This window comes from Plantactinospora mayteni, assembly GCF_016862935.1.
Classification (GTDB): Bacteria; Actinomycetota; Actinomycetes; order Mycobacteriales; family Micromonosporaceae; genus Plantactinospora; species Plantactinospora mayteni.
The window spans coordinates 57,672-115,342 of the sequence record NZ_BONX01000023.1 but is presented as its reverse complement, the minus strand read 5'-3'; the positions used below and the strand labels follow the sequence as shown (position 1 = coordinate 115,342).

Annotated in this window: 51 protein-coding genes and 1 pseudogene (2 of these 52 cut by a window edge); 37 read left to right on the top strand and 15 right to left on the bottom strand. The window is 72.2% G+C overall.

What is annotated here, in order from left to right:
* The 4 genes from Pma05_RS16730 to Pma05_RS16715 all read left to right on the top strand — a co-directional run.
* Positions 1-8,202 carry the 3' portion of a non-ribosomal peptide synthetase gene (locus Pma05_RS16730; protein WP_203858344.1) on the top strand. 1,029 nt of this gene lie to the left of the window's left edge, so only the last 8,202 of its 9,231 coding nucleotides appear in the window; the start codon falls outside the window, past its left edge; its stop codon occupies positions 8,200-8,202.
* A gap of 78 nt (positions 8,203-8,280) precedes the next feature.
* Positions 8,281-9,051 carry a 3-oxoacyl-ACP reductase gene (locus Pma05_RS16725; RefSeq protein WP_203858343.1) on the top strand — a complete coding sequence of 257 codons (771 nt, stop codon included), beginning with the start codon at positions 8,281-8,283 and terminating at the stop codon, positions 9,049-9,051.
* Between the two features lie 79 nt (positions 9,052-9,130).
* Positions 9,131-9,988, top strand: a complete 858-nt coding sequence (map, locus tag Pma05_RS16720) for a type I methionyl aminopeptidase (RefSeq protein ID WP_203858342.1) — start codon at positions 9,131-9,133, stop codon at positions 9,986-9,988.
* A gap of 13 nt (positions 9,989-10,001) precedes the next feature.
* On the top strand, positions 10,002-10,712 hold the full coding sequence (locus Pma05_RS16715) for a VIT1/CCC1 transporter family protein (RefSeq protein WP_203858341.1): 711 nt from the start codon (positions 10,002-10,004) through the stop codon (positions 10,710-10,712).
* Positions 10,713-10,727: 15 nt separating this feature from the next.
* On the opposite strand, the gene Pma05_RS16710 is transcribed toward Pma05_RS16715, so the two are convergent.
* The 3 genes from Pma05_RS16710 to Pma05_RS16700 all read right to left on the bottom strand — a co-directional run bounded on the left by Pma05_RS16710 (position 10,728) and on the right by Pma05_RS16700 (position 12,293).
* Entirely contained in the window at positions 10,728-11,228 is a 501-nt protein-coding gene (locus tag Pma05_RS16710; protein ID WP_203858340.1) for a nitroreductase/quinone reductase family protein, read from the bottom strand.
* A 92-nt stretch (positions 11,229-11,320) separates the two neighbouring features.
* Complete coding sequence (locus Pma05_RS16705) at positions 11,321-11,743, bottom strand: ferritin-like domain-containing protein (protein ID WP_203858339.1); 423 nt, start codon at positions 11,741-11,743, stop codon at positions 11,321-11,323.
* A 37-nt stretch (positions 11,744-11,780) separates the two neighbouring features.
* The gene (locus Pma05_RS16700; protein WP_239312489.1) at positions 11,781-12,293 is read right to left on the bottom strand and encodes a hypothetical protein; all 513 of its coding nucleotides are present in this window, start codon (positions 12,291-12,293) and stop codon (positions 11,781-11,783) included.
* A 187-nt stretch (positions 12,294-12,480) separates the two neighbouring features.
* Here Pma05_RS16700 and rimP point away from each other — a divergent pair, with 187 nt between their 5' ends.
* From rimP to Pma05_RS16640, 12 genes and pseudogenes are all read left to right on the top strand, one after another.
* Complete coding sequence (gene rimP / locus Pma05_RS16695; RefSeq protein ID WP_203858338.1) at positions 12,481-13,173, top strand: ribosome maturation factor RimP; 693 nt, start codon at positions 12,481-12,483, stop codon at positions 13,171-13,173.
* Positions 13,170-14,225: a transcription termination factor NusA gene (nusA, locus tag Pma05_RS16690; protein ID WP_203858337.1), complete on the top strand. Its 1,056-nt coding sequence runs from the start codon at positions 13,170-13,172 to the stop codon at positions 14,223-14,225. The genes rimP and nusA overlap by 4 nt, the downstream gene beginning before the upstream one ends.
* A gap of 15 nt (positions 14,226-14,240) precedes the next feature.
* Positions 14,241-14,585 carry a YlxR family protein gene (locus Pma05_RS16685; RefSeq protein ID WP_203858336.1) on the top strand — a complete coding sequence of 115 codons (345 nt, stop codon included), beginning with the start codon at positions 14,241-14,243 and terminating at the stop codon, positions 14,583-14,585.
* Positions 14,586-14,678: 93 nt separating this feature from the next.
* Positions 14,679-17,681 (top strand): translation initiation factor IF-2, encoded by a 3,003-nt coding sequence (gene infB, locus Pma05_RS16680; protein ID WP_203858335.1) that lies wholly within the window; start codon positions 14,679-14,681, stop codon positions 17,679-17,681.
* Positions 17,682-17,848: 167 nt separating this feature from the next.
* The gene (locus Pma05_RS16675) at positions 17,849-18,142 is read left to right on the top strand and encodes a DUF503 domain-containing protein (RefSeq protein WP_203858334.1); all 294 of its coding nucleotides are present in this window, start codon (positions 17,849-17,851) and stop codon (positions 18,140-18,142) included.
* A 161-nt stretch (positions 18,143-18,303) separates the two neighbouring features.
* Complete coding sequence (gene rbfA, locus Pma05_RS16670) at positions 18,304-18,801, top strand: 30S ribosome-binding factor RbfA (RefSeq protein ID WP_203858333.1); 498 nt, start codon at positions 18,304-18,306, stop codon at positions 18,799-18,801.
* Positions 18,798-19,883 carry a DHH family phosphoesterase gene (locus Pma05_RS16665; protein WP_239312488.1) on the top strand — a complete coding sequence of 362 codons (1,086 nt, stop codon included), beginning with the start codon at positions 18,798-18,800 and terminating at the stop codon, positions 19,881-19,883. Before rbfA ends, Pma05_RS16665 begins: the two co-directional genes overlap by 4 nt.
* Positions 19,884-19,935: 52 nt before the next feature.
* Positions 19,936-20,343, top strand: a complete 408-nt coding sequence (locus Pma05_RS16660) for a hypothetical protein (protein WP_203858332.1) — start codon at positions 19,936-19,938, stop codon at positions 20,341-20,343.
* Positions 20,340-20,549, top strand: coding sequence for a DUF6186 family protein (locus Pma05_RS16655; RefSeq protein WP_203858331.1), 210 nt, complete (start codon positions 20,340-20,342; stop codon positions 20,547-20,549). Before Pma05_RS16660 ends, Pma05_RS16655 begins: the two co-directional genes overlap by 4 nt.
* Positions 20,550-21,343: 794 nt before the next feature.
* Positions 21,344-21,622: a hypothetical protein gene (locus Pma05_RS16650; RefSeq protein WP_203858330.1), complete on the top strand. Its 279-nt coding sequence runs from the start codon at positions 21,344-21,346 to the stop codon at positions 21,620-21,622.
* A gap of 160 nt (positions 21,623-21,782) precedes the next feature.
* Positions 21,783-22,414: pseudogene (locus Pma05_RS16645) on the top strand (alpha/beta hydrolase); the annotation flags it as partial.
* Positions 22,414-22,932, top strand: coding sequence for a hypothetical protein (locus Pma05_RS16640; protein WP_203858329.1), 519 nt, complete (start codon positions 22,414-22,416; stop codon positions 22,930-22,932). The pseudogene Pma05_RS16645 and the gene Pma05_RS16640, both read left to right, overlap by 1 nt.
* A 246-nt stretch (positions 22,933-23,178) precedes the next feature.
* Here Pma05_RS16640 and Pma05_RS16635 read toward each other — a convergent pair whose 3' ends face one another.
* Positions 23,179-24,336: a SecDF P1 head subdomain-containing protein gene (locus tag Pma05_RS16635; RefSeq protein WP_203858328.1), complete on the bottom strand. Its 1,158-nt coding sequence runs from the start codon at positions 24,334-24,336 to the stop codon at positions 23,179-23,181.
* A 300-nt stretch (positions 24,337-24,636) separates the two neighbouring features.
* Positions 24,637-25,335, bottom strand: a complete 699-nt coding sequence (locus Pma05_RS16630; RefSeq protein ID WP_203858327.1) for a class I SAM-dependent methyltransferase — start codon at positions 25,333-25,335, stop codon at positions 24,637-24,639.
* A 184-nt stretch (positions 25,336-25,519) separates the two neighbouring features.
* Between Pma05_RS16630 and Pma05_RS16625 the strand changes: the two genes are divergently transcribed.
* The 3 genes from Pma05_RS16625 to Pma05_RS16615 all read left to right on the top strand — a co-directional run bounded on the left by Pma05_RS16625 (position 25,520) and on the right by Pma05_RS16615 (position 28,748).
* Positions 25,520-25,825, top strand: a complete 306-nt coding sequence (locus Pma05_RS16625; RefSeq protein ID WP_203858326.1) for a hypothetical protein — start codon at positions 25,520-25,522, stop codon at positions 25,823-25,825.
* 127 nt (positions 25,826-25,952) lie between these two features.
* Positions 25,953-28,109, top strand: a complete 2,157-nt coding sequence (locus tag Pma05_RS16620) for an Hsp70 family protein (protein ID WP_203858325.1) — start codon at positions 25,953-25,955, stop codon at positions 28,107-28,109.
* A 165-nt stretch (positions 28,110-28,274) separates the two neighbouring features.
* A complete protein-coding gene (locus Pma05_RS16615; RefSeq protein ID WP_203858324.1) occupies positions 28,275-28,748 on the top strand; it encodes a hypothetical protein in 474 nt (157 codons plus the stop codon).
* 472 nt (positions 28,749-29,220) lie between these two features.
* On the opposite strand, the gene Pma05_RS16610 is transcribed toward Pma05_RS16615, so the two are convergent.
* From Pma05_RS16610 to Pma05_RS16590, 5 genes are all read right to left on the bottom strand, one after another.
* On the bottom strand, positions 29,221-29,646 hold the full coding sequence (locus tag Pma05_RS16610; protein ID WP_203858323.1) for a hypothetical protein: 426 nt from the start codon (positions 29,644-29,646) through the stop codon (positions 29,221-29,223).
* A complete protein-coding gene (locus tag Pma05_RS16605; RefSeq protein WP_203858322.1) occupies positions 29,630-30,307 on the bottom strand; it encodes a hypothetical protein in 678 nt (225 codons plus the stop codon). The genes Pma05_RS16610 and Pma05_RS16605 overlap by 17 nt, the downstream gene beginning before the upstream one ends.
* Positions 30,307-30,564 (bottom strand): hypothetical protein, encoded by a 258-nt coding sequence (locus tag Pma05_RS16600; protein WP_203858321.1) that lies wholly within the window; start codon positions 30,562-30,564, stop codon positions 30,307-30,309. The genes Pma05_RS16605 and Pma05_RS16600 overlap by 1 nt, the downstream gene beginning before the upstream one ends.
* Before the next feature lie 23 nt (positions 30,565-30,587).
* Complete coding sequence (locus Pma05_RS16595; RefSeq protein WP_203858320.1) at positions 30,588-30,851, bottom strand: hypothetical protein; 264 nt, start codon at positions 30,849-30,851, stop codon at positions 30,588-30,590.
* Positions 30,852-30,997: 146 nt separating this feature from the next.
* Positions 30,998-31,228, bottom strand: a complete 231-nt coding sequence (locus tag Pma05_RS16590) for a winged helix-turn-helix domain-containing protein (RefSeq protein WP_203858319.1) — start codon at positions 31,226-31,228, stop codon at positions 30,998-31,000.
* Positions 31,229-31,539: 311 nt separating this feature from the next.
* On the opposite strand from Pma05_RS16590, the gene Pma05_RS16585 reads away from it, so the two are divergent.
* From Pma05_RS16585 to Pma05_RS16570, 4 genes are all read left to right on the top strand, one after another.
* A complete protein-coding gene (locus Pma05_RS16585; protein WP_203858318.1) occupies positions 31,540-31,857 on the top strand; it encodes a DivIVA domain-containing protein in 318 nt (105 codons plus the stop codon).
* Positions 31,857-32,111, top strand: coding sequence for a hypothetical protein (locus tag Pma05_RS16580; protein WP_203858317.1), 255 nt, complete (start codon positions 31,857-31,859; stop codon positions 32,109-32,111). Before Pma05_RS16585 ends, Pma05_RS16580 begins: the two co-directional genes overlap by 1 nt.
* Positions 32,108-34,318 carry a molecular chaperone DnaJ gene (locus Pma05_RS16575; protein ID WP_203858316.1) on the top strand — a complete coding sequence of 737 codons (2,211 nt, stop codon included), beginning with the start codon at positions 32,108-32,110 and terminating at the stop codon, positions 34,316-34,318. Before Pma05_RS16580 ends, Pma05_RS16575 begins: the two co-directional genes overlap by 4 nt.
* 263 nt (positions 34,319-34,581) lie before the next feature.
* The gene (locus Pma05_RS16570) at positions 34,582-36,234 is read left to right on the top strand and encodes a hypothetical protein (protein WP_203858315.1); all 1,653 of its coding nucleotides are present in this window, start codon (positions 34,582-34,584) and stop codon (positions 36,232-36,234) included.
* Here the strand turns inward: Pma05_RS16570 and Pma05_RS43495 are convergent.
* Genes Pma05_RS43495 through Pma05_RS16555 form a run of 3 tightly spaced genes read right to left on the bottom strand, consistent with a single transcriptional unit; the run spans position 36,210 to position 38,412 of the window.
* Complete coding sequence (locus Pma05_RS43495; RefSeq protein WP_203858314.1) at positions 36,210-37,136, bottom strand: hypothetical protein; 927 nt, start codon at positions 37,134-37,136, stop codon at positions 36,210-36,212. The genes Pma05_RS16570 and Pma05_RS43495 overlap by 25 nt on opposite strands.
* Positions 37,133-37,801: a hypothetical protein gene (locus tag Pma05_RS16560; protein WP_203858313.1), complete on the bottom strand. Its 669-nt coding sequence runs from the start codon at positions 37,799-37,801 to the stop codon at positions 37,133-37,135. Before Pma05_RS16560 ends, Pma05_RS43495 begins: the two co-directional genes overlap by 4 nt.
* A complete protein-coding gene (locus Pma05_RS16555; protein WP_203858312.1) occupies positions 37,798-38,412 on the bottom strand; it encodes a hypothetical protein in 615 nt (204 codons plus the stop codon). Before Pma05_RS16555 ends, Pma05_RS16560 begins: the two co-directional genes overlap by 4 nt.
* Before the next feature lie 270 nt (positions 38,413-38,682).
* Here Pma05_RS16555 and Pma05_RS16550 point away from each other — a divergent pair, with 270 nt between their 5' ends.
* From Pma05_RS16550 to dapB, 9 genes are all read left to right on the top strand, one after another.
* Entirely contained in the window at positions 38,683-40,107 is a 1,425-nt protein-coding gene (locus Pma05_RS16550; protein WP_203858311.1) for an MATE family efflux transporter, read from the top strand.
* 111 nt (positions 40,108-40,218) lie between these two features.
* On the top strand, positions 40,219-41,724 hold the full coding sequence (locus Pma05_RS16545; protein ID WP_203858310.1) for a helix-turn-helix domain-containing protein: 1,506 nt from the start codon (positions 40,219-40,221) through the stop codon (positions 41,722-41,724).
* A gap of 148 nt (positions 41,725-41,872) precedes the next feature.
* Positions 41,873-42,295: a hypothetical protein gene (locus tag Pma05_RS16540; RefSeq protein WP_203858309.1), complete on the top strand. Its 423-nt coding sequence runs from the start codon at positions 41,873-41,875 to the stop codon at positions 42,293-42,295.
* A gap of 112 nt (positions 42,296-42,407) precedes the next feature.
* A complete protein-coding gene (truB, locus tag Pma05_RS16535; RefSeq protein ID WP_203858308.1) occupies positions 42,408-43,301 on the top strand; it encodes a tRNA pseudouridine(55) synthase TruB in 894 nt (297 codons plus the stop codon).
* A gap of 50 nt (positions 43,302-43,351) precedes the next feature.
* The gene (locus tag Pma05_RS16530) at positions 43,352-44,296 is read left to right on the top strand and encodes a bifunctional riboflavin kinase/FAD synthetase (RefSeq protein ID WP_203858307.1); all 945 of its coding nucleotides are present in this window, start codon (positions 43,352-43,354) and stop codon (positions 44,294-44,296) included.
* A gap of 229 nt (positions 44,297-44,525) precedes the next feature.
* A complete protein-coding gene (gene rpsO, locus Pma05_RS16525) occupies positions 44,526-44,795 on the top strand; it encodes a 30S ribosomal protein S15 (RefSeq protein WP_203858306.1) in 270 nt (89 codons plus the stop codon).
* Between the two features lie 312 nt (positions 44,796-45,107).
* The gene (locus Pma05_RS16520) at positions 45,108-47,498 is read left to right on the top strand and encodes a polyribonucleotide nucleotidyltransferase (protein ID WP_203858305.1); all 2,391 of its coding nucleotides are present in this window, start codon (positions 45,108-45,110) and stop codon (positions 47,496-47,498) included.
* 178 nt (positions 47,499-47,676) lie between these two features.
* On the top strand, positions 47,677-49,032 hold the full coding sequence (locus tag Pma05_RS16515; protein WP_203858304.1) for a M16 family metallopeptidase: 1,356 nt from the start codon (positions 47,677-47,679) through the stop codon (positions 49,030-49,032).
* 19 nt (positions 49,033-49,051) lie between these two features.
* Complete coding sequence (gene dapB / locus Pma05_RS16510; protein ID WP_275414708.1) at positions 49,052-49,849, top strand: 4-hydroxy-tetrahydrodipicolinate reductase; 798 nt, start codon at positions 49,052-49,054, stop codon at positions 49,847-49,849.
* 158 nt (positions 49,850-50,007) lie between these two features.
* Here the strand turns inward: dapB and Pma05_RS16505 are convergent, their stop codons facing one another.
* Positions 50,008-52,068, bottom strand: coding sequence for a glycogen debranching N-terminal domain-containing protein (locus tag Pma05_RS16505; RefSeq protein WP_203858303.1), 2,061 nt, complete (start codon positions 52,066-52,068; stop codon positions 50,008-50,010).
* Between the two features lie 155 nt (positions 52,069-52,223).
* Here Pma05_RS16505 and Pma05_RS16500 point away from each other — a divergent pair, with 155 nt between their 5' ends.
* The 4 genes from Pma05_RS16500 (at position 52,224) to Pma05_RS16485 (ending at position 56,840) form a co-directional block, all read left to right on the top strand.
* Positions 52,224-53,309, top strand: a complete 1,086-nt coding sequence (locus Pma05_RS16500) for a substrate-binding domain-containing protein (protein ID WP_239312486.1) — start codon at positions 52,224-52,226, stop codon at positions 53,307-53,309.
* 111 nt (positions 53,310-53,420) lie between these two features.
* Positions 53,421-54,665, top strand: coding sequence for a sugar ABC transporter substrate-binding protein (locus tag Pma05_RS16495; protein ID WP_203858301.1), 1,245 nt, complete (start codon positions 53,421-53,423; stop codon positions 54,663-54,665).
* A gap of 103 nt (positions 54,666-54,768) precedes the next feature.
* Complete coding sequence (locus Pma05_RS16490) at positions 54,769-55,917, top strand: carbohydrate ABC transporter permease (protein ID WP_203858300.1); 1,149 nt, start codon at positions 54,769-54,771, stop codon at positions 55,915-55,917.
* A gap of 2 nt (positions 55,918-55,919) precedes the next feature.
* Positions 55,920-56,840: a carbohydrate ABC transporter permease gene (locus Pma05_RS16485; protein ID WP_239312484.1), complete on the top strand. Its 921-nt coding sequence runs from the start codon at positions 55,920-55,922 to the stop codon at positions 56,838-56,840.
* A 67-nt stretch (positions 56,841-56,907) separates the two neighbouring features.
* Here the strand turns inward: Pma05_RS16485 and Pma05_RS16480 are convergent, their stop codons facing one another.
* Positions 56,908-57,507, bottom strand: coding sequence for a GNAT family N-acetyltransferase (locus Pma05_RS16480; RefSeq protein ID WP_203858299.1), 600 nt, complete (start codon positions 57,505-57,507; stop codon positions 56,908-56,910).
* A 35-nt stretch (positions 57,508-57,542) separates the two neighbouring features.
* Here Pma05_RS16480 and Pma05_RS16475 point away from each other — a divergent pair, with 35 nt between their 5' ends.
* Positions 57,543-57,671, top strand: partial view of a glycosyltransferase 87 family protein gene (locus Pma05_RS16475; RefSeq protein ID WP_239312483.1) — the 5' portion only. 1,176 nt of this gene lie beyond the right edge of the window; the window shows 129 of its 1,305 coding nt (coding positions 1-129); its start codon is at positions 57,543-57,545; its stop codon lies off the right edge, out of view.

Here is a 57,671-nt window from a genome sequence, read left to right as displayed (position 1 = left end):
CTCGGGCGCTACACCGGCAGCCGGGACGTGGCGGTCGGGGCACCGATCGCCGGGCGTACCGATCCGGAACTCGCCGGGCTGGTCGGCTTCGTGGTCAACACGCTGGTGCTGCGTACCCGGTGGAGCGGGGATCCGAGCTTCGCCACCCTGCTCCGGTCGGTCCGGGAAACCACCCTGGCCGCGCTGGCGCACCAGGAGGTACCGGTCGAGCAGCTCGTCCGGGAGCTGGCCCCGGAGCGGGACGCGTCCCGGCCGGCCCTGTTCCAGGTCGCGTTCGCGCTCCGCGACGAGCTGCCGGCGAGCCGGCTGGCGGACGTGCTGCTGACCCGGGAACCGGTTGACGGCCAGGTGGCGAAGTTCGAACTCGCCGTCCAGTTGACCGAACACGCCGACGGTGCCGTGACGGGCGAGATCGAGTACGCGACCGCGCTCTTCGACCCAGCCACCGTCGACCGGCTCGCGGCACACTACGTACGGCTGCTCGGCCATCTGGCGGAAGCACCCGAGACCCCGCTCTCCCGGCTCGGGATGCTGGCTCCGGACGAGCGGGTCGAACTGGCCGCCGTGCCGGAGCCGCCCGCCGAGGCGGGACGCTGCCTGCCGGAGGTCTTCGAGGCACGGGTACGGCAGGACCCGGACGCGGTCGCGGTGGCGTACGACCGGACGGAGTGGACGTACCGGGAGTTGAACGAGCGGGCCAACCGGATCGCCCGGCGGCTGTGCGACCTCGGCGCCGGCCCGGAATCCCTGGTCGGGGTCTGCCTGGAGCGTGGGCCGGAGCTGGTCGCGGCGCTGCTCGGGGTGCTGAAGTCCGGTGCCGGATACCTGCCGCTGGATCCGGCCAACCCGGTCGACCGGCTGCGCTTCCTGGCGGCGGACGCCGGGGCGGCGATCCTGCTGACCGAGCGCCGACATCAGGCTGCGGCCCCGACGATCCACCCCGGTCCGGTGGTGGTGCTCGACGACGATCCGGTGCTCGACACGCTGCCGGCGAGCGACCTGCCTCCCCGGGCCGTACCCGACAACGTCGCCTACGTGATCTACACCTCGGGCTCGACGGGGCGGCCCAAGGGCGTCGCGGTGACGCATGCCAACGCGGCCCGGCTGTTCACCGCCGTCGCCGCCGACCTGAACTGCGGACCGGCCGACACCTGGACGATGGTCCACTCGTACGCCTTCGACTTCTCGGTCTGGGAGATCTGGGGTCCGCTGCTGCACGGCGGCCGGCTCGTGGTGGTACCGCCGGACGTGGCCCGGGTACCGGCCGAACTCGCCGAACTGCTCGCGGCGCACCGGGTGACGGTGCTCAGCCAGACCCCGGCGGCGTTCACCGGCCTGGTCGCGGCGGTCGACGAGGGCGGCCCGTGGCGCGACCGGCTCGCGCTGCGGGCGGTGGTCTTCGGCGGTGAGCGGCTGGAGCCGGCCGCGCTGGCCGGCTGGGTACGGCACCTCGGCCTGCACCGGCCGGCCCTGGTCAACATGTACGGCATCACCGAGACCACCGTGCACGTCACCACCCACCGGCTCACCGACACCGACCTCGACAGCGGAGTCAGCCCGATCGGCCGCCCCCTGGCCGACCTGGTGGTACGCCTGCTCGACCGGTACGGCGAGCCGGTGCCGACCGGCGCGGTCGGGGAGATCCACGTCGGTGGTGCCGGACTGGCCAGGGGCTACCTGGGGCATCCGGCGCTGACTGCCGAGCGCTTCGTACCCGACCCGTGGGGACCACCCGGCGCCCGGCTCTACCGCAGCGGCGACCTGGCTCGGCGGGCCACCGACGGCCGGCTGGAGTTCCTCGGCCGCGCCGACCAGCAGGTGAAGATCCGCGGCTACCGGATCGAGCTGGGCGAGATCGAGGCGGCCCTGTTGGCCCAGCCCGGGGTGACCCGGGCCGCGGTGGTGGCCCGGGACGAGGAGTCCGGCGGCCGGCGCCTGGTCGGCTACGTCGTACCGGCGGCCGGCGGCGTCGACCCGGCGGACCTGGCGACCTGGCTCGGTGTCGTACTCCCCGACTACATGGTGCCGTCGGCGATCGTCTGCCTCGACCGGCTGCCGCTGACCACGAACGGCAAACTCGACCGGGCCGCGCTGCCCCGGCCGGAGGTACGGGCGGCCGGCCGTGCGCCGGAGACCGCGCAGGAGCGGCTGCTCTGTGCCGTGATCGCCGGGCTGCTCGGGCTGCCGGCGGTCGGGGTCGACGACGACTTCTTCGTGCTGGGCGGGGACAGCATCGTGGCGATCCAGCTCGTCGGCCGGGCCCGGGCCGCCGGACTGACACTGAGCGCCCGCGACGTGTTCGAGCACCGTACGGTGGCCCGGCTCGCCCGCCGGGCCGGCCGGACGGCGCCGACCGGATCGGGACCGGACTCCGGGACGGGGCCGGACTCCGGGACCGGACCGGAACCCGGGGGCGGCCGGGTGCCACTCACCCCGATCGTCCGGGCCACCCTGGATCGGGGCGGCCCGATCGGGGCCCACCACCAGGCGGTGGTGCTGGCCGTACCGCCGGAACTCGGGCTGGACCGGCTGGCCACGGCGCTCCAGTCGCTGGTCGACCGGCACGACGCGCTGCGGCTGCGGCTCACCGCCGGACCGGGCCTCGACGTGACCACCCCCGGCGCGGTCGGGGTGCCCGACCAACTCCGCGGGCCGGGTCTCGACGTGATCGCCCCTGCTGCAGTCGGGGTGGCCGATCAACTCCGCCGTCCGGGTCTCGACGTGACCGCCCCTGGCGCGGTCCGGGTGGCCGACCAACTCCGCCGGGTCGACGCGACCGGCGCGGTGCCGCTGCCCGAGCTGATCCGGGCCGAGGCGGACGCCGCCCCGCGCCGGCTGGCGCCGGAGGCCGGGGTGACTCTCCAGGCGGTCTGGTTCGACCTCGGCCCGGACCGCCCGGGACGGCTGCTGCTGGTCCTGCACCACCTCGTGGTGGACGGGGTCTCCTGGCGGATCCTGCTGCCCCAGCTCGCCGACGCCTGGCGGGCCGCCGGGGACGGCACACCGGCCACGCCACCGCCGCCAGCGTCGGTCGGGGACGGCACACCGGCCACGCCACCGCCACCGCCGCCAGCGCCGGTCGGCACGTCGTTCCGCCGCTGGGCCGAACTGCTCGCCGCCCGGGCCCTGGACCCGGCGCTCCGCGCCGAGCTGCCCTGGTGGACCGCCACCCTGGACCGGCCGCCGGCGCCGCTCGCCGGGCGCCGGCTCGACCCGGCCCGCGACACCGTCGCCACCCAGCGGAAGATGACGGTACGCACTCCGCGCGAGCAGACCTCCGCGCTGCTCACCGTGCTGCCGGCGGCGTACCACGCGGGCGTCGAGGACGTCCTGCTCACCGCGTTCGGCCTGGCGGTGGCCGCCTGGCGTTCCGAGGTCGACGGGACAGTCCTGGTCGACCTGGAGCGGCACGGTCGGGAGCCGTTCACCGACGACGTCGACCTGGCCCAGACCGTCGGCTGGTTCACCAGCGTGCACCCGGTCCGGCTCGAACTGTCCGGAGTGGACTGGACGGACGTCTGGGCCGGCGGGCCGGAGCTGGGCCGGCTGCTCGGAACGGTCAAGGACCGGCTGCGCGCCGTACCGGGGCACGGACTCGGCTTCGGCCTGCTCCGGTACCTCAACCCGGAGACCGCCGCCCGACTGCGGGAACTGCCCGAGCCGGAGGTCTGCTTCAACTACCTCGGCCGGCTCGCCGGCGCCACGGCCGAGGCCGCCGACTGGACGCCGGCCGTCGAGGGCCGGGACGTACGCGGCGGCGCCGATGTCCGGGCCCCGCTGGCGCACCCGCTGGAGGTGAACGCGTACACCGAGGACGGCGCCGACGGACCGCACCTGGTCAGCACGTTCTCCTGGCCGGCGGCCGTCTTCACCGAACCGGACCTGCGCCGGCTCGCCGAACTCTGGACCCGGGTGCTGGCGGCACTCACCGCGCACGCCGGGCGGCCGGGGATCGGCGGCCGTACCCCCGCCGACCTGCCGCTGGTGTCGCTGTGCCACGCGGACGTGGCCCGGCTGGAGGCGACCTGTCCGGACCTGGTCGACGTCTGGCCGGTGACCCCGCTCCAGGAGGGCCTGCTCTACCACTCGGTGCACGACACCCGGGCGCCGGAGGTCTACACCGTGCAGACGGTGTTCGGGCTGCCGGCGACCTGGCGGCCGGACTCGCTCCGCGCCGGCCTGGCCACCCTGCTCGCCCGGCACCCGCACCTGCGGGCCGCGTTCTGGTTTCCGGAGTCGGGCCAGCCGGTCCGGGTGGTGCCGGCCGAGGTCGAGCTGCCCTACCAGGAGGTGGACCTGACCGGCGTACCCGAACCGGAGCGGGCGGCGACGCTGACCCGACTGGTCGAGTCCGACCGGGTACGCCGGTTCGACGTCACCACGGCACCGCTGCTGCGGCTGACCGTGTTCCGGCTCGGCCCGGAGCGCTACCGGGCGGCGTTGACCTGTCATCACGTACTGCTGGACGGCTGGTCGCTGCCGCTGCTCGCCGCCGAACTGGCCGCCGCCGTGACCGGTGCACCTGCCGTGCCGGAGGGCAGCTACCGGGACTACCTGGCCTGGCTGGTCCGGCAGGACCGGGCTGCCGCGACAGCCGCCTGGCGGGAGGCGCTGGCCGGGTTCGCCGAACCGACGCTGGTGGCGCCGCCCGGCCGGCGGACCCGTCCGGAGTGGGCCCGACAGGTGGGCGTGCAGCTCACCGCCGACCTCACCGACCGGCTCACCCAGGTTGCCCGGGCCGGCGGCGTCACGCTGAACACGGTGGTGCAGGGCGCCTGGGGTCTGCTGCTCGGCCGGCTCGTCGGCGGCTCGGACGTGGTCTTCGGCAGTACCGTCTCGGGTCGGCCGCCCGAGGTCCCCGGGATCGAACGGATGCTCGGCTTCTTCCTCAACACCGTGCCGGTACGGCTGGCCCCGCAGCCCGGCGAGCGGCTGGTCGACCTGCTGCGCCGGGTGCAGGACCAGCAGTCCCGGCTGACCCCGCACCACCACCTCGGGCTCTCCGACATCCAGCGGGCGGCGGGCCTGCCGGCGCTCTTCGACACCCTCACCGTCTTCGAGAACTACCCGGTCGACGCCGAGGCCGCGGCGGCGGTGCCGGACGTCGAGATCCACCACTCGCTGCACTACCCGCTCGGCCTCTTCGCCTATCCCGGCCCGGCGCTGCGCCTGGTACTGCGTTACCAGCCCGCGCAGTTCACCGCCGAGACGGTCGCCGAGTTCGGCCGCGAACTGACCGAACTGCTGACCACGATCGCCGAGGATCTCGACCGGTCCCTTCCCCGGCCCGCCAGGGAGCCGCAGCAGTCCGTGCACCGGTCCGCCGCGACAGCCGGGACACCGGACCTCCGGTCGGAGGCGGGCGCGGCGCCGAGCACGCTGACCCGGCTCTTCGCGGAGCAGGTCGCCCGGACCCCGGACGCGGTCGCGCTGCGCTGTGCCGGAGTCGGCTACTCCTACGCCGAACTGGACGCCCGGGCCAACCGGCTCGCCCAGCACCTCGTCGCGCACGGGGCCGGGCCGGAGCGGATCGTGGCACTGCGGATGAGCCGCTCCGCCGAACTCGTGGTGGCGGTGCTCGCCGTACTCAAGTCCGGCGCCGCCTACCTGCCCGTCGAGCCCGGCCCGGCCGCCCGGGTCGAGGCGGTACTCGCCGAGGCGGACCCGGTCGTCGTACTGACCGACGCCGTACCGCCGGAGGTGTCGGGCCGGCCCGACACCGACCCCCGAGCGCCGCTGCACCCGGAGCATCCGGCGTACCTGCTCTACACCTCGGGCACCACCGGTCGGCCCAAGGGGGTGCTGGTGCCGCACCGGGCGGCGGCGGAACTGGCCCGCTGGGCAGCCGCCGAGTTCGGCCCGGACCGGCTGGCCCGGGTACTCGCGTCGACGCCGCTCGGCTTCGACGTCTCCGTCTTCGAACTCTTCGCGCCACTGTGCAGCGGCGGCAGCGTCGAGCTGGTGGCCGACCTGTCGGCGCTGCCCGGGCTCGCCGACCGGCCGCCGACCCTGGTCGCCACCGTCGGATCCCGGCTCGACGCCCTGCTCCGGCTCGCCCCGTCGCCCGAGTTCCGGGTGCCGGCGGTCGTGCTGGCCGGCGAGGCACTGGGCGCGGCGACCGTCCGGGCCGCCCGTACCGGGCTGGGTGCCGGGCGGGTGGTGAACGCGTACGGGCCGACCGAGGCGACCGTCTACGCCACCACCTGGGACGACGACGGTACGACTCCGGGCCGCCCGCCGATCGGCCGGCCGAGATCCGGGGTCGGGGCGTACCTGCTGGACGCCGAGCTGCGGCCGGTTCCGGACGGCCGGACCGGGGAGTTGTACCTGGCCGGTGCCGGGCTGGCCCGGGGCTACCTGGGCCGCCCCGGGCCGACCGCCGACGCGTTCCTGCCCGACCCGTACGGTCCGGCCGGTTCCCGGATGTACCGCACCGGCGACCTGGCGCGGCGCCGTACCGACGGCGGATTCGAGTTCGTCGGCCGGGTGGACGAGCAGGTGAAGATCAGGGGTGTCCGGGTCGAGCCGGCCGAGGTCGCCGCGACGCTCGCCGAGCACCCGGGGGTGGTCGAGGCGGCGGTGCTGACCGGACCGGGGCGGGATGGCGGCGTCCGGCTGGTCGGCTACGTCGTACCGGCCGTGCCGGGCGAGGTGACCGCCGCCGAACTGCGCCGCCATCTCGTCGAGCGGCTGGTCGGCGCGGCGGTACCGGCGACGCTGGAGTTCGTGACCGCGCTGCCGCGTACCCCGCACGGCAAGCTCGACCGGGCGGAGCTGGCCGGGTCGGCGGTGTCCTCGCCCCGCCCGCCGTCGCCGGGGCGGGAGGAGGCGCTGGGCCGGATCTTCGCCGAGCTGCTGGAGCTGCCGGCGGTCGCTGCCGACGACGGCTTCTTCGACCTCGGCGGCCACTCACTGCTCGCCACCCGCCTGCTGGGGCGGCTGCGTACCGAGTTCGGCACCGATCTGGACGTCACCGACCTGTACGGGTCACCCACCGTCGCCGACCTCGCCCGCCGACTGCCCCCCGACGCCCCGCGCCCCACCCCCGCCGACGCCCCACGCCACCGACCGGCCGAGCATCGGAGCCGTCCACCGGCCGGCGGTCCAGGGCTGGACGAGCCGGCCGCGCACCGGAGCCGTCCAGCGGCCGGCGGTCCAGGGCTGGACGAGCCGGCCGAGCACCTGAGCCGCCCGCCGGCCGGCGGTCCGGGGCTGGACGAGGTGGTGCGGCTCTACGACCGGTACCCGTATCCCTCCCCGGACGACGCGGGCGAGCTGCTGCACGACGTGGCCAACGCGGTGGCGTACCTGGTCGAGGAGGACGGGCTGGCCGGCTGGCGGGTGCTCGACGCCGGGTGTGGCACCGGGCACCGGCTGGTGGCGCTCGCCCTGCGCCATCCGGAGGCGCGGTTCGTCGGGGTCGACCCGTCGCCCGGCTCCCTGGCGGTGGCCCGGGCGCTCGCCGCCCGGCACGGCGCCACCAACGTCCACTTCGTACTCGGCGGCATCCCCGAACTGCGGCTCCCCGGCAGCTTCGACCTGGTGGTCTGCTCCGGTGTGCTGCACCACCTAACCGACCCGGTCGCCGGGCTGGGCTGGCTCGTCGACCGGCTGACCCCGGACGGCCTGCTCTTCTGCTGGCTCTACCACGCCTTCGGCGAACACGACCGGCTGCTGGACCGGGAACTGGCCCGGCTGCTCGCCGGCACCGGCGGCGGCGAGCCGGACCTCGCGGTCGTCCGGGCCCTCGGCCTCTCGCTCGCGCCGGGCCGCTACGGCGCCACCGCGGCCGGCGGAGCGGACGCCGCGACCCGGGCGGCGTACGACGTGGACGCCTTCCTGCACCCGGTGGTCCGGCTGGCCACCTTCGCCGACGTGCCGGCGATGTTCGACGGCGTCGACGTCGACTGGGTGGCCGCGTACGGGCTGAACGTGGCCGACGCCGGCCGGCTGCTCGACCTCTCCGGAGTGGACACCGGCACGTCCCTCACGCTGCGGGCCGAGGAGCTGTTCGACGACCCGACCGTCCGGGCCCGGGTGGCGGCGCTGCCCGTACCGGACCGGCTGCGCGCGATCGAGCTGCGGCTGCGTCCGACCGGACTGAGTCTGGTCGCCGGACGGACCGCCGCGCTGCCGCGCTGCCTGCCCCGGGTACGCGGCAACCTGCTGACGCCACCCGCCGGGGCGACACGGTCGGGTTGACGCATCGGCGCCCCTCGACCATCGGCCACGCCGTCGGCGAGGATGCCGGGGACGGCGATCCCCGGGAGGAGTACGGCGATGATCAGTGATCGACTGGCCGGGCGGGTGGCGGTGGTGACCGGCGCCGGCAGCGGGATCGGGCTGGCCACCGTGCGCCGGCTCGCCGCCGAGGGCGCGTACGTGGTCTGCGTCGACATCGCGGCCGACGCCGGGCGGGCCGCCGCCGACGAGGTGGACGGCGAGTTCGTGGCCTGCGACGTGGCCGACGAGGCCCAGGTACGCGATCTCTTCGACCAGGTCGCGGCCCGGCGCGGCCGGATCGACATCGCGTTCAACAACGCCGGCATCTCCCCGCCGGACGACGACTCGATCCTGGAGACCGGTCTGGACGCCTGGGAGCGGGTACTCCGGGTCAACACCACCAGCGTCTACCTCTGCTGTAAATACGTCATCCCGCACATGCTGCGCCAGGGCCGGGGCTCGATCGTCAACACCGCCTCCTTCGTCGCCCTGATGGGCGCGGCCACCTCGCAGATCGCCTACACCGCGAGCAAGGGCGGGGTACTGGCGCTGACCCGGGAACTCGGCGTGCAGTTCGCCCGGCGGGGGATCCGGGTCAACGCGCTCTGCCCCGGGCCGGTCGGCACCCCGCTGCTCCGGGAACTCTTCGCCAAGGACCCGGAGCGGGCCGCCCGGCGGCTGGTGCACGTACCGATGGGGCGGTTCGGCGAACCCGAGGAGATCGCCGCCGCCGTCGCCTTCCTGGCCAGCGACGACGCCTCGTTCATGACCGCCGCTCAGTTCGTGGTCGACGGCGGCATCACCGGCGCGTACGTCACACCGCTGTGAGGTTGTCCGGTGACGTCCGGATGTCGTCCGGGTCACCGAAGCGTGAGCGCTCTCGGACTGCGACGTTAGGGTGGAAGTCATGACCGTCCGTGCGCCGTTGACCCCTGGCACGCTCTCCCCGTGGCGCCAGGTGCCGTCCCACATCGTCCGCCCCGAGTACGTCGGCAAGAAGCGGCCGAAGGAGTGGCGCGGCTCGCACGTGCAGTCCGCCGAGACGATCGAGAAGATGCGGGTCGCCGGCCGGATCGCCGCCCAGGCCATCCAGCTCGCCGGTGAGCACTGCAAGCCGGGCGTCACCACCGACGAGATCGACCGTTTGGTGCACGAGTTCCTGGTCGACCACGACGCCTACCCCTCCACCCTCGGCTACAAGGGCTTCCCCAAGTCGTGCTGCACCAGCCTCAACGAGGTGATCTGCCACGGCATCCCGGACTCCACGGTGCTGATGGACGGCGACATCATCAACGTCGACGTGACGGCCTATCTCGACGGGGTGCACGGGGACACCGACGCCACCTTCTGCGTGGGCGAGGTGGCCGAGCCGGCCCGGCTGCTGGTGGAGCGGACCCACGAGGCGATGATGCGCGGCATCCGGGCGGTCGCCCCGGGCCGGCAGATCAACGTGGTCGGCCGGGTGATCGAGTCGTACGCCAAGCGGTTCGGCTACGGGGTGGTCCGGGACTTCACCGGGCACGGCATCGGCGAGGCGTTCCACAGCGGGCTCTACGTGCCGCACTACGACAGCCCTCGGCCCACCGACATCATGGAGCCGGGGATGACCTTCACGATCGAGCCGATGATCACCCTCGGCACCTACGAGTACGACATGTGGGACGACGGCTGGACCGTGGTCACCAAGGACCGGCGCTGGACCGCCCAGTTCGAGCACACCATCGTGGTCACCGAGGACGGCCACGAGATCCTCACCCTGCCGTGACGGGCGCGCTCTCGTGACGGACGCGTCCACCCCGGTCAGCGAGCACCACCACGCCGACGTCTCCGGCGGCTGGCTGCGCCCGGCCGTCTTCGGCGCGATGGACGGGCTGGTCACCAACATCGCCCTGATCGCGGGCGTCGGCGGCGGTGGAGCCGCGCCGCGCAACATCGTGCTGACCGGCTTCGCCGGGCTGGTCGCCGGGGCGATCTCGATGGGCCTCGGCGAATACACCAGCGTGCAGTCGCAGAACGAGCAGGTGGCCGCCGAGGTCGCCAAGGAGCGGCGCGAGCTGGAGCGGAACCCGGCCGGCGAGGCCCGGGAACTCGCCGACGCCTGGGTGGAGCGGGGGCTGCCCCGGGACCTCGCCGTACAGGTCGCGGAGACGCTCCGGGACAACCCGGAACAGGCGCTCCGGGTACACGTCCAGGAGGAGTTGGGCGTCGACGCCGACGAGCGGCCCAGCCCGTGGACCGCCGCCTTCTCGTCGTTCCTCTGCTTCTCGGTCGGTGCCGTGGTGCCGTTGATCACCTACCTGCTGGGCTTCTCCAGCCTCTGGCTGGCGCTCGGGGTGGGCGGTCTCGGCCTGTTCGTCGCGGGTGCGATCGTCGCCCGGTTCACCAACCGGAAGTGGTGGGTCAGCGGCGGCCGGCAACTGCTGCTCGGCGCGGCGGCCACCGCCGCGACGTACCTGGTCGGCCGGCTCATCGGCGTCGGCGTGAGCTGACACCTTCTCCGAGAGCTACCCCTGTCGGGACGGGTTCCGTTCGAGTCGGAAGACGCGGATGTCGCGAACGCCGGCCCGCCGGACATAGGTCAGGTACGCCGGCCACTCGGCCACCAGCAGAGCCCACAGCCGTTCCCGTTCGGCGCCCTCGGCCAGCCGGGCCCGGACCGGGATCCGGGTGCCGTCGACGGTGACCGTGGCGCTCGGCTCGGCGAGCAGGTTGAGGGCCCAGGCAGGCTGCTCGGGGCGACCCCAGTTCGAGCCGGTCACCACGAAGGCGTCGCCGTCCGGCACGTAGAGCAGCGGGTTGCTGCGCGGCCGTCCGGAGCGCCGACCGGTGGTGGTGATCAGCAGCGACGGCACCAGGCCGAGCGCCACCACCCGGCCCCGGGTCAGCCTGGCGACCAGCCGGTCGGCCGGGACCAGGATCGGCGTGCAGGCGGCGAACCAGCGTGAGTGGCCGAGCCGGCGTACGGCCCGGCCGAACGCGGAGACCGGTCTTCCCAGAGCGGACATCGACACAGTGTGCCGGCTGACGCTCGCCGCGATCTGCCCGTACCAGCATTCGGTTCAGGGATGGGGTGCGGAGAGTCCCGGGGCGTGGCGGGTCAGGTCGGGCGGCCCGGGAACGGCACGGTGGCCGGACTGACCCCGGCCGCCCGGCGCCACCGGGTGGCCCGGACCGCCGTGTCGGTGAGCCCGTCCAGCGCCCGGGTGCGCTGGGCGCCCTCGGTCGCCGGCAACGCGGCCCGCCAGACCGCCCCGGTCCGCTCCTCGACCTCTACCGCCAGCCGCAGCGCGCTCGCCCGGTCGGTGACCGCGAACGGCAGCGCGTACGCCGGCTCGGCCGCCGGTACCGGTCCGCCCTGCTCGGTGAGGAGCAGCACGAGCCCGTCCCGCCGGCTGCGATGTGCCGCCTCGGCAGAACGGGCCTGCTCGGCAGCGCCACCGGACAGCCGTACCCCGATCACCCCGTACGCGTAGACCGCCGCGTGCTCGGCGGCCAGCGCCGCCGCCAGTGCCTCGGACATCAGGCCAGCCCTCCCGCCATTCCGTTGCCGCGCCCGGTCACCGGAGCACCTCCAGGTGCGTCGCCCGGGCCGCGGCGATCGAACCCACCAGCGCGGCCCGGCTGGCCGGCGCCCCGGCGCAGGCTTTCGCGGCGGCCTCCCGGCCCTGCTGCTCGGCCTCCCGGAGCTGCCCCAGGGTTTCCGAGACGCCGCCGGCTCCGGTGCCGGGGGTCGGGGCGGTGGCGGTCGCGCTCGGCAGGGCGGTGCCGGTCACCCGGGCCAGTTCCGCGGCGTGCGCGCGGTGTGCCTCGGCGACCGGGCGGAGCCGGTCGGCCAGCTCGGGGAACGCGGCGATCGTGGTCTCGTACCGGCCGGCCAGGTCGAGGGCGCCGGTGATCAACGGTGCCAGCGGGTCCGGCGCGGGCGGCGGATCGGGTTCGCCGCCGAAGAGACCACAGCCGGTGAGGGTTCCGGTGGCGCCGACCAGCGCCGCCAGGGCGACCGCCCGTACCACTTCGCGTCGGGACCGCCCCGTCGCGCCGATCGTCTGGTTCGTGTTGCCGATCCGCACCCGGCAAGTCAACACCATCGGTGCCGTCGACGGGGTCAGCACGCTCCGCACGGCCGGTCGTCGGTGCGCCGATCGGGCTCTCGGGCGGCCAGCGCGTTACGCTCTGCGCAGCCGCCGGACGCATCAGTCCGGTGGCACGCTGGTATGGCTGCCGGGCGGAGCCGGCGATCACGAGAGAGGGGCGGAGATGACGCAGCGTGGCCGGAACGCCGGTCGGCCCAGAGTGGGTCACCGGGCTCCGGACCGTCCCCGCGAGGACTCGTCCGCGCGTCGGCTCCGGCTCCGTGCCGTGATCGAACCGGTGATCACCGCCGCCGGCTACGACCTGGAGGACCTCTCGGTGTCCCGGGCCGGCCGGCGGTACGTCGTCCGGGTGGTGGTGGACGGCGACGGCGGGGTCAGCCTCGACGCGGTGGCGGACGTCTCCCGACTCCTCTCCAAGGCACTCGACCAGGCGGAGGAGACCGGTGGCGACCTGGTCGCCGGGGAATACCAGTTGGAGGTCAGCTCGCCCGGCGTGGACCGGCCGCTGACCCAGCCCCGGCACTGGCGACGCAACGTCGGCCGGCTGGTGAAGGTGACCGTGCGGGGCCCGGGGAAGCGCCCGGAGCAACGCGGCGCCGTCGACGGGCGGCCGTCGACGGTCGCGGACCGGCAGTTGACCGCCCGGGTGATCGCCGCCGACGACGAGCGGGTGATGCTGGAGACCGACGCCGGACCGGTCGGCTGGGCGTACCCCGACCTCGGGCCGGGGCGGGTCCAGGTGGAGTTCAGCCGGCTGGACGAGATCGCCGACGACGATCCGACCGGTGCCGGCGATGATGACTATGACGACGTCGGCAACGGCGACGACGAAGATGTGGAGGGCGAGGAGCGGTGAACATCGACCTCGCGGCGTTGCGCGCCCTGGAGCGCGAACGGGAGATCCCGTTCGACACGATTCTCGCGGCGATCGAGACCGCGTTGCTGACGGCGTACCGGCACACCGAGGGGGCCCAGGCGCATGCCCGGGTCGAGATCGACCGTAAGACCGGCGCGGCCCTGGTATATGCCCAGGAGCAGGACGCCGAGGGTGCGGTGATCCGGGAATTCGACGACACCCCGCACGACTTCGGCCGGATCGCCGCGATGACCGCCAAACAGGTCATCCTGCAACGGCTCCGCGAGGCCACCGACGAGGTGCACTTCGGCGAGTACGCCGGTCGGGACGGCGACCTGGTCACCGGGGTGGTACAGGCGCACGAGGCGCGCAGCGAGAAGGGCATCGTCTCGGTCGACCTCGGCAAGGTCGAGGCGGTGCTACCCCAGGCCGAGCAGGTCCCCGGTGAGCTGTACGAGCACGGCCAGCGGATCCGCTGCGTCGTCGTACACGTGGTCAAGGGCTTCCGTGGCCCGCAGATCACCCTCTCCCGGTCGCACCCGAACCTGGTGAAGAAGCTCTTCGCCCTAGAGGTGCCGGAGATCGCCGACGGCACCGTGGAGATCGCCGCGATCGCCCGCGAGGCCGGCCACCGCACCAAGATCGCGGTCCGTTCCACCGTGCCGGGCGTGAACGCCAAGGGCGCCTGCATCGGCCCGATGGGCCAGCGGGTCCGGGCGGTGATGAGCGAACTGCACGGCGAGAAGATCGACATCATCGACTGGTCGGAGGATCCGGCCCAGTTCGTCGGCAACGCCCTCTCGCCGGCGAAGGCGCTCCGGGTCGAGGTGGTCGACGCGACGACGCGGACAGCCCGGGTGACCGTGCCGGACTTCCAGCTGTCGCTGGCGATCGGGCGGGAGGGGCAGAATGCCCGGCTTGCCGCCCGGTTGACCGGTTGGCGCATCGACATCCGACCGGACACCGAGCAGATGCCGACCCAGGCGCCGGCCGGCCGGCAGGGCGGTCCTGATCACGCGGCCGAGGCGGACGGAGCGATCTCGGCCGGGTAGGGGTAGACTTTCCCAGTGGTACGACGCGCGGAGCCGGAGCGCACCTGTGTGGGCTGTCGGCAACGAGCGCCGGCCGGCCAGCTGCTGCGGATCGTCGCGGTCGGCGATGAGACTGGTCACAGCCTCCGACCCGATCCGACCCGTAAGCTGCCGGGGCGGGGAGCACACCTGCATCCCGACCCGGCCTGCTTCACGCTGGCAGTGCGGCGTCGGGCCTTCGGGCGCGCGCTGCGTATCGCTGGCGTACCCGACGCGAGTGAGTTGGCCGAGCACCTCCAAGGCGTTGACGACCATGACCGGCCAGCCGGCCGGGCGGGATCGACGCAACGGAACCCGAGCAAGGTAGGACGACCGACATGAGCACACGATGAAGTCCCAGAAATGACCAGGCTTCAAGTGCACGAGTGAGGTCGCTGCGGGTGCTGCCCGCACGACCTCGGAGTGAGGAGTGCAGTGGCAGGCAAGGCCCGCGTACACGAGCTGGCTAAGGAGCTCGGGGTCGAAAGCAAGACCGTTCTCGCCAAGTTGAAGGAAATGGGCGAGTTCGTCAAATCAGCGTCGAGCACGGTCGAGGCCCCGGTGGCCCGGCGGCTGCGTGGCGCCTTCGTCGCGTCCCCGGAGCCGGCGGCACCCGCCGCCGCCCCGACGGCACCGCCGGCGCCCAAGGCGGCTCCGGCGCCGGGTCCGGGGGAGCCCAGGATCGCCGCGAAGCCGGGACCGCCCCGTCGGCCGACGCCGCCGGTGGCGAAGCCCAAGGGCCCGATGCCCGGTCCGCCGCAACCGGCGGCTCCGGTCGCCAAGCCGGCGAGCGCGCACGACATCGAGTTGGCCGCCGCCGAGGCGCGTGCGGCCGCGTTGAAGGCCGAGCAGGAGGCGACCGTCAAGGCCGCACAGGCGGCTCGGCAGCAGCGCAACGACACGGTCCGGCGGGAGCCGCCGGCCGACGGCGGCCCCACGAACCGGCCGAAGCCGGGTCCGGGTGCCGTTCCGTCGCGTCCGGGCACCCCGTCGGGTGCCCGTCCCGCGCCGCCCGGCGCCCCGACGCCCGGCCCCGGCCGGCCCGGTGGCCGTCCGGCGGGGCGCAGCGGCGGTAACAACCCGTTCGGCATCACGCCGGGCGGGCAGCGTCCGGCTGCCTCGGGTGGGCCCCGGCCCAACCCGGCCAACATGCCGCCCCGGCCGAGTCCGGCCTCGATGCCGCCCCGGCCGAGCCCGGCGTCCATGCCGACGCAGCGTCCCGGTCGTCCCGGTGGCGGCCCCGGCCGTCCCGGTGGCGGTGGTGGCGGCGGCGGTGCCGGTCGTCCCGGTGGCGGCGGTGGCGGCTTCCGTGGCGGTCCCGGTGGGGGCGGCGGCGGTGGCGGCTTCCGTGGTGGTGCCGGTGGCGGCGGCGGTGGTGCCGGTGGTGGCTACCGTGGCGGTCCCGGTGGCGGCGGTGGTGCCGGTGGTGGCTACCGCGGTGGCCCCGGTGGCGGTGCGCCGGCCGGTGGTGCCGGTCGCCCCGGTGGCGGCGGCCGTGGTCGTGGTGGCGGTGCCGCCGGTGCCTTCGGGCGTCCGGGCGGCAAGCCGACCCGTGGCCGGAAGTCCAAGAAGCAGCGCAGACAGGAGTTCGACAACCTGTCGGCACCGACCATGAGCTCGGGCGCCCCGCGCGGTCAGGGCCAGGTCATCCGGCTGCCTCGCGGAGCGTCGCTGTCGGACTTCGCAGACAAGATCAACGCCAACCCCGGTTCGCTGGTCCAGGAGATGTTCAACCTGGGCGAGATGGTCACCGCGACCCAGTCGGTCTCCGACGACACCCTGCTGCTGCTGGGTGAGCACCTCGGTTTCGAGGTCTCGATCGTCAGCCCGGAGGACGAGGACCGCGAGCTGCTCGCGCAGTTCAACATCGACCTGGACGCCGAGGTCGCCACGGAGCGGCTGGTCAGCCGGCCGCCGGTGGTGACCGTGATGGGTCACGTCGACCACGGTAAGACCAAGCTGCTCGACGCGATCCGCAAGGCGAACGTGGTCGAGGGCGAGGCCGGTGGCATCACCCAGCACATCGGTGCGTACCAGGTGCACGTGCCGCACGATGGTGTGGACCGGGCGCTGACCGTCATCGACACCCCGGGTCACGAGGCGTTCACCGCCATGCGTGCCCGTGGTGCCCAGGTCACCGACATCGTGGTGCTGGTGGTCGCCGCCGACGACGGCGTCATGCCGCAGACGATCGAGGCGCTCAACCACGCCAAGGCGGCGGACGTGCCGATCGTGGTGGCGGTCAACAAGATCGACAAGCCCGAGGCGAACCCGGACAAGGTCCGTCAGCAGCTCACCGAATACGGCCTGGTCGCCGAGGAGTACGGCGGCGACACCATGTTCGTCAACGTGGCGGCCAAGCCCGGTATCGGCATCGAGGAACTACTCGAGGCGGTCCTGCTCACCGCCGACGCGTCGCTGGAGCTGACCGCTCCGATCGACGGGCCGGCCCAGGGTGTGGCGATCGAGGCGCACCTGGACAAGGGTCGCGGTGCGGTGGCCACGGTGCTGGTGCAGAAGGGCACCCTGCGGGCCGGCGACTCGATCGTCGCCGGTGGGGCGCACGGCCGGGTCCGGGCCATGCTGGACGAGAACGGCAAGCCGGTCTCCGAGGCCGGGCCGGCGCGTCCGGTCATGGTGCTCGGTCTGACCGCGGTGCCGGGTGCGGGTGACACCTTCCTGGCGGCCGAGGACGACCGTACGGTCCGGCAGATCGCCGAGCAGCGGCAGGCACGGCGGCGGGCGGCGAGCTTCGCCAACTCGCACCGGCGGCCGAGCCTCGAAACGATCATGGAGCAGCTCAAGGAGGGCGAGAAGACCTCGCTCAACCTGGTGCTCAAGGGCGACGGTTCCGGCTCGGTGGAAGCGCTGGAGGACGCGCTCTTCAAGCTCGACATTCCGGCGGAGGTCCAACTGCGGATCATCCACCGGGGCGTCGGTGCTATCACGGAGAGCGACGTCATGCTGGCCAGCGCCTCGTCCGAGGCGGTCACGATCATCGGCTTCAACGTCCGGGCCTCGAACAAGGTCCGGGAGATCGCCGACCGCGAGGGTGTGGAGATCCGGTACTACACGGTCATCTACCAGGCCATCGAGGAGATCGACGCCGCGCTCAAGGGTCTGCTCAAGCCGGAGTTCGAAGAGGTCGAGCTGGGCAGCGCGGAGATCCGCGACGTCTTCCGCTCGTCCAAGATCGGCAACATCGCCGGTTGTATCGTCCGGTCCGGTGTCATCCGCCGTAACGCCAAGGCGCGGCTGCTGCGTGACGGGACGGTCGTGGCCGACAACGTCTCGATCAGCTCGCTGAAGCGGTTCAAGGACGACGCCACCGAGGTCCGCGAGGGCTTCGAGTGCGGTCTGACGTTGGGCAACTTCAACAACGTCCAGGTCGGGGACATCATCGAGACGTTCGAGATGCGCGAGAAGCCGCGCGCCTGAGCGAGTTCGATACCGGTGGCCGGGACCCTGCGGGGCTCCGGCCACCGGCCGTTTCGGGGCCGCCGGCCACCGCTGTGCCTACCGGCCGGGCGGTACGCCGTACCCGGGTGCCGGGTGGCGCGGAAAGGCGTCGAGCGATGGGGAGGAGATGGCGTACTCTTCCCGCCGTGTATACCGGAACCGCCCTGTTCGACCTGCTGTTGCCCGGAGACTCGCGCTCCCTGAAGGCAAAGCGGTCCTACGTCCGCCCCATCGTCGCCGCGCTCCGCAAGTTCGAGGTCTCGGCCGCCGAGGTCGGCGCACTCGACCTGCACGGCCGGGCCCAGATCGGGGTCGCCGTGGTCGCCTCCGAACCCGACCACGTCGGTACGGTGCTGGACGCCTGCGAGCGGCTGGTCGCCGGCCGACCGGAGGTCGAGTTGCTCTCCGTACGGCGCCGGTTGCACGGGGCGGATGACTGAATCGGCCGCTGGCCAGGGGGAATCGGCCGGTACGGCCAATGGTGACGGCGGCGGCGAGGCCGCAGGATGCGCGGGTAGTGTTTCCCAGGTCGGCCGGTCCGGCCGCGACGCGGAGCGTCGCCGGTCCGGCCCGGAAGCAGGATGGGCGTGGAGGTGCGGAGATGACGGACCAGGCCAAGGTGCGTCGGCATGCGGAGCGCGTGCGGGAGCTGGTGGCGTCGGTGGTGCGTACCCAGATCAAGGACCCCCGCCTCGGCATGATCACCATTACCGACGCCCGGATCACTCCTGACCTGCGCGACGCCACCGTCTTCTACACGGTGCTCGGCGACGCCTCCGACCAGGCGGCCACCGCCGCCGCGCTGGAGAGCGCCAAGGGGCTGCTGCGGAGTACCGTCGGCAAGGCGCTCGGGCTGCGTCACTCGCCCAGCCTCACCTTCGTCCTCGACGACGTGCAGGACCAGGTCAAGCAGATCGACGAACTGCTGGCGGCGGCGCGTACCGCCGACGCGGAGGTGCAGCGGCTGGCCGCCCAGGCCGAGTACGCGGGCGAGGCGCAGCCCTACAAGCTCGACGAAGACGACGACGAGGACGGCACCGAGGACGGCCGGGACGACGAGGACCGGCCCTCGGCCGGGACCGGCGGAGACCGGCGGTGAGCGGCGCACTGCTCGCCGACGTGTCCCAGCCGGCCGCCGAACAGCCGACCGAGGCGGAGTGGGCGGCGGCGGTCTCCGCCATCACCCGGCTCCCCGCCGATGGCCGGATACTGCTGATCTGCCACGTCAACCCGGACGGGGACGCGCTGGGCAGCATGCTCGGCTTCGGGCTCGGGCTGCGCCGGCTCGGCGTACGGCAGCTCCAGGCCACCTTCCCCGGGCGCCCGGAGGTGCCGGAGCCGCTCCAGGCGCTGCCCGGCCTCGACCTGCTGGTCCCGGCGACCGCCGCCGAACCGGACCCGGACCTGGTGATCTGCTTCGACGTCGCCGCCGTCTCCCGGCTCGGCGACCTGGCCGACCGGCTGGACCGGGCAGACGCCGCCATCGTGCTGGACCACCACGCCTCGAACACCCGGTTCGGCGGGATCCACCTGGTCGACCCGGACGCCGCCGCCACCTCGGTACTGGTGGAGAAGCTGCTGGCTCGGCTCGGCGTCCCACTGGACCAGGGGATCGCCGAGTGCCTCTACGTCGCGCTGGCCACCGACACCGGCTCGTTCCGGTTCGACATGACCACCCCGGCGGTGCACGAGATGGCCGCCCGGCTGCTGGCCACCGGCATCCGCCCCGGGGAGATCTCCCGGCGGATCTTCGACACCCGGCCGTTCGGCGCGGTCCGGCTCTACGGTGACGTGCTGGGGCGTGCCCAGTTGGAGCCGTTGGCGGCCGGTGGGCGGGGACTGGTCTGGACGTACGCGACCCTGGACGATCTGGCTCGGCACGGGCAGCGGCCGTACACTCTGGAGCCGCTGATCGACTCGGTGCGCTGCACCGCCGAGGCGGACGTGAGCTGCGTACTCAAGCAGGTCGCCGAGGGGGAGTGGGCGGTCTCCATGCGCAGCAAGGGCCCCACCGACGTGAGCCGGGTGGCGGTGGCCCTCGGCGGTGGCGGGCACCGGCTGGCGGCCGGGTTCACCGGGTACGGCTCGGCGCCCGAGGTCGTCGACGCGATCCGAGCCGAACTGGCCCGGGGCGCGACCGAGGTCGGGCACGGCCCGGCCGACCTCCAAGATCAGGAATGACGCGGGCGGCATCTAGCTTTCCGCTGGGCGGTGGCCCGGGGACAATCGGTGCATGGAACAGCAGCCGGAGCTCTCTGCGGATGTGCCCCGGGCCTGGGACCGACCGGTCGTCACGGTTCCGACCCTCACCGTTCTGTCCCTGATCGGCGGGCAGTTCCCGTCGTTCTCGACGCAGGCGAACGTCTACGCCATCGGCACCGGCGGCGCGCTGGTGTGGCTCGGGCTCTCCAACCGGGTGCCCCGGCGGCCCGTACCGCACCGGCTGGGGTCCGGCGCCGTCTGGTGGCTGCTGCCCGTACTCGTCTTCGGCGTCTTCGAGGCCAGCACCTTCATGCTCGGCTCCCGGGACGACTTCCCGACCTTCTCCAAGATTGCCGACCCGCTGCTGGATGACCCGCTGGTCCGTTCGGTCGGCTACTTCGCGTGGCTCGCCGCGTTCTGGGGGTTGGTACGTCGATGAGATACGTCGCGATCGCCGGGTTCACCGTGGCACTGCTGCTCTTCGTGGTCGTCGAGTGGGCGGCCCGCCGGGAGGACTCCCGGATCCCCACCTTCGGCGACGTCTGCGCCTACGTCATGCGCTACGAGGTCGGTCCGGTGCCGGTCGGCCGGATCGCCCTGTTCGGTTTCTGGTGGTGGATGGGCTGGCACTTCTTCGCCCGCTGAACGTCTCCGCACCCCGGGTATTGCTGCGAGGGCCGAGGCAGGATCTCCGACCTCGACCTCGGTCAGCTCCACAACGACTCCAAGTCTCCAGCACCGCGCCGACCAGGCGAGCCGCCAAGATCTGACGGTTCATACTGTCTCGTATGGCGGGAATGCCGCACAGGATATGGAACTGAACGATAACTTGGGTAAGGGAACTGAACGATACCTAGGGTTGTGGTCGCACCCGTCCCACCCGTGCCCGGGTGTGGCAACCCCGCGCAGATCGCCTGCCTCCCAGGGTCAACCGACCCGGGGCTCACGCCGACCCGGCCGCCTCGTCCGGAGATCCCGGACCCGCCGACCCCGGCCGATCAGCAGAACCCCTGTCGCGGTGGACCGCGCCGTGCGGTGCCGCCCGCCCTGGAAGGAGCCACGCCATGGCAGCCAAGCCGACCAAACCCAAGCCGGAGAACACCGACGAGGCCCGCGAGCAGGCCCGCCGCGCGCTCCAGACGTCGATGGACACCCGCCAGTGACGTCGATGGACACCCGCCAGTGACCGAGTCGCCGGCGGTGTGAGCCGCGCCGTTGACGATGTGGATCCGGCCACCCGCGATCTCGACACCGACGAGCGCCACCTGTGGGAACTCGCCGAGGCTGTTCGAGTCGGGCCAGGACAGTTGACCAGCCCTGGCCCGTAGGTCGATGTTGGTATATTTCTTCCCCAACGGGCCCGGTCGGCCGGGTGGTAGCCCCCGAGAGGTCTGACGGGGAGGCGTGATGACGCAGCCTGTGCGGTCAACGTGCCCGGGTTGCGGACGTTGGGCGGCGAGATCGTCGGCCACGGCAGCGAACTGAAGCGCAATGTCACGGCGGTCGAGGTTCAACTGCTGCCGCCGGGCGGGCCCGGAGTGAACGGCTGGGCCGCCTTCGACGCGACGACCAGGGCCTCCGACGGCTGGGAGGCATATCTCAACGGACTCGGCGGCCGGATCGAGGCGGCCGGACAGTCCCTGATCGACTCCGCCAACAACTACCAGGGCTCGGACCAGCGCGCCGGCCAGCGGCACGGCGGGGTGCCGGTCCAATGAGCCCTCTCCAACCTGGACGGTCCGGCTCGGGTCCCGCGCAGCACCGTCCGGCGGCATCGTGCTGTCCCAGATGAGACCGAGAAGTGCCCCGGTTGTCACCTGCGGCCGGCCCGGACCGCAGCGGCAGGTCGACGGCGGTGCGGCGAGCGCAGGGATCGGACTGACGTACGTGCCCGGCACCGGTGCCGAACTCTCCAAGGTGGGCGGCGACATCGACCGGGCCGACCGGATGGCCCTGGACGCCAAGCGGGTCGACCCGAGCCAGGAGACTGCCTCGCTGCTCTGGCTGGGCTACGACGCGCCGGACTCGATCGCCTGGAACGCGCCGTTCGACGGCTCCGCCAAGAGCGGTGCGCCGGAACTCAACCAGTTCCAGAACGGCCTGCGGGCCACCCACGACGGAGAACCCTCCCGCAACGTCGTGCTCGGGCACAGCTACGGTTCGACGGTGATCGGGCACGCCGCCACCGGCGCCGGGATCAACGCCGACGCGGTGGTCTTCGTCGGTTCGCCCGGGGTGGACACCAACTCGGCGACCGAACTCAAGGGCGTCCCCCGCAGGAGGTGTGGGCGAGCCGGGCCGAACACGACATCATCCGGCGGGTGCCGGACTGGGACATCGCGCACGGCAACGATCCGACCCGGGAGGACTTCGGCGGCCGGGTGTTCAGCAGCAACCCGGGCGACCCCGACAACGAGGGCGCCACGCACTCGGCGTACTGGGACGACGGGAACCTGGCCCGGGAGAACATCGCGTACATCGTGACCGGGCAGAACGGCAAGGTCACCTGATGGGTGCCCGGCATTGGCGCACCGGCGTACTGGCGGCGGCTCTGGTGGCCGGCCTGGCGACATCGGCATGTGGAGGAGACGACGACGTGCAGCCCACCGTCACCGCCGTACAGGCGGCCCAGCGGGTCGAGGAGATCCTGCGGGAGGCCCATTCCCAGCTCCCGCCCGGCGCCGAGCTGAAGCCGTTCGGCAACAGCGGCACGCTGCCGTGCGACGACCCGACCGACGGTGGCCCGGCCGGCCGGGTCTTCGTGGAGCAGCAGTACGAGGTGGCCTTCCCGGCGAGCTGGCCAGCCGACCAGGCACTGCCGACGCTGGCCGACTACTGGCAACAGCGCGACTTCAAGGTGGTCAACGACCTGCGGGAGCGCAGCGACCCCCGGCTGAGCGTCGAGGACCCGGCCGACGGCTACCGGATCAGCGTCACCGTCTACAACCGCGCACCGGGCTCGGTCGACATATATCTGATCGGCAGTTCGCCGTGTGTCTGGGAGCACGGCACGCCCGCCCCGCAGTGAGCCCCGCTGGCCCGATATGGACAGTTGCGGGTGATCCAGGAGTTGGCCGACCCGACCCCGGCCGGCGGCCCGGCTGCTGCTGGTGCCGGTCCGGCGGCCGGAGACGGCGATGCTGGACGGGGAGCCGATCCCGCTCGTCTCGCCGGCCAGCCAGTCCCGCTGGCTACCCGACACCTGGCTCGACCCGCCGACGGTGTCCACCGCCGGCCCGGCGCAGGCGGGCCTGTAACGCCGGAGCCCGGGTTGTCAGTCCGGGGTGCTGGTCAGGTCGACGATCCGCAGCGCGACGGGAAGTGCACCAGAGCGCAGTTGGCCTGCCAGCGCCTCCGCCGTCGACCGGGTGAGGCTTCCGGAGATCTGGACGTCGCCGGTGAGTACGGTCGTGACCGCCGGTGCGGAGAGCACCACGTCGTCCACGACGATGGCCACCTGGTTGAGGCCGTCCGGGACGCTGGACGCCGCCCGGGTCAGCTCGGTGAACCGCTGCTGCCCGGCTGTGGTGAAGCTGACGGTGACCAGCCAACCGCCGCCCTGCTCGTCCATCGTTGCCTTCGCATCCCGGACCTCCGCCGACGACAGTGCGGCAGAGTCGAGCAGATACCTGCTCGGCGGCTCGGCGCGGTCGCAGGTGACCGACCGCTCGCCGGGGTCCCCACGCGCCTCGACCGGACGCGCCAGCAGTTGTGCGCAGGCTACTTCCGGGACGACGGCCAGCACGTCGGCCGGCAGTACGGCGACTTCGGCGGGGGAGAGGCTCGCGAACGGGAGGAGCGCTTCCCGGGTCTCCGGGTCGAGTTGGGCCGGAGCGGGCTGATCGCGGGTCAGCGACTGGGCGACCTCGTAAGCCCGACCGAGCTTGGCGATCACCTGCTCGCGGCTGGGCGATGGTGTGCCCGGCGGAGCCGGTGTTGCCGGGGTGGCGGCGGCTCCGCCGTCGGGATCGGGCGTGGTGGCGAGTACTCGGCGGAATCGGAGGTCACCGACGGCCACCAGTGCGCGCAGTTCGTCTTCCTGGTCGACTCCGGCGACCCGTACGACGATCTGGCGGTCGCCGGAACGCTTCACCGACGGGTCGGCCAACCCGGCGGCTTCGGCCCGATCGGCGAGCATCCGGCTGGTTCGTTCGATCGCAGACTCGTCCGGGACCGTCCCGGCTGGACCGACCGCCTCCACAGTGATCGTGGTGCTGCCAGGCGGGCCGCCGAGGAACCGGTCGCGGGCCACGAAGGTCAGCACCGCTGCCCCGGCGCAGCAGAGTACGGCCAGAGCCAGTCCGCCCGCGACGATCCCCGAGCCGAGTTTTGGGCGGCGGCTGCCGGAGACCGGTCCGGGTGGAGCCGCTGAGGGCTGCCCGGGGGCCGGCTGCCCAAGAATCGGCACGGATGGCGCCCGATCATGGTCCATGAGTGCAGAGTAGACGCTTCAGGGACACTGAATGACTTTCTGATCTGGTAGACACTTCGGAATGCCCCTGCGCAAACTCGTGCTGGAGAACTACCGCTGCTTCCGTGATCGCCAGGAGATCGAGCTGGCTCCGGTGACGGTGGTCCTCGGCAAAACAACTCCGGCAAGAGTGTGCTGACCCGAGCGCCACTGGTCCTCGCCACCGGCTTCGACACCACCAGTGAGCTGCCGCTCGACCTGGACAAACTTGGTTCGGACGCGGTCGACGACTTTGCCGACATCTATTACGGGCAACGGGTCTTAGGGCTGGTGGTTTGCGAAAAGGACCGCCCCTGGAACGCTGGCGTCGGGGTCGATCAGCAGTTGGGCCTTGACCGTGAATCCGGCGTCGCGTAGCCACGCTGCGACTCGGTCGGGGCGGCGACGGTGGACGTAGACCTTCATCGGATGGCCGCCGTAGCCCTGCGTCTTCAGCCGCGACTCGTCGCCGACGTGGAAGCCGAGTAGCAGTGGTCCGCCGGGGCGCAGTACGCGCCGGAACTGGCCGAGAACCGTGGGGATCGCGTCGTCAGGGATGTGAATCAACGACCAGAAGGCGAGCAAGGCCGTGATCGAGGCGTCGGCCAGGGGCAGGTCCGTCATCGAGCCCACGTCGAATCGCAGGTTGGGGTGCTCGCGCCGAGCCAGGTCGATCATCGCGGGTGACAGGTCGATGCCGAAGGCGTCGACACCCAGCTTCTGCAGGTGAGCGGTGACGTGTCCTGGCCCGCAGCCCACGTCGGCCACCGGCCCTCCTCCGATGGCGTGGACCTGGTCGGCGAACAGCGCCAGCGCCGCGCCCAGATACGGCTCTTTGGCCAGTGCGTCGCGTACGAAGTCGGCGTAGCTGTCGGCGACTGTGTCGTAGGAGGTCCGAGTGTCTGCCAACCAGCTGTCCGTGTTCCTGTCCGACAAGCTGGATCTGTTGTCGTCCTCCAACGGTGTCTCGGTGCCGGTCATCGGTCGGCTCCCCCACGCCGACGATCTCCCAGATCCATGTCGCAAGCGACATCGCCACCGACACGATCTTGGGAAAGTGTCGTCACAAGTGGGAACCTACACTGGCCGCACTCCGGGCCGTCGCGCCGGAGGATCGGCGCTACATGCATCTCATGCCTGACACATCGCTTCGGGCGGGACGTAGGTGTTCCGCCCGGTGGTGGCCGGCGACAAGCGGCCGGCGAACCGGCTGGTCCTGCCCACCCCGCCGAACATGACCCTGGCGACGGCGTTGAAGGAGCTGGCGGAGCCGACGGCCCGGGGCATCCTGGAGAGCCACGGCATCCCGCTCTGGGCGTGGCACCGGCTCCGCGAGGGAGGGCGGGGCGGGACCCTTTTCGTGGACGACCGGACGGAGCTGCTGGCCGGGCGGCTGCGCGATTTTGCGGCCGAGCTCCAGGTCCCGCTGACCGACGGGCTCGTCGGGATTGCCGACGAGGACACGGAGTGAGGCAGGAAGTCGCGGGCAGGCCGCTCACGCTGGTCCGGACGAGCTGAAGGCGACGATCTCGCAAGGGCCGAGCATCGCATCCGGATGTACTCCGCAATGGATCGAAGCCTGGCCGTAGGGTGATCCGGTGGCAATCGGTGGATATCGGCTGGGACTCGACTTCGGAACCTCGTCGACGGTGGCGGTGCTCGCCGCCCCGGACGGGCGGGTGAAGCCGTTGCTGTTCGACGCCTCGCCGCTGCTGCCGTCCGGGGTGTTCGCCGGCTCCGATGCCGGCCCACTGCTGGCCGGGACGGATGCCGAACGCGCCGCGTCGGCCCACCCGGCGGGTTTCGAGGCCAACCCGAAGCGGCGGATCGACGATCGCGTGCTCTGGCTCGCCGATCGGGAGATCGCGGTCACCGACGCGATCGTCGCGGTGCTGACCCGGGTGGGCGCCGAGGCACGCCGGGTCGCCGGCCAACCGCCGGAGACGGCGGTGGTCACGCATCCGGCCGCTTGGAGCCGTACCCGCCTGGATGTCCTGGCCACCGCCGCGTCACAGGCACATCTCGGCGCATGCGCCTTCGTCGCCGAACCGGTCGCCGCCGCGGCGTATTTCGCCGATGTCCTCGGCAAGGACCTGCCGGTCGGCCGGTGCCTCGTGGTCTACGACCTCGGCGCCGGCACCTGCGACGTCAGCATCGTCCGCCGTACCGAGGATGGGCTGGAGGTGGTGGCCAGCGCCGGGCTCGACGACGTCGGCGGTCTGGACCTCGACGCCACCGTCGTCGCCCACGCCCGCGCGTCCACCACCAGCGGCGGTGACGCGTGGGGACGGCTGGAGTGGCCGCAGACCGACGCCGACCAGCGCGCCCACCAGCAGCTGTGGCGCGATGCCCGCACCGCCAAGGAACAACTGTCCCGGCACACCAACGCCGACCTGCACATCCCGCTGGTCGACACCGTCGTGCACGTGACCCGCGACGAGTTCGAGACGGCGGCCCGCCCCCACCTGGACCGCACCGTCGACCTCACCGCCACTCTGCTGCGCGACGCCGGCGTACCCAGGCAGGAGATCGCCGGCATCTTCCTGGTCGGCGGCTCCTCCCGGGTACCCCTGGTCGCCTCCCTCCTGCACCGCACCCTCCGGATCGCCCCCACCGCCCTCGACCATCCCGAACTCGTCGTCGCCGAAGGCGCCCTCCATGCCGTACCCCGCACACTCGCGGCACCGATCGCCGAGACCAGCCCAGTTGGCAGCGGCGCCCTACCATCCGACGCACTGGATCAGCCGGATCAGCCAGTCGTCGGCTCCCGGTCACGCGAACCGAACCAGCCGCGCGAACCGACCCCGACCCCGACCCCGACCCCGGTCGAGTCGCGTCCGACGCCGTGGCCGGCATGGGCACTGCTGGCCTGCGCGCCTGTCGTCGCCGTCGTGGCGTGGCTGATAATCCTGACCCAGGAAGCGTTCGACGCTGGTATCGCCATCGGGCTCGTGGTCGTGCTGGCACTGGTGACCGCTGCGGCCGTGACGCTGGCACGGCTCTGGCCCGGGCAGCGATCCGCACCGGAAGCCGGCCCGCCAACCCGCCGCCGCGACATCGCGGTCACCGGGACGGTCATGCTGGCGCTGTTCGGTAGCGTCGCCAGCTACGCGGTGGGATCACTGATCGCCTCGGTGATGCTCGGCGAGGATCTGGTCTGGGACCACATGGCGCTGGGGCCACGCATCGCGCTGGTCCTCTGTCTCCCGGCCGGGGTCGTCAGCGGCGTGGCCATCTGGATGATCCGGCTCGGGACAAGCCCAGGCCGGCAGCACGAAACGGCGCCGATCGAGTCGCGTCCGAGGCTGTGGCCGGGATGGGTGCGACTGGCCTGCGCGCCCGTCATGGGTGTACTGGACGGGCTGATGGTCCTGGTCGACGCGAACTGGCCGCGCGCGATCAGCCTTGTGATCATGCTGGCCCTGGTGGCCAGCGCGGCCGTGACACTGGCGCGGCGCTCCATCGGGCGGCGACCCGCCCCCCGCACCCGCGTCATCGTGATCACCGCGGCGGCCGTGCTCGTACTATCCGGCACCGCCGCCAGCTACGAGTTCGGTCAGGTGGTCCTCGCTCCGTTGCTGGTCGTTCGGGGCATGATCGTCGGGCCCCCGGTGTTGACCTTCCTCCTGTACGCGGCCCTCGTCGCCGCCGCCATCTGGACTATTCGCCTCGGAGCGGGACCGGGCCAGCCGACCGACGGTGCCGACGCCCACCACCCCGGCCAGCCGGCGGCAACCGACGTCAACTCCTGGTGATGCGACGGCGGAGCGCGGGACCCTTGCCGCCTCCCCGGCCCGCTGGCAGGCGATGAGGGCGAGGCGGCAGGCCACCCTCGCCCTACGCCCCATCGCAACGACCCGCCACGACGGATGAAAACGACTCGGTCAGTCACGTGGCCGCTGTCGTAGGGTGCCAGAGTGATGAGTACGCCTCGGGAAGCGGAAGCGCGCATCGGTCCGATCGGCGCGCTACTCAGCCGACTGGCGTTCCTGGCCATCTGCCTGCCCGGGCCGGTACTACTCGCCGTCGCGATGACGCTGGACAGGCTACGGTCACCCGAGGACTTCTGGGGCCTACTCGCCGGTGGCGTACTGATGACGATCGTCGGTGTTGGGTTTGGCGTCTTCGGCTGGCGGGTGGTCACCCGCTCACGCCGCGACGCGCGTCGGCTCTCCACCGCTGGTGTCGCCGCGAATGCCGAGATTCTCCGGGTGGCGAACCACCTGGGTGGAGAGGACCCTGGGCTGGAACTTCACCTGCGGATCAGCGGGCCCGGGTTCGCCACGTTCGAGGCAGATACGACCCGCGCCGACGATCCGGCCCTCGTGCCCGGCGCGGTGCTGGCCGCTGTCGTGGACCCCATTGATCGTCTCTTCTCGATCACTGGCCGCTAATCCTGAGTAGTGGCTGCGCTCGCCGCAGGCGCGGATTCGGGCGTGTGGCACGGTTGGCGGCCTTCTGTCGTCGGGCAAGCCTCGGCCCGGAGTATTAGGCCGGCCTGCGAAACCGGCCGTAGGATCTGGTCGTGATCGAGCTGCGGGCGCTGCAAGGGCAGGTCAGGAACCTGGTGGACGACCTGCGGAAACAGGTGGCGGCAGCGCCCGGACTACGCGCGGAGTTGCGCGAGGAGCACGAGGAGGCGAAGAAGGCCCAGCGGACCGCGGGCACCTTCGAGTCGTGGCTGGAAGACATCACCAGTGGCACGCTGCGGAGCAGCCCGGCTATCCTGCCTCGCCAGCCGCGTTCTACACCGAATTCATCGATACACAACTGTCCGAACTCGGCTCCGACCGCTCGGCGCTTGGGTTGTTGCGAGGGCTGTCCGACGTGTCATGACGGCATCAGAAGTCGTCGTGACCTTCCCGGCTATTCCTCCGCAATTTCCTTAGCTTCAGCGAGAAGTTTGTCTATATCCTCGTCGCTCAGGTTCTCGTGGGCGATGATCTTGTAAGTCGCCAAGGTCTGGATCCGGCCCATAGCTTCCGGCGTCACAGTAAGTTGTACCGACTCGTCGAACACTGCCCTGATCAGGGACTCTGCGTTGGATGCGTCGATCGGCGCTGCGTCATCAACGGTCTCAGCGCGAAGGTCGGCAACGAAGTGGATCACGGCGGCCTCGTCATACCCGCCCTGAAAGCGTCGTTCGACCGCGAGGAAGAAGAGCGCGCTCAGGAAGCGGGGCCAGCCGTCCCAGCCCTCGGCATCAAGTTTCTCCTCGTATCGGTCGTTGGCCTCGAAGTCTCCTCGAATCAGAGTCCGGGCGAATTCGACGACATCACTTTTGATCGCCATCTTGGTTCCTTCTGTTGAGCCGTTTCTTGATGTAGTCGATGCCAGCCCGGCCGACCAGGGCGGCTCCGAGGGCAGTGACGACGAGCGCGGAGACGGCCTCGTGTGCTGGCGGGGATTGAGCAGGAGCGGGCTGTGGAGTAGATGTGGTGGTTGTCGACGATGGGGCGCCACCGGTAGGTGGACGATCGCCCTTGATCTGCTTCAAGGCGATCTTTGTGCCCTCCTCGACCGCCTTGGTGGCCGAGGCGACGGAGTCTTTGACGTCGTCAGCACGTCTCGCCGCTCGATCCAGAAAGCCAGTTGCCCGCTTGCGCCGGGCCATCGCATCCGAAACCACCCGTTCGCCCTCCGGAATCGCCTCGGGCGCTGATGAACGGGGTGGCACGGTGCCTGGCGCGATGATGTTTACGTATGTGGTGAAATGCTCGGCAGCTTCCGATAACAGTCGTGCAGTCTTACCCGCTTTCTCGGCGGCAGTCCGGGAATCCACAACCGCCTTACGCATCAACCGGTCCGCTGTGCCTTGGGACACCTCTGCGTAGGCGGCTTGGGTTTGCTCAGCCTCCCGTTGGGCGCGTGCGGCCCCTATGGCGGCCTCGTCGACGATCCCCAGTACGGCCCGAAACTGGGCGACGACATCCCCCACCGATACGCGGGCCATCAGAGTTTGGAGGCGTACTCATGGGCGGCAGACGCACCAGAGTGCAGCAGGCCGGCGACCCGAGACGACTCTTTCACCGCCTCCTTGAGCTTGCCGAGACCTGCTTCAACCTCGCGATGGGCACTGTCGTGGGCTGTCGCGGCGGCCGACGTTTGAGCTTGTTCGATCCGAGCCTGCATCTCCTGGATGAGGCTGATGCCTTGCTTGGCTGCCTGCTCACCCTGGTTGATGGTTGCTCTGACCTGCCTAATGTCCACCGGGATCTTCCGTCGGACGCGGATCAGCCGAGGACGCTGACGTATTCGCGGGCGGCGGCAGAGCTGCCCTGGATGGACGTGGCTGCCTCGGACAGACGCTGCTTGCTCTGCTCGGCGCGTTGGATCGCCTCCGCAATCTTGGGGTGGTTGGTCCCGGCGGCGACGACCCTGAGTCGGTTGAGCACCTGCTCGGTGTGCTCGGCGGCGGAGCGGATCTGGCTGAGTGTGGTGTTTCCCTGCTCGGCGGCCTGAAGAAGCGCTGCTTTGACTTCCTCGATACTGGCCATGCGATCCTCCCCGGTTGCGGTTGCCGTACGACAAGTCGCGACGCAGGCCGACCTAGCCGGTCCTTCGGCCTTACGCCTGCGTGGCCGACCGAACACTATCCGAGAGCGTTGGGGAGTGCAGTCCTGCCCCGCGCTTCCTTCGTGGACTACTGCCCGGTCTGCTCCGGCTTCGTTACGAAGACGCCCTTGCCCTGGTGTCCGTAGACGAGCCCTTCGGCCTTCAAGATGACGATCGCCATGTGGACGGCGTTGTTGCCTACGCCGTACTTGGCCTGAAGTTGAGCTGTCGAGGGCAGCTTGTCGCCGGGACCGAGCACACCAGACTTGATCTGGTCGCGCAGGTCATCGGCGACACGCTGGTAGTTCGGCGTGACCATGTGTGCGTCTCCCTAGGTAGCACGCCGATTCGATCACGCAAGCTCGTCGGCTTCAACTACTTGCACTTATCGCGGTAACCGCGATAAGTTCTCCCCCGAGTGATCCCTAGGTAGCACTTTGTGATCACCATCCACCGGGGCGGCCAGCCTGTACGTGTTGTCCGCCCCGGCCCCCGAGTCACGCCCTGCTGTCGTACGGCGCCTCCGGCTGCGTCGGTAGGGCGGGGTGGTGCCGGTCCGGAAGCACATGGGGATGCGGGCCGGCGCCACCCATCAACGTCCTGACCTGCTTCGGAAAGGTTGGTGGTGTCGTGCGGGTTCTGCTTCGGTGGCTGCTCCGGCGGGGTCGGAGGTCGCCTCGGCGGCTCGGTCAGGCGTATCGGTCGGCGGCGTACCGGCCGCTTCTGCCGTCGCAGGTCAGGTTGCGCCGGTTCTCCCTGGTCGGCTTCGCTCGGCGGGGAGTCGATCCGGCCGAGGTGACAGCCTTCCTCGACCAGGTCGCCGGTGACCTGGCCAGGGCCTACAACGAGGTCGCGACCGTGCGGGAGCAGAACGCGCGGATCAAGGAGGCGTTGCGCCGCTGGCAGTCCCGACAGGCGACGACGGCACGCGAGCTGGTGGATCGCTGATGGTCGACCGTTACGTCGTACACGTGCCCTTCACCGCGCCGGACCCGGACGCGGCCCGGCAGGCGGCCCGGATGCTGGCCCGGACTCTCGGTCGGCTGCCCGAGGTCGACCAGGCCGAGGCGACCGTCTCGGTCGAGGACGACCAGACGGTGCAGTCCCGCCTCTTCTGCGACCGGCTCCTCGGCGCCGGCAGACGCTGTGCGCTGCGGGCCGAACACGAGGTGCCGTGCGCGAGTCTGGAGCTGGACCGGTGACCGGGGCGATCGATCCTGACGCCGGAACCGGACCACCCGATCCCGACGCCGGTCCGCCGGTGCTCGACTGCCCCGCCTGCGACCGGCTCACCTTCGTCCTCGCCGACTGCCCCTGCACGAGCGGCGGTGACCGGCTGCTCGTCGACGTCGGGCAGTGGGGGAGCGGGGAGGCATACCAGGACTGCCAGCTCTGCCGGGGCATGGGCACGGTGCCGCAACCGTGCCACCGGTGCCGGCAGACCGGGCGGTTGCGTGCCCAACTCGTCTTGACGGTGGCGAACGTGGACACCGGGGCGGTGGCGTCGGCGAACGTCGTACCCGGAGTGGTGGAACCGGCGCAGTGGCTGGGCGACGGCGGAAGCTGGCATCTGCCGGTGGCGCCGCTGCTGCACGAGTTGGCCGCCGCCGTCGGCGCCGGCTCGTGGGCCGAGGTGCGTAACCCGCCCGGGTCTGCGGACGGGCCGGTGGTGTTGCTGCCGTCCCGGTGGCGTCCGGACCTGCCGCCCGGGACCCGGGCCGCGTTGGAGGCCGAGGCGATCGCCTCGCACTGCCATGATGCGTGGCAGCTCTTCCTCGGCCGTACTGCCGCCGATCCGCCGCCCGATCCGGTCCGTGAGCTGACCCGGCGTTGCCGGCTGGCCGAGCTGCTCCGGCTGGACCTGGTGTTGGAGGCCCGGCGTCGGCATCCCGCCGCCGACCCGACGTGGCATCTCCGCTACGAGGTGCCGGGCGGGGCGGTACCGATCGACGCCCGTGGCGGCGCCGACGACCTGACGAGCGCGATCGCGGAGAACAGCGACCTCGACGCGTTCTACGACCTTCAGGCGCGCGGTCGGACCGCCCCGGCCCACCACATGACCGCCAGCGACCGGCCACCGGTCGACCCGCCAGCCGTCGACCTGGACCAGATCGAACGGCGGATGCTCGCCGACTGCACCGACCTGCACACCGGCGCCCCGACCGCCGGGGCGCAAGCCATCTGGCGGGACGGCCGCTGGTGGCACACCAGTCTGCGGATCGCCGACACCGCCGAGACGTTCAGCGAACGGGACACCGGGCAGATCTACCTCTACGAGACCAGCATCCTGCGGCGCGGCTGGCAGCCGCCGGCACCGTCGTGGCAGGGCCCACCCGTCCCGTACGTCGACTGCCCCGACTGCGATCCGCACAGTCGGCTCCGCCGCTGCGACTGTGTCCTGTTCACCGGGCGGGCCGACCCGGACTGCCCGAAGTGCTCTGGTGCCGGTCGCAGCCCGTCGGCGCTGCCCTGCGACACCTGTCGGGACAGCCACCGTCTCTATCGGGGCCTGACCGTCACGCTCACCGACCTGGCTGGCCGGGTCGTCCACCTGCACTGGCAGGTCTACCGGCATGGCTGGCGGGCCGACGACCTCACCTGGCACGGCGACGAGCACACCTGGCAGGCCGGTGAGCAGGGCTGGCATGTCGGCGAACGGGTGTCGGCGCCGCACGTCGCGACCCAACCCGGCGGCAAGCCGGTGCACCAGCTTCCCGACCCGTTCCGGCTGGCGACCTGGGCCGACCGGTTCGGGGTACGCCCCGACGACCTCACCGAACTCGACGGCGGCGGCGAAGTCCACCACGACCTGCGCAAGGGCATCGTCACCCTGCCGCACCCCGCCGCCGACCCGCTCACCGAATACCTGCACCAAGCCTCCCGCGGCCAGCCCGGCGCCCGGCTGTTCGTACTGGCCCGACGGCCCGACGTGCCATCCCTGGCCGACCTGGTCCGACTCGTCCTCGGGCTGCGCCTCACCGTCACGGTCACCCTCGTCGACCACGTCGACAACGCCGGAGACCTCCGACTCGTCCAGGGCGAATGCTGGGACGTCGACGTCGAACCACCGGGGCGGCCGGTCGCCCCGAACACCTTTCCCGCCTCGCGTACCCCGGAAGCCGCCATCGCGTACCGCCTCGAACGTCTCGAACTCGCCGTCGCCCGTCGCGTCCCTGACGATCCCGCCCAACCGATCCCGGTGCCGCAGACCCCGACCCCGATCGTGGTCGACGATCCCGTACCACTCGTCCGCCGGCTCGCCCGACACCACGCCGGCCAGCCCGTCGCCGTCCACTACGACGGCGTCACCTGCCGACTCCTCGTCCACGAACGCGACGGCGTACGCCAACTCTGCACCGCGCCGACCCTCCCAGCCGCCCTCACCGCCCTCGGCCTCGACCGGAGCTAACCTCGACCGGGGCTAACCTCGACTCCGGGGCCGCGGCCGAGGCACAGCGGGCCGAGGAGCCACGAAAGCTTGTGGTCATCGACCTTGTCGAGCGGCCTCATACCGAGAAGCAGTGGCTGGTGCCGGGGAAGTGGCTCGGCATCGCCGACCCGCTGGAGGGATAGCCGGCTGACCGGTCGGCAGACTGGTCTTCCGACTTCGGCTTCCTGCACTCGGGTTGAGCCGCCCCCGCGCCGACCCCACCCGGCGGTACCCTGTGGCCCGTGATCGGGGGCTCGGACGGGACGGCGGCGGCTCCGGCGGCGTGGACCCGGGCGCCGCGCCGACGTCGTACCCTCGGCGGGGCGCTGCTGGAGGCGCTCGCCGTACTCGGCACCTCGCTGCGGTTGCTGCTCCGGCACTGGCCGGTGCTGTTCGCGCTCTACTTCGCCGGGGCGGCGGCCCGTGAGTTCGTCGTACTCGGTGCGGTGCAGGTCAGCAAGATCAATGGCGTACTGGGAATGCTGGTCGTCATCCTGGGACCGATCGCCACCCTGACCGCGCTGGTACTGATGCTGCGCGCCCTGCGCCCCTCCCTGCCGTGGCTCTCGGCCGCCACGGCGGACGCGACCGAGCCGACAGGCACGACCGGGACGACGAACCCGACCGGGACGACGAACCCGACCGGGACGGCGGACCCAGGAACAGTCGAGGCGGCGGGAGCGGTGCAGGCGGCCGGAACGGGAGACGCGGGGACCGGGGTGGCCGGGGACGCGGACCCTCGCCCGCCGCGCCGCAAGACCCTCCTCGACCACCTGGGCAGTGCGCTCGTGCCGTTCCTCGCCGTCTACGCCTCCTGGGGATACCTCCAGGAGGACCTCACCGACTATCTCTACGAACTCTTCGTCGACACCTACCTCTCCGACGCCGCCATCTTCACCGACCCGGGACAGGTCGCCGAGAACGCGGAGCGCCGGATGGCGCTCGACCTCACCGGCACGATCGTGGCGGTGGTCGCCGTGGCGGTGGTGCTGCGCTGGTTGCTGGGCAGGTGGCAGGAGCGGTCCCGGATGGGCTGGCTCGGCATCCCCGGCGCCTACCTCGAGGTCATCTGGATCTCCGTCGTCGCCACCACCCTCGCGCAGGCACAGGACCCGCTGCTGCAATGGCTCCAGGGGCGCCGGATCGTCGTCTGGGTGCTGGACGCCTGGCACGCGCTGGTCGACCAACTCGGGCCGCTCTCCGAGCCGACCCGGGCCGCCGGGGCGTTCCTGGTCGGTGCGGGCGGGTCGGTGCAGGTGGCCATCGTCGTACCGCTGGCCTGGCTGGCGGTCGGCGCGGTCGTCTACGGACACCGGCTCACCCCACCTCCGCCGTCCGACGCCGACCTGGTGGAACGGGCCGCCCGGCGGTGGCGGGCGCTGCCCCGACCGGTACGCGCGGTCGGTGCGAACCTCGGCGCCGACCTCCGCGAGCGGTTCGCGCCGATGGTGCACAGCCTGCGACTGATGGCCCGGGCCGGCCTGGCCCCGATGCTCTTCTTCTGCCTGGCCTTCCTGCTGGCGCAGACCGCTCGGGAATGGCTGTGGGAGGCGGAGCGGCTGGCCATCGGCGGGCAGGACCTGGAGTCGATCTGGATGCCGCTCTCCGGTCAACTGACGCTGCTCAACGACGCGGTCGGCACCGTGCTGCTGGCCTGTCTACTGGGTGCCGCGGTCGACCGGGTCCTACGGATCCAGCCGCCCCCGACATCCACCACCGAGACGCCGGCAGCCGAGACGTCGACGGGTGGGACGTCGATCCGGGAGACATCGACGGGCGGGACGTCGACCGCCGACACGTCGGCCGGCGGGACGTCGATCAGGGAGACATCGGCCGGCGGGACGTCGCCCTGGGATCGGCCGGCCGGGGATCAGCCGACCGGCAGCCGGGCGTAGCGCGGTCGCTGGGTGGCCTTGACGATCCGTAGCGCCGCCGGGGTGGCCGGGCCGGGCAGCACGAAGTACGCCTCCGTCTGGAGGGAGCGCTGTGCGGGGTCGTCCGCGGCGCATCGGGTGACCGGCAGCCGTGCGCCGTTCAGCTCGGGCGGGTTCGCGCTGAACAGCCGACCGTCCCGATCCTCCAGATAGGGCAGACAGCCGATCAGCGCCTCCGGGTCGGGAAGCTCGAACGCCAGCGTCGCCCGCCAGACGCGTACGCCCTCCGGCAGCGTGACCTGCCGGCTGCCGCGCGCCGGGACGGAGGGCACCTCGACCAGTTCGACCAGCCGGATCCGGGCAGCGGCGAACTCCACCCAGCCGTCGGCGCCGACCCCGACCGGTTCGAGGTACTCCGCCTGGGAGTACTGCTCGTAGCCGTCCTTCACCCCTGGGCCGAGGGCCAGGACCAGGGCCGGCAGCAGGGCCAGCAGACCCCAGCGGTTACGTCGCCACCAGCCGACCTGCCCGCTGCCCGCACCTTCGGGAGCAGCCGGTGCGGCGGTCCCGGGCTCCGCGAGAGGTGTCCCGGGCTCGGGGCTGGTGGCGGCGAGGGCAGCCGGCAGGACGGTCGGAGGGTTCGGCGGCGCGGTGCGGAACGAGGCCGGCGGCGTGGCGGTGGGGACGGGCCAGGGGGCGGTGGATGGATGGGGCGGTGGTGCGGCGGGGGTGGCGGCCGGGGGCGGGCCGGGCTCGACCACCGGCAGTACCGCCGTGTCGACCTCGGCGTACCGGAGGATCACCGTCGGCGGGCCGGTCCACGGCGGCGGTGGGGCGAGCGGGTCCCGCCGGGGCGGTGCGGGCGGTGGCGGGGCGAGTGCGTCCAGGCCCTGGCCGGACGGTACCGGCGGTGGCTGGGTCACGGCGCCACCGCCCGCGCGCTGGCCAGCGGTACCGGTGCCGGAGCACTCGCCCACTCGTCGACCCGCGCCTTGTCCACTGTGGGCAGCAGCACCTCGGCCAGGTCGTCCATCCGGATGTCGATCTGCTCCTGGCCGAAGTACGCGGAGAGTCGCGTCGCCGCGTCCCGGGGCACCTCGAACGCTAGGTCCCCCTCGACGGGTATCCCGGGCTGGAGGACCCGGCCGGCACCGACCAGCGGCTGGGTGAACCGGGTGGTGGCCCGGAACTCCCGGTCCCGCTGGTCGCGCAGGGCCGCGTACCCGATGCTCATCGCCCTGTCCCGGGTGGCGAGGCGGACCCGCAGGACGATCCAGACCCCCGCCGTGTCGTGGGACTGGCCGCCGTTGGAGACCTTGGCGGCGCCCCGGACGTCCAGCACGGTCGCGTCGAAGACCCGCGTCGACACCGTCTCGCCGAACCTGCCCGCCTGGACGAACGGCCGTTCCCGGGCCTCGGCACCGCCGCCGTTGATCGGCCGCCAGTTGGCGATGGCCCCGCCGACGGCCAGCGCCGCGACGATCAGGGTGCCGGCGCCGGCCCGCAGGCCCATCCGCTGCCCGGGGCCGGGCGGCGCCCGGTGACTGGTGACGGAGTCCGGATCCGGGTAGTCGGTTGGTACGGTCATCCGGCCCTCCGATCCTGCACCGGCACCTCGACCTCGGCCCGGCGCTCGGGGTCGAGCCACTCCCAGGTCTCGCCGATGGTGTCGAGGCGGCGGGTCGTACCCCAGACCTGCACCGTCGCGCTCGTCGGCACCGGGGTGCTGTCGTCCTGCTCCCAGAGGAAGGCGAGCCGTTCGGGCAGGCCGGGATTGAGATAGCTCGGCCTGCTCCCGTCGCGTACCAGCAGGACCTGGCTCGGCCGCTCCTCGGCGATCCCGGCGACACCGGTCAGCCTGATCGCGTCGCCGAAGTCGGTACGGCTCTCGTCGGCGGTGTTCTCGACCGTCGCCAGTACGCTGAACCAGCGCCTGCCGTCGCGGAGGTGGAGCTTCGGCAGCTCGCCGACCAGCCTGCTCCCGGTCACCGTGACGTTCCACGGGCCGCCGTCGACCACCGTGCCGACCGCGACCGTCGGCACCTCGGGTTTCGTCACCGTGTCCAGGCCGCCGAACAGACCCGACGCGGCGAGCCCGGCCACCCCGGTGCCAAGCCCCAACCAGCGCAGTGGCACCGCCAACAGCCGGGCACCCAGTCCCGATCGGCCCGCTCCCGGCCCCCCGCCGTGGTTCGACACGATTCCGGAGCATAGGCACTGGTCGCTGATCGGGCCAGTGCGGCGCGGCCGGGGTCCAGTGAACCTTTTTCAACCTCCCCTTGCCGTTCGGCGGAGCGCAACGTCGGACGCGGTGTGTGAGCGCCGCGCGGTTCAGGTTGAAAAAGGTCCAGTGGGTGGGCGCACAGACGGGGCAGTTCGACAGTGCGCCACGGAGAGGTTCCCGGCCAGTCTCGGTAAGCGTTGTAATGCCTTGCGTTCCTTACGGATGTCGTGCCAGGATCGCTCGCGATGAGCCAGCCCAGCGTCCCGGCCCCGGAAGCCGCCCCGCCACCGGAGCCGACCCAAGCGCCGGAGGCGACCCAACCGCCCGAGGCGGCGCAACCGCCGGAGGTCGCCGCGCCGCCGAGGGCGGTCGACGCGTCCGCGCGGCGGATCCTCGGGCTCGCCCTGCCGGCCCTGGTGGTGCTGGCCGCCGAGCCGCTCTACGTGCTGGTCGACACCGCCGTGCTCGGGCACCTCGGATCGGTGCCGCTGGCCGCGCTCGCCGTCGGCGGGCCGGTGATGACCCTGGTCGTCTGGATCGGCACCGTCACCGCGTACGGCACCACCGGGCGGGCGGCCCGCCGATTCGGGTACGGCGATCGGGCCGCCGCCGTCGCCGAGGGCGTCCAGTCGTCCTGGCTCGCCCTTTCCGCCGGCCTGCTGCTGGCGGTCGCCATGCAGTTCGCGGCCGGCCCGCTGGCGCGTACCGTCGCCGGAAGCGGGTCCCCCGAGGTGGTCGACGGCGCGGCACTCTGGCTGCGGATCGCGGCGATCGGCGCCCCCGGCCTGCTGCTCGCGGCGGCCGGCAACGGCTGGATGCGCGGCGTGCAGGACACCCGTCGGCCGCTCTGGTTCGTGCTCGGGCCGAACCTGCTCTCCGCGCTGCTCTGCCCGCTGCTGGTCTATCCGGCCGGGCTCGGCCTGGCAGGCTCGGCGATCGCCAACGCGATCGCGCAGACCATCTCCGGGCTGCTCTTCGCGGGCGCGCTGGTCGCCGAGCGGGTGCCGCTGGCGCCCCGGCCCCGGGTGATCGGGCGGCAGCTCGTGCTCAGCCGGGACCTGCTGATCCGGGGCGCCGCCTTCCAGGCCAGCTTCCTCTCCGCGACCACCGTGGCGGCCCGGTTCGGGGTGGCCGCCGTCGGCGCGCACCAGATCGCCCTGCAACTCTGGTTCTTCACCGCGCTGCTGCTCGACGCGCTGGCCATCGCCGCCCAGGCGCTGGTCGGGGCGGCGCTCGGGGCCGGCGACGCGACAAGCGCCCGGCTGCTGGCCCGGCGGGTCGCGGTCTTCGGCGGCTTCTGCGGGGTCGGCTTCGCGGTGCTCATCGGGGCCGGCGCCGGGGTCATCCCGGGCTGGTTCAGCACCGATCCGCAGGTACGCGACCAGGCGCTGCTCGCCTGGCCCTGGTTCGCCGCCATGCAACCGCTGGCCGGGGTCGTCTTCGCCCTCGACGGGGTGTTGATCGGTGCCGGGGACGTCCGGTACCTGCGCGATCTCACCGTACTCGGCGCGCTCGGCGGCTTCCTGCCGGCGATCTGGCTCACCTATGCTCTCGACCTCGGCCTCGGTGGCATCTGGGCCGGGTTGACCCTCTTCGTGGTGATCCGCCTGGTCGGCCTGCTGCTGCGGATGCGCTCCGGACGCTGGCTGGTGCTCGGTGCCACCCGCTGACGCCTCCCACGATCGAGGGTGAACAGGCCGGGCGGGTCGGGCCGGATACCCCCTAAGATCCCATACCCCCCAGAATGCTGACGTTGTCGGCGTGGATCGGGAGGTCGAGCGGTGCGGGCGTTGGGGTGTGCCGAGGATCTTGATGAGCTGTTGCGGGTGGTGCGGCGGCCGGGGTCGCTGGGGGAGGTCCTGCACTGGCTGGGGCGGCGGATCGGGGCAGAGGTTGCCTGGGTCGGTGGCACGGGCAGGGTCGAGGCGGCGACGGCCGGGTTCCGCCGTACGGTCCTCGACGCGCTGGACGAGCAGTTGCGGCGCCTGGCCATGGGTCGGTTGGCCGCGGTCACGGCGCAGGTCGGCGGGGCGCAGGTACACCTTGAGGCATTCGGGGAGCGCGAGCCACGCCCGGTCCTGGTGACGGTCAGCGCCGTGGAGTTGTCGCGTGCGGCGGCGGCGCTGGCGTCGCGGGCCGGGGGGCTGGTGGAGCTCCTGGGACGGGCGCTGGCCGCCGACGACACCTCACGCGGCTACGAGGAGAAGGCGCGGCAACTGCGGTTCGCGGTGCTGAGCGCGTTGATGGCCGGGGATGTGGCCCTCGCCAGGCGGATGACCGCCGGTGACGTACCCGCGCTGCTGGGTGACGAGCGGGTGCGGGTGTACGTCCTGCACTGCCTTCCCGCCGACCGTGACCGGCTCGCCCGCGCCTACCAGGACGTCTCCGGTTACCACGGCCCGGGCCTGATGGTGCACTGCCCGTCTTTCAAGGAGCACCTGATCTGCCCGGTCGCCGAGGACCCCGGTGCCGGCGGTCGCCTCCACCTGGATTCGGTGCTGCGGCGCCTGATCAGGGAGAACCCGTCGTACGCGCTCGGCGCCAGCAGGTTCCACCCGCTCGACGCCACAGCCGCGGCCTATGGCGAGGCCCTGCACGCCCTGGCCGTCGCGCGTAACTCCCCGGAGCGCGTGGCGGCCTACCGCGGCCAGCCCTCGCTGGTGCACCTGCTGCCCCGCCCGGCGGCGGTCGCGTGGGCACACGCGTACGTGGCGCCCCTGAACGCCGTCCCGAGGCTCACCCTGGACATCACGCGTCTGACCCTGACCTTCCCGCGCTCCGCGGTGGCGCGCCTGCTACAGATCGGCCGTAACACCGTCGCCGCGCACTGCCGGCGGGCGGAGGAGGCGCTGGGGCTCGACCTCGGTGACGTCCAGGCCCGCGCCACGCTCGACCTGGCGCTGTCGCTCAGCAGTCTCCCGAGCGGCCTCCAGCCCGATCCGGGAGACACCCGGCAGGCCGCGCCGAGCCTGGGGGAACTGCTCCGTACCCGGCCCGCGACGACGTGGGCGGAAACCTTCCTCCGTCCCCTGCGCGAGGCCGAACACCGCAGCCAGTACCGCACTGTGCGGTCCTGGATCGAGGCCAACACCGACGCCCAGCAGACCGCCGCGCGGCTGGGCCTGAGCCGGAACACCGTCCGGGCGCACCTGCGCGTCGCCGAGCGCTCGCTCAACCGCGACCTGCTGACGACCGGGTCGGGCATCAACGACCTCGTCCACGCCCTCCGTGCCGTGAGCGGGCACCGTGCACACCCCGACGAGGAATCTGCGCATCGTGCACGGTAGCTCCGGCAGAGTGCCGCGCCATAGTGTGCTCCCTGTCCGGATGAAGATCGAACAAAATCCAGAGAGGAAGCGGTCCTTGAGACACATGACGACGGTACGGGAGGGACTCGCGCGATCGTGGCGCGCGGTTGGTGGGGCCCTCGCTCTCGTGACCGCGGCGACCGTGGTACTCGCCGCGCCGACGCCGGCCATGGCCAACGAGGACTGGTTGTACGAATGCGCGTTCCAGAACGTGAGCTGCCAGACCGGCACCAAGGTCGATTCTGTGCCGAGCGACAAATGCGGGACGGCGGGCTCGGCGGGGCATCTGACGAGGGTCTGCGTCCTTTACCACGGTGACAAGGTCTACGTCAGGGACGGCCAGGCCGACGGGCACTCGGCGGTTGGGGTAGTCATCTCCTCCACGGGCAGTATCCGGACCCGATACTGTCGCAATCCCCATGGAAACGGCACCTGGGCCGAGTGCAACTTCGACTGGACCGAGGAGAGTTCCAAAGACGTCTACGGCGGCTACCGGGACAACAACTCCACCGTGCACAAAGAATTTGTCTTCGGGTTCGCCAACAACTGACCGTCGTCAGGGCGTCCCGGCAGCCGTTGGAACGGCCTCCGGGACGCCCTTCCCGTTCACCGGGTCACCCGTCGGTGACGACCGCTCGGGGGATCTGGCACGCTTGGCGGTCGTGAGCGTGGACGGTCTGATCGTGGTCGACAAGCCCGGCGGCATGACGTCGCATGACGTGGTCGCCCGAATCCGCCGGCTGGCCCGGACCCGTCGGGTCGGGCACGGCGGGACGCTGGACCCGATGGCCACCGGGGTGCTGGTGATCGGGGTCGGCCGGGCGACCCGGCTGCTGACGTACGTGATCGGTGCCGCCAAGAGCTACACCGCGACGATCCGGCTCGGCCAGTCGACGGTGACCGACGACGCCGAGGGCGAGGTGACGGCCGCGGCCGGCGCCGACGGGGTGACCGAGGACGCGATCCACGCCGGCCTGGCCGCGCTGACCGGCGAGATCGACCAGGTGCCGAGCGCGGTCAGCGCGATCAAGATCGACGGACAACGGGCCTACAAGCGGGTACGCGACGGCGAGGCGGTCGCCCTGGCCCCCCGTCGGGTGACCGTCTCCCGGCTCGACCCGCTCGCACTGCGCCGGTGCGCCGTCGACGGGCTGGCCGTGCTGGACGTGGACGTGGCGGTGGACTGCACCTCGGGGACGTACGTCCGGGCGCTGGCCCGGGACCTCGGTGCCGGGCTCGGGGTCGGCGGGCACCTGACCGCGCTGCGGCGTACCGCTGTCGGCGGCTTCACCCTCGCCGAGGCGCTGACCCTGCCGGCGCTGGAGGAACGCGCCCCGGAGGTGGTCAACCTGCCGCTCGACGCGGCGGCCCGACGGTTCTTCCCACAGCGGGAGGCGACCGTCGCGGAGGCGAAGGTCCTCTCCCACGGCGGCCCGCTGGACCCCACCGGGATCACCGGCCCGTACGCGGTCTTCGGGCCGGACGGCGACGTGATCGCTATCGTCAGCGAGCGGGGCGGGCGGGCCCGGGCGGAGATCGTGCTCGCGCCGGCCTGACCGGAGAGCAGCAGCGGCGCGCGGCGAGGATGCGGGAGAGGGATTCGGACATGCAGCGGTGGCGGGGGTACCACGGGGTGCCGGTCGGCTGGGGCCGCTCGGTGGTCACCATCGGCGTCTTCGACGGCATTCACAAGGGCCATCAGGCGACCATCGGGCACGCCGTGAAGCGGGCCAAGGACCTGGGCGTGCAGTCGGTGGTGGTCACCTTCGACCCGCACCCGGCCGAGGTGGTACGACCGGGTTCGCACCCGGCCGTGCTCACCGAGCCGGCCCGCAAGGCGGAGTTGATCGAGGCGCTCGGGGTGGACGTACTCTGCGTGGTGCCGTTCACCCCCGACTTCTCCCGGCTCTCGCCGGAGGCGTTCGTGCACGACGTACTGGTCGAGCAGTTGCACGCCGCGCTGGTGGTGGTGGGGGAGAACTTCCGGTTCGGCCACCGGGCGGCCGGTGACGTGGCCCTGCTGGAGCGGCTGGGCCGTACCTTCGGCTTCGGCGTCGAGGGGGCGCCGCTGGTCGCCGACGCCGACACGGTCTTCTCGTCCACCTACATCCGGGCCTGTGTCGCCGCCGGTGACGTGACCGCCGCGGCGGCGGCGCTGGGCCGGCCGCACCGGCTGGAGGGTGTGGTGGTCCGGGGCGACCAGCGGGGCCGGGAGATCGGCTTCCCGACCGCCAACCTGCTCTGCCACCGCTACGCGGCGGTGCCGGCGGACGGCATCTACGCGGCCTGGCTGATCCGCCGGGGCGGCCGGGCCGGACAGGGCGCCGAGCGGCTCCCCGCCGCCGTGTCGATTGGCACAAATCCGACATTCTCCGGGCGGGAGCGCCGGGTCGAGGCGTACGTGCTGGACTTCTCCGGCGATCTCTACGGGGAACGGCTCGCCCTGGACTTCGTGGCGTACCTGCGGGAGATGCGCAGCTACGACGGCATCGAGCCGCTGGTCGCGCAGATCAACGCCGACGTCGAGCGGACCCGTCAGGTGCTCGGCTGACGGGCCCGGTCCCGGTCGTCCCCGACCAGGGGAAAGCTTCCGGTCGACCCGACCCGCCCAGGTCGGGCGTGCCCTTGACTCGGCCGGACCGGAGCAGGCTGGTAACCTGACGGGGACGTCGGGTTACCGGCGTGGCCTCGCGTGCCTGCACGACGCCGCGGGTGCGAGGTCGTCCCGGCCGGTCCACCGACCGGCCCGGGCGGACACGACAATCCAGGAACAGGGAGACATGGCGCTCGACCAGGAAAGCAAGGCCAAGATCCGCCAGGAGTACGCGACCGTCGAGGGTGACACCGGGTCGCCCGAGGTACAGGTCGCGGTGCTGACCAAGCGGATCGCAGACCTCACCGAGCACCTCAAGGTGCACAAGCACGACCACCACAGCCGTCGTGGTCTGCTGCTGCTGGTGGGTCGCCGTCGGCGGCTGCTCAACTACATGCAGAAGAAGGACATCAGCCGCTACCGGTCGCTCATCGAGCGGCTCGGCCTGCGGCGGTGATCTGAGCGGGGGAGCGGCCGTCCCGATGCCGGCCCGGCGACACGATGTCGTCGACGGCACCGACGGGCAGCCGCTCCACCCGCCCACCTCGCCACACCCGTAACCAGGGGCCAGCGCGACCACCCGATGGGGAGCCGGTCGACGCACCGGTCCTCGGTAGTGGCCCCCGGGCCGGCCGGTACCCCCGGCGCCCCGGGCGCTTCGATCGAAGACCGGTTGTCAGGGCAGCTCCTCTGGCCACGGTCCCGCGCCGGTGTCCACCGGCGCGGAGGGCAGTCTCGCGGCCCCCGATCGAAGGAGTGCTACCGCACCATGACCGAAACGTCCAACCCCAACAGCACAGGCACGCTGGGCAGCCAGCACCGCACCGCCGTGATCGACAACGGGTCCTTCGGCACCCGTGAGATCACCTTCTCCACCGGGCGGCTGGCCCGGCAGGCCGCCGGCTCCGTCCTCGCCCAACTCGGCGAGACCGTGGTCCTCTCCGCGACCACCGCGAGCAAGCACCCGAAGGAGCAGTTCGACTTCTTCCCGCTCACCGTCGACGTCGAGGAGCGGATGTACGCGGCGGGCCGGATCCCCGGCTCGTTCTTCCGCCGCGAGGGGCGGCCCAGCGAGGACGCCATCCTCACCTGCCGGCTGATCGACCGGCCGCTGCGCCCGTCCTTCGTCAAGGGGCTGCGCAACGAGGTGCAGGTCGTCGAGACCGTGCTGGCGCTCGACCCGCAGCACCCGTACGACGTCGTGGCGATCAACGCCGCGTCGCTCTCCACCAAGCTCTCCGGCCTGCCGTTCTCCGGCCCGATCGGGGCGACCCGGATGGCGCACGTGGACGGCCAGTGGGTCGCCTTCCCGACCCACGAGGAGCTGGCCCGGGCCACCTTCGACATGGTGGTCGCCGGCCGTGCCCTGCCGGACGGCGACGTCGCGATCATGATGGTCGAGGCGGAGGCCACCGAGCACACCGTGGCGCTGGTCGCCGGTGGTGCCCCGGCACCGACCGAGGAGGTCGTGGCGAGCGGCCTGGAGGCCGCCAAGCCGGCCATCCGGGAGCTGTGCCGGGCGCAGAGCGAGCTGGCCGAGGTGGCCGCCAAGCCGGTCGCCGACTTCCCGGTCTTCCTCGACTACCAGGACGACGTCTACGAGGCGGTCTCCGGCGCGGCGCGCGGCGAGGTCGCCGAGGCGCTGAAGATCGCCGGCAAGGCGGACCGCGAAGAGGCCCTCGACCGGATCAAGGACCGGGTCGTCGAGCAGCTCGCCCCGACCTTCGAGGGTCGGGAGAAGGAGATCAGCGCGGCGTTCCGCTCGCTGAACAAGTCCGAGGTACGCGCCCGGGTGCTCCGCGAGCAGGTCCGGATGGACGGTCGGGGCGTACGCGACATCCGGCCGCTGACCGCCGAGATCGCGGTACTGCCCCGGGTGCACGGCTCGGCGCTCTTCGAGCGTGGCGAGACCCAGATCCTCGGCGTCACCACGCTGAACATGCTCCGGATGGAGCAGGCGCTGGACACCCTCTCCCCGGAGAAGACCAAGCGCTACATGCACAACTACAACTTCCCGCCGTACTCGACGGGTGAGACCGGCCGGGTGGGTGCGCCGAAGCGGCGCGAGATCGGGCACGGCGCGCTGGCCGAGCGGGCACTGATCCCGGTGCTGCCCAGCCGCGAGGAGTTCCCGTACGCGATCCGCCAGGTCTCCGAGGCGCTCGGCTCGAACGGCTCCACCTCGATGGGTTCGGTCTGCGCCTCCACGCTGGCGCTGCTGTCCGCCGGTGTGCCGCTGAAGGCGCCGGTCGCCGGCATCGCGATGGGCCTGATCTCCGACGAGGTCGACGGCAAGACGCAGTACGTCACGCTGACCGACATCCTCGGCGCCGAGGACGCCTTCGGCGACATGGACTTCAAGGTCGCCGGCACCAAGGAGTTCGTCACCGCCCTCCAGCTCGACACCAAGCTCGACGGCATCCCGTCCGACGTGCTGGCAGCGGCGCTCCAGCAGGCGTACGAGGCCCGGCAGGTCATCCTCGGCGTGATGCAGGACGCGATCGAGGGCCCGGCCACGATGTCGGACTACGCGCCCCGGGTGACCACGGTGAAGATCCCGGTCGACAAGATCGGCATGGTGATCGGGCCGAAGGGCCAGACCATCAACGCCATCCAGGACGAGACCGGTGCCGAGATCTCGATCGAGGACGACGGCACCATCTACGTCGGCGCGACCAACGGCCCGTCGGCCGAGGCCGCGGTCGAGCGGATCAACGCGATCGCGAACCCGACGCTGCCGAAGATCGGCGACAAGTTCCTCGGCACGGTGGTCAAGACCGCCGCGTTCGGCGCGTTCATCTCGCTGCTGCCCGGCCGGGACGGCCTGCTGCACATCTCCAAGGTGGGCGACGGCAAGCGGGTCGAGCGGGTCGAGGACTTCCTCAACGTCGGGGACAAGGTCGAGGTGTCGATCGCCGACATCGACGCCCGCGGCAAGATCTACCTGGACAAGGTGCGGCCCGAGGGCGAGGAGGCACCGGCCCAGGAGGCCGGCGGCGAGCGTCCGGCGAGCCGGGACCGGGGCGACCGTGGCCCGCGCGACCGCAGCGACCGGGACCGGGGCGACCGTGGCCCGAGCCGCGGCGACCGCGAAGGTGGCGAGGGTGGCGGCGAGGGCGGTGGCGGCGAGCCGCGCCGCCGGCGCAACCGGCACAGCTGATCGATCGCGCCGCGCTGGCCTGGGCCCGCACCTGACCAGGTGCCCCGGGCCGGCGCGGCGCGCACGGCAGCACCGCACCGAATCGGGTACGGCGTCCGCTGCCGGGGTTTCCGGGGCGGCGTCCGCCGTGCCGTCGGTGTACAGGTAGGAGCCAGGTCCCTTGAGTCGGGCGAAACGAGTGTCGGGTTCGGTTGTCGGGTTCGGTACCGGCGCTCACGCGGCCCGGGCGGTGACCCGGGTGGTGGACAGCGACCCGCTCGGCGGCACCGTACGCCGCACCGTGCTCCCCAGCGGGCTGCGGGTGCTCACCGAGGCGATCCCCACGATGCGGAGCGTCTCGTTCGGCATCTGGGTGGCGGTCGGCTCCCGGGACGAGACCGGGCCGCAGTCCGGTGTCTCGCACTTCCTGGAGCACCTGCTCTTCAAGGGCACCCGCAAGCGCAGCGCGCTGGACATCTCGGCGGCGATCGAGGCGGTGGGCGGCGAGACGAACGCCTTCACCACCAAGGAATACACCTGCTACTACGCCCGGGTGCTCGACCAGGACCTGCCGCTGGCCATCGACGTGATGTGCGACCTGGTCGCCGACTCGGTGCTGGCCGGCGCCGACGTGGAGACCGAGCGCGGGGTGATCCTCGAAGAGATCGCCATGCACGACGACGAACCCGGCGACGAGGTGCACGACCTGCTGGCCAGGGCGGTCTACGGGGACCATCCGCTGGGCCGGCTGATCTCCGGTACCGAGGAGACCATCTCCCCGATGTCCCGCCGGCAGATCCAGAGCTTCTACCGGCGCCGCTACACCGCCCCGTCGATCGTGATCGCCGCCGCCGGCAACCTCGAACACACCGAGGTGGTCAAGCTGGTCCGGCAGGCGCTGCACGGCACCGTACTGGACGGCGAGCCGGGCGCACCGGCCCCGCTGCGCCCGGCCGACACCCGGGTACGCACCAGCCGGCCCGGCAACGTGGTCGAGCACAAGGAGACCGAGCAGGCGCACGTGGTGCTCGGCTGTCCCGGCATCGGCCGGCTCGACGACCGGCGGTTCGCGCTCGGGGTACTCAACAACGTGCTCGGCGGCGGCATGTCCAGCCGGCTCTTCCAGGAGATCCGTGAACGGCGCGGCCTGGCCTACTCGGTCTACTCCTACGCCAGCCAGTACGCCGACACCGGCCTCTTCGCCGTCTACGCCGGCTGCGCCCCCGGCAAGGTCGACGAGGTGCTGGAGCTGGTCCGGGCCGAGCTGGCCGAGGTCGCCGCGCACGGCATCACCGACGCCGAGCTGGCCCGGGGCAAGGGCATGGCGAAGGGCTCCTACGTGCTCAACCTGGAGGACACCGGCTCCCGGATGAGCCGGCTGGCAAAGGGCGAGCTGCTCTTCGGCGACCTGCTGCCGGTCGACGTACTGCTGGCCCGGGTCGACGCGGTCAGCGCGGACGAGGTGAACACCCTCGCGGCCGACCTGCTGGCCCGGCCGATGTCGCTGGCCGTGGTGGGCCCGTTCGGCGCCGACGACTTCCCGTCCGTGGGATAGGTTGTGCCGCGTGAGCGACGTGCGTGAACCCCAGGTCGGAACGTCCGCCGAGTCGTCGGCCCGACCGGCCGGAGAGCCGCTGCGGGTCGGCGTGCTGGGCGCCCGCGGCCGGATGGGCGCCGAGGTGTGCCGGGCGGTGGACGGCGCCGACGACCTCGAACTGGTGGCGATGGTCGACGAGGGCGACTCGCTGGCCACTGTCTCCGGCGCGGGTGCCGAGGTGGTGGTCGACTTCACCAACCCGGACGCGGTGATGGACAACCTGCACTGGTGTCTCGAGCGGGGCATCAACGTGGTCGTCGGCACCAGCGGCTTCACCGGGCAGCGGTTCGACCGGGTGCGTGGCTGGCTGTCCGACAAGCCGGGGGTGGGCGTGGTGATCGCACCGAACTTCGGCATCGGGGCGGTGCTGATGATGCAGTTCGCGGCCCGCGCGGCCCGCTATTTCGAGTCGGTGGAGATCGTCGAGCAGCACCACCCGAAGAAGCTCGACGCGCCCAGCGGCACCGCCACGCACACCGCACGGCTGATCGCGCAGGCCCGGGCCGAGGCCGGTCGCGGCGCCGTCCCGGACGCCACCAAGGACGAGCTGCCGGGCGCGCGCGGCGCCGACATCGACGGGGTACGCGTACACGCGGTCCGGGCCGCCGGCCTGGTCGCACACCAGGAGGTGCTGTTCGGTACCGCCGGTGAGACGCTGACCATCCGGCACGACTCGTACGACCGGGCGTCGTTCATGCCCGGCGTGCTGCTGGCGGTGCGGTCGGTGCCGCAGCGCCCGGGGCTGACCGTCGGCATCGACGCGCTGCTGGACTGAGGTCGGCGCAGCCCCGGCCGCCGCCGGTGGCCCCGAGTCGCCCGACCGGGAAGACTCTCCCGCGCACACCGAACCTTTTCCACCTGAACCGCGCGGCGGGTGCGCCCCGACCTCCACCTGCGACCACGACGGACCGCAGGGGAGGTTGACAAAGACCCCTAGCGCTGCCGAGGCGTGATGACCAGCCCGGACGGCAGGCCGGCGATGGTGCTCTGCCCGGTGCGGTCGACGGTGACGTCGACCGGGGCATCGGCGATCCGGAGCCGGCGGGCCGTGACCGCGCCGAACGGCGTACCGGTGAGGGGTTGGAGGTGGACCTGGCCGGCCGGTACGTCGGGGTAGAGGCCGACCGCCGTCTGGAGCAGTACCACGGCAGCCGCCGCGGACCAGGCCTGGGGACGGCAGGCGGCCGGGTACGGCAGCGGCCGGGTCAGCATCGTCCGGTCGTCACCGCCGAACAGCTCGGGAAGCCGGTAGTCGAACGCCTCCGCCGCGCCGAGCAGGCCGTCGGCGAGCCGGGCCGCCGCGTCGGCGTGCCCCTGCGCGGCCAGCCCGCCGATCGCGATGGCGGTGTCGTGGGCCCAGATCGACCCGCAGTGGTAGGAGAGCGGGCTGAACCCGGCGTCCTTGGTCGACATCGTGCGCAGCCCGTAGCCGCCGGCCAGGGTGTCGTCGGCGAGTAGGTCGGCGACCCGGGCCGACTCGTCGGCGTCGAGCAGGCCGGTGCCGAGCAGGTGCCCGATGTTGCTGGTCAGCGAGTCGACGGGGCGCTTGTCCCGGTCCAGCGCCAGCGCGGGGTGGGCGCCGAGCGGCCCGTCCACCCAGAACCGGGCCCGGAACCGCTCGGCGAGCCCGGCCGCGTACGCCCGCCAGCGCTCGCCGCCCGGGCGGTCGAAGGCGTCGAGCAGCGCCGCGCCGTCCAGGGCGGCCCGGTGGGCGTAACCCTGCACCTCGGCGAGCGCGATGGGGGGCCGGGCGAGGCTGCCGTCCCGGAACCGCACCGAGTCGTGCGAGTCCTTCCAGCCCTGGTTGGCCAGACCCTGCCCGCTGAGGTCGAGGTATTCCACGAAGCCGTCGCCGTCCGGGTCGGCGTGCTCGGCCAGCCAGCGCAGCGCCGCCTCCAGGTGCGGCAGCAGCGGGACGATCTCCTCGTCGGGCAGGCCCCAGCGCCAGGCGTCGTGCAGCAGGCTCACCCAGAGCGGGGTGGCGTCGATGGTGCCGTAGTAGGCGGCGGGCAGTCGCAGTCCGTTGCCGACCGCGACGAACTCGTGCCGGCGCAACTCGTGCATGATCTTGCCGGGCTCCTCGCCGGACCGCTCGTCGACCCGGGTGCCCTGCCGCCGGGCCAGTACCCGCAGCGTGCTGGCGGCCAGCTCGGTGCCGAGTGGCAGCAGCATCCGGGCCGCCCACATGCTGTCCCGGCCGAACAGGGTGAGGAACCACGGCACGCCGGCGCCGAGGAAGACCTCGTGCGGCGTCTCGGCCTCGGCGAGTCGGAGCGCCCGCAGGTCGTCCAGGGAACGGTCGAGCAGCCGGGCCAGCCGGGGGTCGTCCGCCGACACCTCCGGCCGGGACCAGGCGGGCTCCCGGGGCGGGGTGACCACGACCGCCCGGGGGTCGTCCACCGCCAGGCGCCAGCGCAGCACGACCTGGCCGCGCGGCGGCAGCTCGATCGACCACCGGAGCCGGCCGGTCTCGGGCTCGACCTCGGCACCCTCGCCGCTGACCGTGACGGTGATCCCCTCGGCGGTCCAACCGAGCTGGCCGGGCTGGCCGGACTTGGCCTCCAGCGGAGTGGTCGGCAGACCCGACTTGACCGCCTCGACCGGGGCCAGGTCGCAGCCGAGGTCGAGGGTGGCGGTGGCGCGTACCGGGTCGGCGGCGGTGGAGACCACGTGGATCTCCTCGGTGAGGCCACGGGGGACGACCCGGCGGACCCGGTCGATCCGTACCGTCGGGTCGGGGCCGTCGTCGCCGAGCCAGCGGGCCAGCGAGACGAAGCGCGCCCCGTGCGGACCGTCCGGGCTGTTGCCGATCGCCTCCAGCTCACGGCCGTCGAGCCGGAACTCGGCCTGCCGCAGCACCCGGGCGTCGGCGTGGAAGACCCCCTGCACGCCGACGGGCCTGAGCTGCCCGTCCGGGTCGGTCAACGCGCTGGTCGGGGCCAGCACGACTCCGACGAGATCGTGTAACAGCGGTTGGAGGTGCTGGTCGGCCACGGGGAACTCCTGATCCGGGGTGGTACGCGGTGCCTTGACAGATCGTCGCGTGGGGTGCAAAGTGCGAAACATTCCAGCAACTTGAACGATCCAATACTGCCCTACTTCTTTTGGATCGTTCAAGAGGGGCGACGAGGGATTCTATGGCGGAAAAAGTGACGATCGCGACAGTTGCTCGCCGGGCGCGGGTCAGTCGGCAGACCGTCTCCAACGTGCTGAACGCCCCGCACATCGTCCGGGAGGAGACCCGGGAACGGGTGCGGGAGGCGATCAGCGCACTCGGCTACCGGGCCAACCAGGCCGCCCGGCAGATGCGTACCGGCCGGTCGCGGTTGATCGCGGTGCGGATCGAGCCGACCCGGGACGGGGTCAACGGCTCGGTGCTCGACCGCTTCCTGCACGGGCTGACCGAGGCGGCCGAGGCCGCCGGCTACCGGGTGATGCTCTACACCGCGCCGGACTCCCGGAGCGAGATCGGCGCGTACGACAGCCTGCTCGGCGCGTACGACCTGGACGCGTTCGTGCTCACCGGCACCGAGCACGACGACGCCCGGGCCGCGTGGCTGACCGAGCGGAACGTACCGTTCGTGACCTTCGGCCGGCCCTGGGACGACCCGGCGCAGACCCGCTCGCTTGGACGGGCCGCGGTGCCGTCCCCGCACCCCTGGGTCGACGTCAACGGGGCCGACGGAGTCGCGCAGGCGACCCGGCGACTGCTCGACACCGGCCACCGGCGGATCGGCTTCGTCGGCTGGCCCACCGGCTCCGGTGTCGGCGACGACCGGCGATCCGGCTGGGCGGACACCCTGCGGTCGGCCGGACTCGACCCGACCGGCCTGGACCGGGCCGCCCCGGACGGGTTCGCCCAGGGCGAGGCGGCGGCCCGGGACCTGCTCGCCGGCGCCGAGCCGCCGACCGCGATCGTCTGCGCCAGCGACTCCCTGGCGCTCGGCGCGCTCCAGGCCGTCCCGGGGCCGGGCGACTCGGCGGCCGGGTCGGACCACCGGTCACCGGTCGCCGTCACCGGCTTCGACGACACACCGGTGGCCCAGGCCATCGGGCTGACCAGCGTCAGCCAGCCGCTGGCCCAGGCCGCGGCCTGCTGCGTGGACCTGCTCGCCGACGTACTCGACGGGGGGCGGCGGGGCGGCCCGGTCGGCTCCCGCCGGTCCGACCCGGCGGCCGGCGGACCCGGGCAGGTGTTGCTGCGCCCCTCGCTGGTGGTGCGGCAGAGCGGCTGACCGCCCGCCCGCCGGCCGGACTCGCGGCCGGACAACAGCCACCCGGGCAGACCAGAGACCAGGACGTTTCCGACCACCCGTGACACCCCGAAATTCCACCAGGAGAGTGAGATGGCACGACGATTCCTTCGCCGGGCGACCGTGGCGGGCATCGCCGCCACGGCGCTGCTGACCTCTGCCGCCTGCGGCAGCGGCTTCGACGACGACGCCGAGAGCAGCCAGACCAGCGGCCCGGCCGCGTTGCAGATCCTGATCGGCTCGTCCGGCGAGGCCGAGACCAAGGCGGTGCAGGAGGCCGCCGCGAGCTGGGCCAGCGCCTCCGGAAACACCGCGACGGTCACCCCGGCCCAGGACCTCGTCCAGCAACTCGGCCAGGCGCTGGCCGGGGACGCCCCGCCGGACGTCTTCTACGTCGACGCCGGCCGGTTCGCCGACTACGCCAGCGTGGGCGCGCTCGAACCGTACGGGGACAAGCTCGCCGACGCCGGGGACTTCTACCCGAGCCTGCGTACCGCGTTCACCCGGGACGGCAAGCTCTACTGCGCCCCCAAGGACTTCTCCACGCTCGCCCTCCAGGTCAACACCGACCTGTGGACCAAGGCCGGACTGACCGACGCGGACATCCCGACCACCTGGGACCAGTTCACCGCGACCGCCCGCAAGCTCAAGGCGAAGGGCGTCACCCCGCTGGCCATCGGCGACACCCGGGACCGGATCGGCGCCTTCATGAGGCAGAACGGCGGCTGGATCACCAGCCCGGACGGCAAGCAGGCCACCGCCGACACGCCGGAGAACCTGCAAGCCCTCCAGTACGTCAAGAGCCTGCTCACCGAGGGCCTGGCCCGCTACCCGAAGCAGCTCGACGCGGGCTGGGCCGGTGAGGCGTTCGGCAAGGGCTCGGCGGCGATGACGATCGAGGGCAACTGGATCAAGGGCGCCCTACAGAACGACTTCCCGAACGTGAAGTACACCGTGCACCCGTTGCCGGCCGGGCCGAAGGGCCAGGGGACGCTCTCCTTCACCACCTGCTGGGGGATCGCGGCGAAGAGCAAGTTCAAGGACCAGGCGATCAAGTTCGTCGAGGCGATGGTCTCGGTGGAGCAGCAGATGAGCTTCGCCAAGGGGTTCGGCGTGATGCCGTCCCGGCAGGCCGCCCGGGACCAGTACACCCAGGCGTTCCCGGCCGACAAGGCGTTCGTCGACGGCGCCGAGTACGCCCAGGGTCCGGTGAACGCACCGAAGATGGACAGCGTGCTGGCCGACTTCGACACCGGCCTCCAGGGGCTGGACCGGGGTGACCCGAAGGCGCTGCTGGAGCGGGTACAGAAGAACACCCAGGCCGCGCTCGCCGGCTGAGTCGGACCGCTGGCCCCGGCTCCGGTCTTCCCCCGTACCGGACCGGGGCCAGCCCCGCCGGCCCCATTCGGCTCACCCCACCCCAGCGATCGAAGGAAGGACCATGGCGACCGACGTACTTGCCGGACCGGACGACCCGCGGCGGGCCGCGCCCGCCGAGCCACCCCGGCGTACCCGACGACGGGGCGGGACCCGGAGCGGCGAGACGGCCGCCGGCTGGCTCTTCGTCGCGCCGGTGATAGTGATCCTCGGGCTGTTCATGCTGCTGCCGATCCTGATGGCGCTCTGGGTGAGCCTGACCGACTGGAACGGCCAGGGCAGCCCGTTCACCTCCCGGGTGCCGCTGGTCGGGCTGGACAACTACACCGACCTGTTCACCCGGGACGGGCTGGCCCGGCAGAACTTCATGACCTCGATCCGGAACAACCTCTACTACGTCGGGATCGTGGTGCCGGTGCAGACCGCGCTGGCGCTCTTCCTCGCGCTGGTGGTGAACAACCGGATGCTGCGCGGGCGGGGATTCTTCCGGGCCGCGTTCTATTTCCCGTCGGTCACCAGCTCGGTGGCGATCAGCGTGGTCTTCCTCTTCATCTTCGCCAACGCGGGGGCGGTCAACCGGCTGCTGGCGCTCTTCGGCATCGACGGGCCGCAGTGGTTCGCGGACAGCCGGGGCGTACTGCACCTGCTGCTCGGCGCGCTCGGGATGGACGAGCCACCGAGGGCGCTGACCTCGGGCGGACCCTTCGGGCTGGCCTGGTGGGACTGGCTCTCCGGGCCGAGCGTGGCGATGTGCTCGATCATCATACTGGTCGTCTGGACCACCTCCGGCACCTTCATGCTGATGTTCCTGGCCGCCTTGCAGCAGGTGCCGGAGACGCTGGAGGAGGCCGGCAAGCTGGACGGGGCGACCCGCTGGCAGCGGCTGCGCTTCATCACCCTGCCGTCGTTGCGGCCGACCATGTTCCTGGTGCTGGCGCTCGGCGTGATCGGTAGCTGGCAGGTCTTCGACCAGATCTACGTGATGAGCCAGGGCGATCCGGCGAAGACCACGCTGACCCCGGCGTACCTCTCCTACCGGACCGCGTTCCGGGACTTCGAGTACGGCTCAGGTGCGGCGATCTCGTTCGTGCTCTTCCTGATCATCATCCTGCTGACCCTCGGCCAGCGCTGGCTGCTGCGGGAACGTGACTCCGGTCGACGACTCCGCCGCCGCGCCGACCGGAGTGGCGCCGAGACCGGACGGAGGTCCTGACGATGGCCGTACTCACCCAGCCCGGCTCGGGACCGATGATCCACCTGCCCGGCGAGGACGACCCGCAGCCGCCGAGGCGGCGCCGCCGGCGGGGTGGCCACCCGGCCGCCGCCTTCGCCGGGTACGCGGTGCTGGTCTTCTTCGCGCTGGTCTTCCTCTATCCGTTCGTCATCCAGCTCGGCAACGCCTTCAAGACCGAGCCGGACGCGGCGGCGAACCCGCTCTCCCCGATCCCGTCGGTGCTCGACCTGAACAGCGTGCAACGGATCTTCGACGGGACCGACTTCCCGCTCTGGCTCGGCAACTCCACCCTGGTCACCATCATCGTCACGCTCGGCCGGGTCTTCTTCGCCTCGCTGGCCGGCTACGCCCTGGCCCGGCTGAAGTTCTCCGGCCGGCGCGTCGTCTTCGGCGCGGTAGTGGCGATGATGGCGGTACCGCCGGTGGTGCTGCTGATCCCGAAGTTCCTGGTACTCAACCAGCTCGGCCTCTACAACAGCTACGCGGCGCTGATCGTGCCGGTACTGGTCGACGCGACCGGGGTCTTCGTGATGAAGCAGTTCTTCGAGTCGATCCCGGTCAGCGTCGAGGAGGCCGCCCGGATCGACGGGGTCAACGCGTTCCGGATGTTCTGGTCGGTGGTGCTGCCGATGGCCCGGCCGGCACTGATCACCGTGACCATCATGTCCTTCCAGGGCTCCTGGAACGAACTGCCGCACACCCTGGTCGCGGTGCAGGATCCCGCCCTGTTCACCCTGCCGCGCGGGCTGGCCGACCTGGTCAGCGGCTCGCTGGGCAAGGGCAGTCAGTACCCGCTCAAGCTCGGGGCGGCGCTGCTGGCCACCATCCCGGTGGCGATCATCTTCGTGGTCTTCCAGCGCTACTTCGTCCGGGGCGCCAACGAGGGGGCCGAGAAGGGCTGAGGCTCAACCCTGCCCGGGCTCGGCGCCAGCCGCCGGCTCAGGCTCGGCTCCGGCCGTCGGCACCGGCTCAAGCTCCGGCGGCCGGCTCGGGGTCGGGCTCGGGCTCGGCGGCGATCGAGACGTGCAGCCGGAGCTGCGGGACGAGCATGTCGTCAACGTCCAGCGCCCGGGCCGCCCCATCCGGCTCCCAGCCGGCGCCGCCGAGGAACTTCCGGGTCGCGGCGTCGCCGTCGAAGGCCCAGGCCACCGCCGTGTCGAAGCCGTCGGTACGCCACAGGTCGACGCTGGCGGCGAGCAGCCGGCTGCCGTGCCCGCGCCGGCCCCACCTCGGCTCGACCAGCAGGTCCGTCACCGCGACGACGCCGGCACCGAGCGCCTCGGCCGGTTCCTCCGGAGCCAGCGCCTGCTCGTCGGGGGGGCCGGAAGCGGCAAATCCCACCAGATACGATTGTTCGGCCTGCTCGACGGCAACCAGGACGCGGTGCCGTTCGGACGGGGGCGCCTCGACCGCCGTACTCCACCGGCGACCGAGCCACTCCTCGTCCAGGTTGTCGAGCACGTGCTTGGGCAGCATCCTGCGGTAGGCGACCCGCCAGGTCGCGAGCTGGATGCGTGCGATCTCGCCGGCGTCTGACGGACGCGCCGGGCGAACGTACCCGAGAGCCATGAGTGGGAAGCCTACGCAGGGCAAGGGGGGCGGTAATGGCGCAGGGTGCCGGTTGGCGTACCCGGTACCAGGTGCTGTTCGTGATCGCGCTGGCCGTACTGGTCGCCGGGTTCCTCTCGGTGGCGGCGGCCCGGCACGGCTTCTTCGACCTCCGGGTCTACTAC

What these genes read in the sequence shown, in the direction of transcription:
- Pma05_RS16725 (WP_203858343.1), top strand. Translation starts at nt 8,281, where the DNA reads ATGATCAGTGATCGACTGGCCGGGCGGGTGGCGGTGGTGACCGGCGCC.
- map (WP_203858342.1), top strand. Translation starts at nt 9,131, where the DNA reads ATGACCGTCCGTGCGCCGTTGACCCCTGGCACGCTCTCCCCGTGGCGC.
- Pma05_RS16710 (WP_203858340.1), bottom strand. Translation starts at nt 11,228, where the DNA reads ATGTCCGCTCTGGGAAGACCGGTCTCCGCGTTCGGCCGGGCCGTACGC.
- Pma05_RS16705 (WP_203858339.1), bottom strand. Translation starts at nt 11,743, where the DNA reads ATGTCCGAGGCACTGGCGGCGGCGCTGGCCGCCGAGCACGCGGCGGTC.
- rimP (WP_203858338.1), top strand. Translation starts at nt 12,481, where the DNA reads ATGACGCAGCGTGGCCGGAACGCCGGTCGGCCCAGAGTGGGTCACCGG.
- rbfA (WP_203858333.1), top strand. Translation starts at nt 18,304, where the DNA reads ATGACGGACCAGGCCAAGGTGCGTCGGCATGCGGAGCGCGTGCGGGAG.
- Pma05_RS16660 (WP_203858332.1), top strand. Translation starts at nt 19,936, where the DNA reads ATGGAACAGCAGCCGGAGCTCTCTGCGGATGTGCCCCGGGCCTGGGAC.
- Pma05_RS16655 (WP_203858331.1), top strand. Translation starts at nt 20,340, where the DNA reads ATGAGATACGTCGCGATCGCCGGGTTCACCGTGGCACTGCTGCTCTTC.
- Pma05_RS16640 (WP_203858329.1), top strand. Translation starts at nt 22,414, where the DNA reads ATGGGTGCCCGGCATTGGCGCACCGGCGTACTGGCGGCGGCTCTGGTG.
- Pma05_RS16635 (WP_203858328.1), bottom strand. Translation starts at nt 24,336, where the DNA reads ATGGACCATGATCGGGCGCCATCCGTGCCGATTCTTGGGCAGCCGGCC.
- Pma05_RS16630 (WP_203858327.1), bottom strand. Translation starts at nt 25,335, where the DNA reads ATGACCGGCACCGAGACACCGTTGGAGGACGACAACAGATCCAGCTTG.
- Pma05_RS16615 (WP_203858324.1), top strand. Translation starts at nt 28,275, where the DNA reads ATGAGTACGCCTCGGGAAGCGGAAGCGCGCATCGGTCCGATCGGCGCG.
- Pma05_RS16610 (WP_203858323.1), bottom strand. Translation starts at nt 29,646, where the DNA reads ATGGCGATCAAAAGTGATGTCGTCGAATTCGCCCGGACTCTGATTCGA.
- Pma05_RS16605 (WP_203858322.1), bottom strand. Translation starts at nt 30,307, where the DNA reads ATGGCCCGCGTATCGGTGGGGGATGTCGTCGCCCAGTTTCGGGCCGTA.
- Pma05_RS16595 (WP_203858320.1), bottom strand. Translation starts at nt 30,851, where the DNA reads ATGGCCAGTATCGAGGAAGTCAAAGCAGCGCTTCTTCAGGCCGCCGAG.
- Pma05_RS16590 (WP_203858319.1), bottom strand. Translation starts at nt 31,228, where the DNA reads ATGGTCACGCCGAACTACCAGCGTGTCGCCGATGACCTGCGCGACCAG.
- Pma05_RS16580 (WP_203858317.1), top strand. Translation starts at nt 31,857, where the DNA reads ATGGTCGACCGTTACGTCGTACACGTGCCCTTCACCGCGCCGGACCCG.
- Pma05_RS16560 (WP_203858313.1), bottom strand. Translation starts at nt 37,801, where the DNA reads ATGACCGTACCAACCGACTACCCGGATCCGGACTCCGTCACCAGTCAC.
- Pma05_RS16550 (WP_203858311.1), top strand. Translation starts at nt 38,683, where the DNA reads ATGAGCCAGCCCAGCGTCCCGGCCCCGGAAGCCGCCCCGCCACCGGAG.
- Pma05_RS16530 (WP_203858307.1), top strand. Translation starts at nt 43,352, where the DNA reads ATGCAGCGGTGGCGGGGGTACCACGGGGTGCCGGTCGGCTGGGGCCGC.
- rpsO (WP_203858306.1), top strand. Translation starts at nt 44,526, where the DNA reads ATGGCGCTCGACCAGGAAAGCAAGGCCAAGATCCGCCAGGAGTACGCG.
- Pma05_RS16520 (WP_203858305.1), top strand. Translation starts at nt 45,108, where the DNA reads ATGACCGAAACGTCCAACCCCAACAGCACAGGCACGCTGGGCAGCCAG.
- Pma05_RS16495 (WP_203858301.1), top strand. Translation starts at nt 53,421, where the DNA reads ATGGCACGACGATTCCTTCGCCGGGCGACCGTGGCGGGCATCGCCGCC.
- Pma05_RS16490 (WP_203858300.1), top strand. Translation starts at nt 54,769, where the DNA reads ATGGCGACCGACGTACTTGCCGGACCGGACGACCCGCGGCGGGCCGCG.
- Pma05_RS16485 (WP_239312484.1), top strand. Translation starts at nt 55,920, where the DNA reads ATGGCCGTACTCACCCAGCCCGGCTCGGGACCGATGATCCACCTGCCC.
- Pma05_RS16480 (WP_203858299.1), bottom strand. Translation starts at nt 57,507, where the DNA reads ATGGCTCTCGGGTACGTTCGCCCGGCGCGTCCGTCAGACGCCGGCGAG.